Here is a 55,881-nt window from a genome sequence, read left to right as displayed (position 1 = left end):
TGAAAAGCACATATATATGAATCAATTATCATGTGAGAGTACATTAATGGGAAATCTATTTAGTGAAGTTTCATGCTTTTTACAATCTAAACGAGCCATTTCCGCTTTTCATTGTCCAGCTCCAGCGGCTAGAACAGTCGGTCATTTCACTCCTGAACTTGAGGCAAAAGGCGCCTCTAGTTCAGGAGTTCCAATTGCCCTCTTGTTCTAAACAAGCCGCTTCCGCTTTTCTTGATTGTCCAGCTCCAGCGGCTAAATTGTTCGGTGGCTTCGCTTCTTCCTACAAGGCAAAAAGCGCCTTTACGTCAGAAGCTCCATCCCCCTCACAATCTAAACAAGCCGCTTCCGCTTTTCTTTTGCAAAAATAAACAGGAAACAACATGAAAATAACGAATATACTATATACTAAGTTAAAGGTTGTATAGTATATGGTGATCGGGTGATGACATATGATTTATGTAGAAAAAGTCATTATTGTAGAAGGTAAATCAGACAGAAGAAAGATTGAATCTATTATTCGTGAACCGGTGGAAATTGTTTGTACAAATGGTACAATTGGTTTGTCGAAAATGGATGAGCTCATTGATCAGTTTTTTGATAAGGACGTATATGTGCTAGTGGATGCTGATGATGCAGGGGAAAAGTTAAGGAAACAGTTTCGAAAAGAATTTCCGCAAGCAGAGCATATTTATATTGATCGCTCGTACCGAGAAGTGGCGACTGCACCTTCTTCACATTTAGCAAATGTATTATGGGGAGCTGACATTGACGTTTATACAGAATATTTACGGTAAGGAATGATAGAAGTGATTGACTGGACAGGAGCCGAAGCTAAAGCCCTAATAGAGAATGAAGAAAAAACAGTGCTATATGTATATACACCGATGTGTGGAACATGCCAATTAGCAAAGAAGATGTTAACGGTTGTCGAGATGACGATTGAAGAGTTGAAAATTGGAATGTTAGATTTAAATTATGCTCCGCATTTAGCGAAAGAGTATGGAATCGAAAGTGTGCCTTGTTTACTTGTTTTTGAAAATGGGACACTCATGAAGAAGATATATGCATTTCATTCGGTTGAATATTTATATACGGAATTAAAGTAGGCGGCAAAGTTTTTGCCGCCTCGACATATTTCTTGGGAAATATGTCGACATGCGGGATGGATACAGTATTTGTCGAGCGAAAGTAACAGGATTGCTCTTTAGTGAGAGGGAAATGGTATGTAATAGAAAGTGATATGAAGGATGTGATTTAGGGTGAAATTATATTCTTTGCTTCAATCATTTGTAAATTACGCTAACGGTCAATATTATTTAGAACCGCTTTTAAGACAAGGAGAAAAAACTGTTAATTTCCGCTTTGGAGATGAAAGTTGTTCATTACAAATTTCAAGAGATTATATAGAATTGTCACAAGAGGCAAGAGGAACGGAACAAATTGTGTGCTTAGATGAAGAGGATGTAAAACAATTAGTGAACGGAAATGTAAGATTGCAAACGTTAATGAACGATGGACGTGTGCAATATTCGGGAACATATCGAACGATGCTATTAGTTGAATCGATGTTTCATATATGTAAACCGATGTCAGTAGGTGCTTAAAATTCTGAAGTTTCTTGTTTTGTGAAAATTCTTGTTGACATGACGTGTGGATATTGATACAATTCAATTCATAAAATATAGACAATTTCATAAATTACAAATCAGACGAAAATTAAATCTGATTTCTCTTATCAAGAGAGGTGGAGGGACTGTGCCCTGTGAAGCCCGGCAACCGTCAACTTATGTTGAAATGGTGCCAATTCCTGCAAAGCGAATGCTTTGAGAGATGAGAGAGGGATAATGTTGTTATATACGCATATAAACCTTTCTGCTTCTCTAAAGCGGAAAGGTTTTTTTGTTGTTTGAATGTGGAGGACATTCAAATAATAAGAGGAGCTATGGCGATAGATTACACGCATGAAAAATAAAAAAATTGCGGAGTCTATCCAAAGTTTTATGAAATCCAGCTCCAGCGGCTAGAACAGTCGGTCGTTTCATCCCTTCCTATGAGGCAAAAAGCGCCTCTATGCCAGGGATTCGGGCGTCCACTTGTTCTAAACGAGCCGCTTGCGCTTTTTACTTAAAAAAGGGGTGAACATCATGATCTTATTAGAAAATGTAAAGAAAATATATAAGGCAAAAAGCGGTGATGTCACTGCTGTAGATAACGCCAATTTAAAAATAGAAAAAGGCGAAATATTTGGTGTTATCGGATATAGTGGTGCTGGGAAAAGTTCTTTAATAAGGCTGTTTAATCAGTTAGAGAAACCAACTTCTGGCCAAATTACAATTGCAAATCGTGTCATTTCAGCAATTACAGGAAGTGAACTTCGTAAGGCACGGCAAGAAATTGGAATGATTTTTCAGCACTTCAACTTACTTTGGTCACGAACTGTACGCGAAAATATCGCATTTCCACTTGAGATTTCAGGTGTTGATAAGGAGAAGAGAAGAAAACGTGTTGATGAGTTAATTCATCTCGTTGGATTAGAAGGAAGAGGAGACGCGTATCCATCCCAGTTAAGTGGTGGACAAAAGCAGCGTGTTGGGATTGCTAGAGCGTTAGCTAACAACCCACAAGTGCTTTTATGTGATGAAGCAACGTCAGCACTTGATCCGGAAACGACAGATCAAATTTTAGATTTACTACTTGATATTAATAAGCGTCTCGGTTTAACAATTGTATTGATTACACATGAGATGCACGTAATTCGAAAGATTTGTAATCGTGTTGCGGTAATGGAGAAAGGGAAAATCGTAGAAACAGGTCCAGTACTTGACGTATTCCGTAATCCACAGCAAGACATTACGAAACGCTTTGTACAGCAGTTAACAGATTCTGAAGATACAAACGAAACAATTGAAAGTTTAATTGAAAAATATCCAGATGGCAAAGTAATTCGCTTGCAGTTTGTCGGCGAGGCTGTAGAAAGACCAGTACTTCAAAGGTTAATGCAACGCAGTGATATAGAAGTTAGCATTTTGCAAGGAAATATCGCACAAACGAATAACGGTTCTTACGGAAGTTTAGTTGTTCATTTAAATGGTGAGGAAACAGCAATCCAGCAAGCGATAGAGGGAATACATCAAGATCAAGTAGAGCTGGAGGTGATTGCACATGGATAAGTTACTCGCAAATGTTGATTGGAATCAAATGTTAGAAGCGACTGGTGAAACGTTATATATGACGGCAATCGCAGCGCTTGCCACATTTGTTTTAGGACTCATTTTAGGATTGTTACTCTTTATGACATCGAAAGATAATTTATGGGAAAACAAAGCGGTTAATACAGGGATTGGAGCCTTTGTAAACATATTCCGTTCTATACCGTTCATCATTTTAATCATTTTATTAATTCCATTCACAAAGATTATCCTTGGAACAATTCTCGGGGCTAGTGCAGCATTGCCAGCTTTAATTATTGGAGCGGCACCATTTTACGCAAGAATGGTTGAAATCGCACTTCGTGAAATTGATAAAGGTGTAATCGAAGCTTCAAAAGCAATGGGGGCAAAAACAAGCACAATCATTTTAAAAGTGTTAATTCCAGAATCATTACCAGCGTTAGTATCTGGTATTACGGTAACGACAATTGCTTTAGTAGGCTATACAGCAATGGCGGGAGTTGTTGGTGCTGGTGGTCTTGGAACACTTGCTTACTTAGAAGGATTCCAGCGTGGAAATAACGATGTAACAATCGTTGCGACAATTTGTGTCTTGCTAGTTGTATTTTTCATTCAGTGGATTGGTGATAGTGTAACGACTCGAATAGATAAAAGATAATGAAAACAGGAGGGTATTTCAAATGAAAAAATTATTACTTACAGCACTTATTTCAACTTCAATTTTTGGGTTAGCTGCTTGTGGCGGGAAAGATAAAGATGAAAAGAAACTAGTTGTTGGGGCTTCTAACGTACCGCATGCTGAAATTTTAGAAAAGGCAAAACCGTTGCTTGAGAAAAAAGGAATTGAATTAGAAGTGAAAAAATTCCAAGATTACGTGTTGCCAAATAAATCGTTAGCGGATAAGGAATTAGATGCAAACTACTTCCAGCACATTCCGTATTTAGAAAAAGAAATGAAAGATAAAAAATATGATTTTGAAATAGCGGGGAAAATTCATTTAGAACCAATTGGTGTATACTCTCAAAAGTATAAGAGCTTAAAAGAACTGCCAGACGGGGCAACAATCATTATGAGTAATTCCGTTACTGACCATGGACGTGGTTTAGCAATTTTACAAAAAGAAGGTATTTTAAAAATTAAAGACGGAGTAGATCCAGTTAGTGCAACTCCGAAAGATATTGCAGATAATCCGAAAAACTTAAAGTTCAAAACGGATATCGAGCCTGGTTTATTACCACAAGTGTATAACAATAAAGAAGGCGACGCTGTTTTAATTAACTCGAACTATGCAATTGATGCGAAATTAAACCCAGAAAAAGATGCGATTGCAATTGAAGGTAGTGATTCTCCGTATGCTAACATCGTAGCAGTTCGTAAAGGGGATAAAGATAAGAAAGAAATTAAAGCTCTTGTAGAAGTGTTGCATTCTAAAGAAATTGAAGACTTTATTGCTAAAGAATATAAAGGGGCAGTTGTTCCTGTAAAAGAATAATTGTTTGAAGAAGGGCTGGTGTATGCCGGCTCTTTTTTTCTAACTACATACCTATAGGGGAGAAGGGGATATCAGATGAAAAAGATTATACTGTCAGTTGTTACAGCACTATCTGTATTTACATTAGCTGCTTGCGGTGGGAAAGAGGAAAAAAAGCTTGTCGTTGGAGCTTCTAACGTGCCACACGCTGTTATTTTGGAGAAAGCACAGCCAATATTAGAGAAAAAGGGTATTAAATTAGAGATTAAAAAGTTCCAGGACTATGTGTTACCGAATAAAGCGTTAGCGGATAAAGAAATTGATGCGAATTACTTCCAACACATTCCGTATTTAGATAAAGAAATTCAAGAAAAAGGATATAAAATTGTAAACGCAGGAAAAATTCATTTAGAACCAATGGGCATTTATTCTAAGAAATATAAAAGCTTAAAAGACCTGCCAGTGGGCGGAACAGTTATTATGAGTAATAACGTGGCTGAGCGCGGCCGTATGTTAGCACTATTACAAAAAGGTGGCGTTATTAAGCTTAAAGATGGAGTAGATGTTGTTAAGGCGACAGTAAAAGATGTTGTAGAAAATCCGAAAAACTTAAAGTTTAAAACAGATGTTGAACCTGGACTGTCACCGAAGCTGTATGAAAATAATGAGGGAGATGCTTTATTTATTAATTCAAACTATGCAATTGATGCGAAATTAAATCCAACAAAGGATGCAATTGCGATTGAAGGATCAGACTCTCCGTATGCAAATATTATTGCAGTTCGTAAAGGTGACGAGAAGAAAAAAGAAATTAAAGAACTAGTAGAAGTATTACATTCAAAAGAAATTCAGGATTTTATTACTAAAGAATATAAAGGTGCTGTACTTCCGGTAAGTGAATAAACGTAAGGAAAGGACTGGGAATTTACCAGTCCTTTTTTCTTTATATATATAAGAAGAAAGGTGTATCATATAAGGATGCAAAGGAAATACTTATAAACATTTGTGAAAAAATTGTTACTTTTTTTCGTCGTTTGCGATATCATTTTATTTGATATAAAATTAGAATGAGAATAAAATGAGAATATGAACGTTTTAGGAATTTTTAAAATGTATATATAGGATTAATGGAGGTATTGAGATGGCTGGTTCTACATTAACGGTTAAAGACTTACACGTATCAATTGACGGCAAAGAAATTTTAAAAGGTGTAAACCTTGAAGTAAAAGGTGGAGAAATCCACGCAATTATGGGACCTAACGGAACAGGTAAATCAACTTTATCTTCTGCAATTATGGGTCACCCAAAGTATGAAGTAACAGAAGGTAGCATCATCATTGACGGTGAAGATGTATTAGAAATGGAAGTAGACGAGCGCGCACAAGCAGGTCTATTCTTAGCAATGCAATATCCAAGTGAAATTAGCGGAGTTACAAACGCTGACTTCTTACGTTCTGCGATTAACGCACGTCGTGAAGAAGGCGATGAAATTTCTCTTATGAAATTTATCCGTACGTTAGATAAAAACATGGAATTCCTAGAAATGGATCCAGAAATGGCACAACGTTACTTAAATGAAGGTTTCTCTGGCGGTGAGAAAAAACGTAATGAGATTCTTCAATTAATGATGATTGAGCCAAAAATTGCAATCTTAGACGAAATCGACTCTGGTCTTGATATCGATGCGTTAAAAGTTGTATCTAAAGGTATTAACCAAATGCGCGGCGAAGAGTTCGGTTGCCTAATGATTACGCATTACCAACGTTTATTAAACTACATCACTCCAGACTTCGTTCACGTTATGATGAACGGTCGTATCGTTAAATCTGGTGGCCCTGAGCTTGCACAACGTTTAGAAGCTGAAGGTTACGACTGGATTAAAAAAGAATTAGGTATTGAAGACGAAACAGCAGAGCAAGAAGCGTAAGAGAGGAGCATAAACATGACAATCGGTACATTACCTTTCGATCAAGAAACAATCCGTCAGCGCGCTAGCGAAGTAAACGAAGCTGCTTGGTTGACTGAGTTCCGCTTACAAGCTCTTGCACAAGCAACAGAACTTCCAATGCCAACGCCTGATAAAACGAAAATTGAAAAATGGGACTTTATCGGAAAAGGCGACGCTGCTAAGCAAGAGCCTGTAAGTTCTTTAACAGAGCTTCCAGAAGCAGTGAAAAACTTAATCGATGAAAATAACAGCGTACTAGTACAACGTACTGGTACAACTGCGTTCGTTTCTTTAGCAGACGAAGCAAAAGAAAAAGGTGTTATTTTTACAGACATCGTAACAGCTGCAACAGAGCATGCTGAACTATTACAAAAGTATTTAATGAAAGACGGCGTGAAAGTAGACGAGCATCGTCTAACTGCACTTCATGCTGCATTAATCAACGGCGGTGCATTCGTATATGTTCCGAAAAACGTTGTTCTTGAAACTCCACTTCAAGCTGTATTCTTAGTAGACGGCGAAGAAGCTAACGTATATAACCACGTATTATTCGTAGCTGATGCGAACAGTACTGCAACTTATGTAGAAAACTATGTTGCAAATGAAAATGCTAAAGGTATTGCAAATATCGTAGCAGAAGTAATCGTGGAACAAGGCGCACAAGTGAAATTCGGTGCGGTTGATTTATTAGCAAAAGACGTAACAACTTACGTTAACCGCCGCGGCATTGTAGGACGCGACGGCCGCATTGATTGGGCTCTAGGCCTTATGAATGACGGAAACACAATCTCAGAGAACGTTACGAACTTAATGGGCGACGGTTCATATGCTGATACGAAAACAGTAACAATTGGCCGTGGTAACCAAACACAAAACTTTACAACTAAAGTTGTTCACTTCGGTAAACACTCTGAAGGTTGGATTTTAAAACACGGTGTACAAAAAGATAGTGCAACATCTATCTTTAACGGAATTGGTAAGATTGAACACGGTGCATCTAAATCAAATGCACAACAATCTTCTCGCGTTCTTATGTTAGACGAGAAAGCTCGCGGAGATGCAAACCCAATTCTTTTAATTGACGAAGATGATGTAATGGCAGGTCACGCAGCTTCAGTAGGCCGCGTAGATCCGTACCAATTATACTACTTGATGAGCCGTGGTATTCCAAAACGCGAAGCAGAACGTTTAGTCATCCATGGATTCTTAGCACCTGTAGTAAATGAGCTTCCAATTGAAGGAGTAAAAGCACAGCTTGTTGAGGTAATTGAAAGGAAAGTTCGCTAATGAATATTCATGAAATACGCAAACAGTTTCCAATTCTTGATCAAAAAGTGAACGGCAAACAACTTGTTTATTTCGATAGTGCAGCAACTTCTCAAAAACCAATTCAAGTCATTGAAACGTTAGAACGTTACTATAAAGAATATAATTCTAACGTGCATCGCGGTGTTCATACGCTCGGTACGAAAGCTACTGACGCGTATGAAGGTGCACGTGAGAAAGTTCGCAAGTTTATTAACGCGAAATCAATGGAAGAGATTATTTTCACGCGCGGAACGACAACAGCATTAAATACAGTAGCGGCTAGCTATGGTCTTGAAAATGTAAAAGAAGGCGATGAAATCGTTATTTCTTACATGGAACACCATAGTAACATCATTCCGTGGCAACAAGTTGCGAAGAAAACTGGCGCAACTTTGAAATACCTTCCGCTTCAACTAGACGGTACAATTTCTTTAGAAGATGTTCGTCAAACTGTTACACCGAATACAAAAATCGTTTCTATTATGCACGTGTCAAACGTACTTGGAACGATTAACCCTGTAAAAGAAATCGGAGCAATCGCACATGAAAACGGTGCAATCATGATCGTTGATGGAGCACAAAGTGCACCTCATATGAAAGTGGATGTACAAGATTTAAACTGTGATTTCTACGCATTATCTGCTCATAAGATGTGCGGACCAACAGGTGTCGGCGTATTATATGGTAAGAAAGAATTGCTAAACAATATGGAACCAATTGAATTTGGTGGTGAAATGATTGATTTCGTAGACTTACAAGAATCTACGTGGAAAGAGCTTCCGTGGAAGTTCGAAGCAGGTACACCGATTATCGGTAATGCAATCGGACTTGGTGCGGCAATTGATTTCTTAGAAGAAATCGGTCTTCATAATATTGAAAAGCATGAACATGAATTAGCGCAATATGCTTTAGAAAGACTATCAGAAGTAGATGGCGTTACAATTTATGGTCCAAAGCATCGCGCTGGCCTAGTTACATTTAATATTGAAGACGTACATCCTCACGATGTAGCAACAGTATTAGATGTGGAAGGCATTGCAGTTCGCGCAGGACATCACTGTGCACAACCGCTTATGAAGTGGCTAAAAGCTTCTTCAACAGCACGTGCGAGCTTCTATTTATATAATACAAAAGAAGAAATTGATACATTTGTTGAATCGCTAATCAAGACAAAGGAGTATTTCACAAATGTCATTTAATAATTTAGATACGTTATATCGTCAAGTTATTATGGATCATTACAAAAATCCTCGTAACCATGGCGTGTTAGAAGATAGTGTTACCGTTAACTTGAACAATCCAACTTGCGGCGATCGTATTCAACTTACGATGAAAGTAGAAGAAGGTATTGTGCAAGAAGCGAAGTTTGAAGGAGAAGGATGTTCCATCTCAATGTCTTCAGCTTCAATGATGACACAAGCAGTAAAAGGTAAGAAAATTGAAGAGGCACTTCAGCTTTCTAAAATTTTCTCTGATATGATGCTAGGAAAAGAGTACGATGACAGCATCGATTTAGGAGATATTGAAGCATTACAAGGCGTATGCAAGTTCCCTGCACGTATTAAATGTGCAACATTAGCGTGGAAAGCGTTAGAAAAGGGCTTAAACGAAGATAAGTAATGTTAAAGGTTCCTAAAAACGAGGTTATCTAAGGAGGGACACACCAACATGGCGAAGCAACTGCCAGATATCGGCGATTACAAATATGGTTTCAAAGACAAAGACGTTTCGATTTTCCGTGCTGGACGCGGTTTAACAAAAGAAATCGTTGAAGAGATTTCACGTATGAAAGAAGAACCACAGTGGATGTTAGACTTCCGTTTAAAATCACTGGATAAGTTCTATGAAATGCCAATGCCACAATGGGGCGGCGACTTAAATGACTTAGATTTCGATGAAATTACGTACTACGTAAAACCATCTGAGAAATCTGAGAAGTCTTGGGATGAAGTACCTGATGAAATTAAAGCGACATTTGATAAATTAGGTATTCCTGAAGCTGAGCAAAAATATTTAGCTGGTGTATCTGCACAGTACGAATCTGAAGTTGTATACCACAACATGAAAGAAGACCTAGAAGCTCTAGGAATCGTCTTCAAAGATACAGATAGCGCATTAAAAGAGAACGAAGATATTTTCCGTGAGCATTTCGGAAAAGTAATCCCACCAACAGACAACAAATTCTCTGCATTAAACTCTGCAGTTTGGTCTGGTGGATCATTCATCTACGTTCCAAAAGGTATTAAAGTTGATACACCACTTCAAGCGTATTTCCGTATTAACTCTGAAAATATGGGACAATTCGAGCGTACGCTTATCATCGTAGACGAAGGCGCACACGTACACTACGTAGAAGGTTGTACAGCACCTGTTTACACGACTAACTCACTTCACAGTGCAGTAGTAGAAATCATCATTAAAAAAGATGCATATTGCCGTTATACAACAATCCAAAACTGGGCGAACAACGTATACAACCTAGTTACAAAACGTGCGGTTTGTGAAGAAAACGCAACGATGGAATGGATTGACGGTAACATTGGATCTAAATTAACGATGAAATACCCAGCAGTTATCTTAAAAGGCGAAGGCGCTCGTGGTTTAACGTTATCTATCGCGATTGCTGGTAAAGGCCAACACCAAGATGCTGGTGCGAAAATGATTCACTTAGCACCAAACACTTCTTCAACAATCGTTTCTAAATCGATTGCGAAGCATGGTGGTAAAGTAACTTACCGTGGTATCGTACACTTCGGACCAAAAGCGAAAAACTCTCGTTCTAACATCGAGTGTGACACGTTAATCATGGATAACCAATCTACATCTGATACAATTCCTTACAACGAAATCAAAAACGATTACGTTTCACTTGAGCACGAAGCGAAAGTATCGAAAGTATCAGAAGAACAATTATTCTACCTAATGAGCCGCGGTATTTCTGAGCAAGAAGCTACAGAAATGATCGTAATGGGCTTCATCGAGCCATTCACTCGCGAACTTCCAATGGAATACGCAGTTGAAATGAACCGCCTAATCAAGTTTGAGATGGAAGGTTCTATTGGTTAAATAGATTAAAAAAGCGTCCTGCTGTGCAGGGCGCTTTTTTGTTTTGCGGATTTGTCTTGGCTTGGTAGAGGATACCTGGGTGGGTGTTCAGCTAAATATATCAGCGATTTTTCAAATATATCGATCATAACTCGGAATATATCAGCGATTATTTCAATATATCGACGATTCGACAAGGGATATCGACTTATCAACAAATTACGACATAGCAAGAGGAACGAATACCCCGCACCCTTCAAACAGGAAAGGAGCATTTATACATAAAGAGGGCGACTGGAAGTAGTTGAGGCTAAGATACTGACAAATACAGTAAAGAATTCATAGGAAAATTCCCCACGATAAACTTTCTGAAAACTCCCCGTTCTACCAATGAATCCACAGATTTAAAAAATAAAGTTTCTCATATAAAAAAGGACAATCTTTTGCTTTTTCTCATAATGCGAGTACAATGTAAAATAGCAAGAAAAGACGAAAAGTATTTACAGGATTATTGCGTACGTATAGCGTAAATGGCAGTAAGGAATTGAGAGGAGGTTTTTTCTCTGAATATAAATAAAGAAACAATCATCCACCTTTATCATACAAACGATATACATAGTCATTTTGAAAATTGGCCGCAAATTTCTCGGTTTGTACAAGGGGAGAAAAAGCGAAGACAGGAAGCGGGAGAGACTGTTTTAACTGTGGATATTGGCGATCATGTGGATCGTTTTCATAGTATTTCGGAAGCGACAAATGGGCTTGGAAATACGAAGCTTTTGAATGAGGCGTTATATGATTATGTAACGATCGGAAATAATGAAGGAATTACGTTAGCGAAGGAGCATTTGAATCGTCTATATGATGATGCTGGATTTGAGGTGCTCGTCGCGAATTTATTTGAAAAAGAAGGTGTACGTCCGGAGTGGGCAAAGCCTTATAAATTACATACAACGACAGATGGGATTACAATTGCTTTTATCGGGTTAACGGTAGCTTATCCAGAGTTTTATCATATGCTCGATTGGCATATTGAAGATCCGCTTATCCATTTAGAGTCTATTTTAGAAGAAGTGAGAGATGAGGCTCATATTACAGTTGTCCTTTCGCATCTTGGAAAAAGTATGGATGAGTATATGGCGGAGCATTATGATATAGATGTTATTTTAGGTGCACATACGCATCATTTATTTGAGCGCGGTGTTCTTATGAATAATACTTTACTTTGTTGTTGTGAAAAGTGGGGCCGTTACGTTGGGCACGTGCAGCTTACTGTAGATAAAGAGACGAAGAGACTGTTGAAGAAGGACGGTAGAGCGATTAAGACAGAGCGGTTAGGTGCTTATAGTAAACCGTTATCCACAATTGAAATGCTGCAGGAAGAAAGTAAGCATATCATGGCAGAGCCTGTCGTTCATTTAAAGGAATCATTACCAGTTGATTGGTTTCATGAGACACCATTTTCGCACATGTTAGCAAATGCGCTGAAAACGTGGTGCGGTGCAGAGATTGGAATGGTGAACGCTGGTGTACTTCTTGAGGGATTAGAAGAAGGTGTTGTGACGCGCGGAGATATTCACAGAATTTGTCCACATCCAATTAATCCATGTGCGTTGAAAGTGTCAGGAAAAACATTAAGAGAAGTGATCTTGAAAGCACGCCGCCCGAATATGGAGAATCTTGAGGTGAAAGGATTCGGATTTCGAGGAAAAGTGATGGGGAAAATGATTTACGCTGGTGTAGAAGTCATTCCAGATACGATTCCTGGGAATAAAATTTTACTCGAAGATGTATTGATTAACGGGGAATCGCTGGAGTTAGATCGTATATATACGGTAGGAACGATTGATATGTTTACATTCGGATACTTATACCCAGAGCTATCCACACTTTCTGACAAACAATATTATATGCCGGAACTACTTAGAGATGTGTTAACAGACGTGTTGATAACTCATACATCTTCCGTCAAACTATAGGCTAGTTACTTGTAACACTCATTTTTCTCTTGTCATACAGATAAGAAAGAGAGGAGTGTGAACTATGGTTAATGTGGAGCCAATTATAATCGATAATTATACGTTTATTGCGGTTAGTGTAAAACTTCCAAAGACAAATTTGCTAGCTGTAATGAGCGATAAAGGATATATTATGTGTGGTGCATTAGATGTAGGTCTTTTAAATGAGAAGTTAGGTGATCGGGGAATTATTGCTGGCCGTGCGGTTGGTGTAAGAACCATTGAACAACTTCTTGAAGCACCGTTAGAATCCGTAACGACTGGAGCGGAAGCGTTAGGTATTCCAGTAGGAACGATTGGAAAAGAAGCGTTATTAAAAATGAGATAAGCATATATCGTCCCTCCTTCTTGCATAGAAATGATATAAGAAGGAGGTTTTTTTATGAGCATATTTCGTTCGAAAAATTCGCGGTTTCGAAGGGGACCTATTTCCTTTCGGTACATACTGCTTATGTCGTTTATTCTTTTTGTGATATTACTAATGCAAGGATTATGGATTGTGAATAACAGCATTCAGCCAACGTTAATGAAATATGGGGAAGTAGAGACGCATAAAATGGCGACAGCAGTCATGACGAAGGCGGTAAAGGATAGAATTAATGAAGGATTCGACGTCGATTCATTAATGAAAGTACAAACGGATCGGAACGGAAGAGTATCTACAATTAATTTAAATACAAAGCAAGTAAATGAAATCGTAACATCAACGACCACATACATAGAAAAATATTTACAGCAAGTAGAACAAGGGAATTTGAAGGAACTAGGTATTTCTGAAAAAAACGGGGCGACTATGGCAGTTCCTTTTGGTCGTGTAACGGATAATGTGCTTCTCGGAAATCTGGGGCCAGATATTCCGATTGATTTCACGACAATCGGTCATGTAAACACGGATATTAAACAAAAAATTGAGCCGCATGGGATTAATAATACAGCGATTCAAATTGTTATGGAGATGGAAGTAACGTTGCAAGTGATTATTCCATTTCATACGAAAGAAATAAAAGTGAAACAAGATGTTCCGATTGCAACGCGCATTGTTCAAGGAGAAGTGCCTACTTATTATGGAAGTGGTGGCGTTGTTGTACCGGATAAAAAGAAAACGGATAGTTAGCGAATATAAAGTGAAACTTTAATCAGTGGGGGGCTTTTACGGGTAGTTGATCCCCAAGCGACCGAACTCCTTTGCTTTCGCTGAATTTTGAGGTAGGGGTCTTACTGCCGGGCAAATAGCGGGATAAAAAATAACCGTAGCAATCTGCTACGGTTATCGTTTTGTATTTGCTCGTTCTTTGCGTTCCCACAAGCTTAAATGCATGTATGGATCGAAGGCCCATTCTGTATAGCCATTGTCTTTATACATGCCAAAATGTAAGTGGGGCGGAAATTTTCCGGCTGTACCAGGAGGTCCATAACCGGTGCTACCAACAAATCCGATTACTTTTCCTGGCTCAACAATTTGTCCAAGCTGTATTTCTTTTGAGAACCCGCCTAAATGAGCGTAATAATGGTAATTGTTATGAAGGTCGCGAATACCAATGCGCCATCCACCAAGGCGGTTCCAACCTTTCGTTTCAATAATGCCATAGCAAGTCGATCTTACTGGCACGCCATATCCGGCAAAAATATCGGTTCCTTCATGAATCCTTCTGCCGCCAAAACTTCTTCCAGCGCCGAAAGTACTCCGATAGCTATGGTCACTACGAATCGGAAGAGGGAAAGCATTTCCTTCTAAATTAATACGTCCATAATGTTTATAAATTTGGGCGTATTCACTAATTAAATCAACTGTTTTTGCACGTCTATAATATTCCCAGAGCATAATTTTAATACGGTCTTCTGACGTTCCTTGTTTCCTTAAAATAGTCGCTGCGGTATGCAGAAGATCACGGTCGCTACTTGCATTTGCAAATCCATCTTTGTCACCATCTAAACCTATTCCGCCAAATAGAGAAATTGTATGGGGGAGAGTATCGTTACTATTAATAGGTCCAGCCCATATTTCTGGTTTGAAATAAAGGGAAATGATGGCATCTGGTTTTTTCGGAATATCTTTTCTTACGCTCCGTATATTTCTTTCATATTGATCCATTGCAGCTAAGTAATACCATGGAATGCCTGAAGATTGCTCGGTTTCTTTATATAGTGCCATGCGCTTTTCGTATATGCTTTGCTGATTATCTTCACCGTAAGCGATGTTTTGGTGGAGAAGAAAACAAATAGAAAGCAAAAGAGAAATTTTTCGAAGCATGAAATAGACTCCTTTCACAACATCACTCTTTTTAGTGTGGGATATACGGAGTATTTCATTATAGGGAACGATTGGAAAAAATCTTAGAATCTTCATTTGAGCAAATCGCTTTCATACGTTAGAATAGATATGTTACATTGAAAGAAGCGAACACGGTAAACTATTTCATATTGTGCGGAGTTGATAACCATGACAAAACAAACAGAATATAAGCGCAAGCCCGAATGGTTGAAAATTAAGTTAAACACGAATGAAAACTATACAGGCTTAAAGAAAATGATGCGTTCTAAAAATCTTCATACCGTTTGTGAAGAGGCAAAATGTCCGAATATTCATGAATGCTGGGCTGTAAGAAAAACAGCAACATTTATGATTTTAGGTGCGGTTTGTACACGTGCTTGTCGTTTTTGTGCGGTTAAAACAGGCTTACCAACGGAGCTTGATTTACAAGAACCAGAACGCGTAGCAGATTCAGTAGTACAAATGGGCTTAAAGCACGTCGTTATAACAGCGGTTGCACGTGATGATTTAAAGGACGGGGGAGCAGCTGTTTTTGCTGAAACAGTACGCGCAGTACGTCGTAAAAACCCATTCACGTCTATCGAAGTATTACCATCTGATATGGGTGGAGTAGAAGAAAACTTAAAAATGTTAATGGATGCAAAACCAGATATTTTAAACCATAACATTGAAACAGTACGTCGATTATCTGACCGAGTTCGCGCTAGAGCAAAATATGAACGTTCATTAGAGTTTTTACGTCGAGCGAAAGAAATGCAGCCTGATATTCCAACTAAATCGAGCATTATGGTGGGCTTAGGTGAAACGAGAGAAGATTTAATTGAAGCAATGGATGACTTACGTGCAAACAATGTGGATATTTTAACTCTTGGGCAATACCTACAACCATCTAAGAAGCATTTACCAGTTCTTAAATATTACCCACCAGCAGAATTTGCAGAGCTTAAAGAAATTGCACTTAGCAAAGGATTTAGCCACTGTGAAGCTGGCCCACTTGTACGTTCTTCTTATCATGCGGACGAGCAAGTACGTTCTGCAAAAGAAAAAACAGCAGAAGCCAAATAATGAAAAAAGAGAGCTAACCATTAGCTCTCTTTTTGTTTGTACTCTAAAACAGTATTTGGGCATGTGAATACAATTTTTTTTAATTCCTCTGTGGATAATTCAATTGTAAATTCGGGTACACCAGGTGTAATCAAAATTTTATCATACGTATAAATGGAACTATCCACAATAATCGTTACATCTTGTGAATAACCGAAAGGAGCTACACAGCCAGGGGTGCAACCAGTTTTTTCTCGTAACTCATGTGGAGAGCAAAGTGATAAGCTTTCTCCTGTTATTTCTTTCATTTCTCCTCGGTCGAGCCGAGTACCCTCTAACGTAAAAAATACGAAATAATCTCCGGATTTTGATTTTAAAAATAAGCTTTTACTTGGAGTACCTTGCAAACCGAGTCTTTCACGCACGATACGATCTGTCTCATAATCAAGCACTGGCTCGTGTTCAAACTTTTCATAAGAAATATTTGTTTTATGTAGTAAAGAAAGTACATCTTCATACATATGGAATGATACCCCTCTCTATTGTTAATACAGTCTCTTCTCGTGGCGTCAACTGAGTGTTTCGGAAAGGGATACTACTTGGACGACGCTTCCCATAATCGTTTTATGATACTTTGTTCACCGATTGTAATTTCGTAAACATCAGGATTCGTTAAAGTTCTCCATTCATTAAAGCCGATCGTATGATCAAAGTGCTTTAAAATGAGTGTAAGTAAGTTTCCATGTGTAATGAGTAGTGTTGTAGTATGGTTTAATTTTAAAACGTCTTGGATAAGCGATATAGCACGGTCCGTCGCTTGTTTTGTTGACTCTCCGCCTGAAAAGGCAATATCTATGTTTGTAAAAGTAGATTCTAGTTTTGGCATCCAATCATCCATCGGAACGTTGCTTAATATACGTTCAGCTAATCGTTCATCCTCTTCGATAGATAGGTTAGCTTGGAGCGCATAGGGCCGAATAGAATCGATAGCTCGGACAAATGGGCTCGAAATAATATGATCTATTTGTATCTGATTTTCTAAAAGGAATGTAGCAAGGATATTAGCTTGATTTTTTCCGGCAGTCGTTAATTCGGCATCACGTTTTTGTCCAGTTGCGGAACAATGTCGTATTACAATAATTTTCTTCATAATTCATCCCCATCTTTCAAGTTGACGCTATATACTTCGACAAATGTAGAAATAATTCCTTTTTATTGGAAACAGCATATGGATTTAAATATGTGGAAAAGTAGTGTGGATAATGAAAAATTGAGGTGCCACTATGAAAAAAATGATGTGCATTGTATTCATTATTTGTTTTCTTATGCAATTATCCACAACATATGCAGAATCCAATCAAAAGTTAGATTATCCAAGCAATCGAAATAAGACATTTGTGAGTGAGGATGTGTTTTATAAACAGTTAGATAAGAAAATTTATAAAGAATACAAAAATGCAGCATATAGTGTTCGTAAAAAAATCTCATTTAAAGAAGTGCCTGATGAAGAATTTTCTTTCCTACAAAAAACAGCTGTCGGTTGTCGAAGTAGAGTGGTGCTTCAAGATTTTTTTGTTCACCCTGATCGCCAAGTGTACTTCTTTGCTTCTTTTACTCAAAATGAAGTAGAAGAGTTTCATAAGTATATCGTTATAGATGCAGAAACAAAGAGGGAGCTGCAAGAGGGCAAAAGTTATCATCATTGTGATAATCCTTATAAAGTGAAACTTTAATCAGTGGGGGATTTGTCCACTGATTATTAGTTGAACCAATCGGGCAGTTGATCTCTCGCCTAACTTCTCTGCATTTGCCGAACTTTGAGGTGAGAGTCCTACTGCCCGTTAGTGCGGAGTAAAAAATAACCCACCAACTGGTGGGTTATTTTTTACTCCGGCACACTCATTAATTTCACTTTCATTTTGCGAATCACAACGAGAGCACAAATTGTTAGTAGAAGAGTAATCCCTTCTGCAACAAAGATGTTGATCGTTTTTGTTTGGTAAAGTGCTGCGAAAAAGTCTACAAATGCGTGGAATAATATAGCATATATAAGGAAGATGTACTTCTTTTGTTTTACTGCGTATAAAACAAGCATTGTAAAGGCAATTTGCAATACGAGTGCCATAATTCTTTCTACGCTACCAAGGAAGTAAAAATAGGCAGGCTGCTCGATTAACATGTCCTTTACAAGATTTAATTGAGGTAGTTTTTCTGCCATTTGAGCAAAGCTACCATCGTTAATAGCATTTGCGAATATGAGAGTTTGCAATGCAGAGAATCCGCCAACTAAAATAGATTCTATCCCGCCGTGACCAATTCCGTAAGCAAAGCCATCTTTATATTCTAGATATTTTTTTAGTAGGAAGAAGAAGGCAACGAAGCGTCCTAATTCTTCAAAAATACCAGCAGTTAGCCCGCCATAAAGTGCGAAGACAAATGGATTTTCTAAAAATGGAGCGATTGCTGGATTACCGCGCATAAATAGATGAAATGGTGTTTCGAGAATTTGGGTAAATCCGATAAAGATAAGAACACCAACTCCGACCACTTTCCAATTAATATTATATTTTTTACGGAAATAAACGAGTACAATAATTGGGACCAGAACCGAAACAACGAGTTGCATGATGATGCTGGCAATTACAGTATTTGAAACCATACTTTCACCGCTTTCTAATATATGTACATATCTATTATGCATGAAATATGGGAGAGATGAAACTTTTAGAGATAAATTGAAACTTTAATCAATGGGAGTGTTGTCTATCCCCCGAATTTTGAGGTGAGGGTATTACTGCTCGCAAATAGAGGGATAAAATGAATTTACTTATTGACTCTAACGTTGCGTCATACTTTATCGTATGTATTAAGGGGGAGATACAAATGACAATGAGAGTAAAAGAAGTAGCGGATTTAGTTGGAATTAGTGTGCGCACACTGCATCATTACGATGAAATTGGGTTGTTAACCCCAGACGAGACGACAGAATCTGGATATCGTCTGTATTCTGACGAAAATTTAGAGACACTGCAGCAAATTTTATTTTTTAAAGAGCTAGGCTTCCCTTTGAAGAAAATTAAAGAAATTATCATGAGTCCGTCATTTGATCGCGAAGAAGCATTACAGCTTCATAAGAAAATGCTTCTTGAAAAACGTGCGAGGTTAGATAAGGTGATTGCGACGATTGATAAAACAATTCAGCATACAAAAGGAGAGATTGAAATGACGAACAAAGAGAAATTTGAAGGATTTGATTTTAGCCATAACCCATATGAAGAAGAAGCGCGTGAAAGATGGGGAGATACAGCTGTAGATAAAGCGAACGAATATGCAAAAGGTATGTCAAAAGAGAATCAGGAAGAGTTTAATACTATTTACAGAAATTTAGCGGTGCTTAGACATGGTGCACCTGATTCTAAAGAGGCACAAGAAGCTATTAAAGTATGGTATGATTACTTGCAAAACTTTGGTGAATATTCATTAGAAGCCTTCAAGGGGCTCGGTCAAATGTACGTCGCTGATGAGCGCTTCACGAAAAATATTGATAAGTTTGGCGAAGGGTTAGCACAGTTTATGTGTGATGCGATGGAGGTTTATGCGGATCGTAATAAAAAATAAAAAGTAAAACAGGTGGAGGTTTTCTCCACCTGTTTTACTTTTTAATCATATCATTTAAAGTCTGATCCCCTGTATTGTTCAAATGAGGATTTTTACTCATTTCCCGTTTTAACATATCGAGGCTTTGCGTATATTCTGTATCATTTAATGCACCAGATTGCAGTCCTTGAATTTGAGAAATCAACTTTTGGTCTGTCGATACATATGCTTTATAATAGCGAGGAACGATGGACAAAGCAGCTTTATATACTTGATCCGCTACGAGTTTCGGATCCGTTGTGTTTGCACGGTATACAACAAATACTTCATCATCGGTAACGAGCGTAGCAGCGTTTGTAACGTCAGGAAGTTTGACTGTCATGCTTGTAATCATTTCAGCAACTTTCTCACGGTTAATGGCTCCTACTTGTTTGTTAGATACTTCATGCTTTTGTTTAGATGAATAACCGACTCTCGTTAATCGTGTATTTGTATTTTCCGTATGATACATGTCGTTTTTGTTGGAAACAAGAACACGGCTTCCTTCCTCACGTTCCATTTCGGCTTTATTCGTTGATTGGCAGCCTGTAAATAGGGAAAGAGTGAGAAGGGAAAGTAAAATTTGTTTTTTCACGATGTATCACCTCCTTCTCCATAGCATGTACTAATTTGCAATTTTTTGTATTTGAAATTGTTGGTTGTTATGCTTTGTGATACGATAAAAAGAAGAATGCTTAGAGAGGAAGTTAATGATGGAGCAAAAGCAAGAAATTCATGCTACGGTGAGCATTAATAATGTTCAGTACGAAGTAATTAAAAACTTTCGTGACGGTTTTAGTGAAGAAGCATTTAAAGAGCGCTATGCAGAAATTTTAAATAAATATGATTATATCGTTGGAGACTGGGGATATGAGCAACTTAGATTGCGCGGATTCTTTGATGATAGTAACCAACGTGCGACATATGATACGAAAATTAGTACTTTATCAGAGTATTTATACGAGTACTGTAACTTCGGTTGTGCACACTTCGTATTACGAAAAGTGAAGAAATAAAAAAATCCTCTTACGATTGTAAGAGGATTTTTTCATAGCAATTATACCAGTTGTGAGGAGGCTGTTTACTTTCAAAATAAACAGCACCTCGGCAAATATAATCGTTTTTTTCATATAGACTTAATGAAACCGGATTGCGAGTAAAGCAATCTAGGCGTATGCCTTTGTAACCTTCCCGTCTTGCTTCACTTTCCCAAAAAGATAAAAGTACTTTACTATATCCTTTTCCTTGCGAGAGAGGATGGATAACGAAAGAGTGGACGATAAGAAAGCGTCCGTCTGTTTCTGACCAATTAATTCGTTTATATTCGGGAGACTGCCACTCGTTTAACACGACAGCACCAACGAGTGAATCATCCTCAAACAAGCAATAGAGTTCATCTTGTTCTAAGTGATAGGAAATATGTTCTCGAGCTGGATAAGAATCATCCCATTGGTAAATTTGATTTTGTAATAGCGCTTTTTTACATTCTGTATACATTCCATCTAATTCGTCTAATAAATTCATCGTACCTTTTCTCACGTTTAGCATGAGGCACCTCCTTATAAACAAATTGAAATATAATCGCCTTCAGAGAGTTGTTTATTTGGTTTCATTTGTTGTCCGTTCAATTGAATATCCCCACTTTTAATTTTATCCACAATGGTAGTACGGCTCCAATCTGAAATATATGTGGATAACACTTTATCAATTCGGTGGGAGCCAAAAACGATGTCTAATACAATCGTGATTTCAACTATGCCACTTTCTTTATGTTGTGTCATAGAAATGGTAGTAGTTGTTTCTGTTTGGTCTTGCTGAATCATATCGATTGTTTCCACATGATCAGTAAATGATTTATAAATGCGCAGTTTTTGATTCCACGTATGATCGTTCGGGCATTTATAAATGGCAAAGCGGTATATGTTTTTTCCATTGGCGTTATGCCTGCGAATATTCGTATCAGTAAATAGGGTATTACGTCCGCAATTTTTACAATATTTTTCGATTGTGTTTTGCTGATTTTCATATAAACTCCAAGAAAGTTGTACTTTCTGCATTTTCCTTCACCTCTTATAGTAGTGGTAAAGGAACGTAATACAGCTATTTGGATGTCTTGTAGTATGAAGACATGAGAAGTAGACAAAAATAAAAAGAGGTTCCCCAAAGAGGAACCTCCGTAAACATCATACTACAGATGCGTTACGTTCCTTTGTAATGGGAATGGGCAGACTACTCCCTTGAAAAAGCACCGTGCTTTTTTGAGAGTAATGCTATCCAATTGCTGGTCCATTACAAAGTAAATGTTGGCATACGTAGATAACGTCCTTTCTATCCAAATAGATTTGTACATAAGTATACCACGAGAGATTGAAAATTCAAAATAATTACAGTGAAAAAACACCAGCTAAAATAGCTGGTGTTTGAGATAAGTTATATAAGTTCAAATAAAAATGAGCGTAATTCTTCTGCAATTTCTTCAGTCATAGAAAATGCGTGCTCTAAGTAGCCTGGTTCGTTTAAATCGTCAGGACCGATGATTGCAAATTTATTGCTCTGCATATCAAGGACAATTGTTTTACCGTAATGACGATCGGAGTATAAAAGCGCTAAATCATGACGCTCATTTTCTCCCATAAAGCTAACGAAACGAGTTTTTGTAGCGACAGTATCGTCGTACAGAAAGAAACGTTCTTCCATACACATGGCTCCTTTATTAAATATCTAAGTTTAAGTGTGGTTTATGATCTAAATGGTGATGCGTTTTAATGAAACGTACTGTTCTTGTTTTGTAACGCATAACGATAGAATATGTTTCAGCTAAATCTCCGCCAAGGAATTTCACGCCGTCTAATAACTCACCAGCAGAAACACCTGTTGCTGAGAAGATTGCATCATCACCAGATACTAAGTCATCTAACATAAGAAGTTGACGAGGATCTTCTAATCCCATTTCACGACAACGAGCTTCTTCTTCTTCGTTCATTGGAACTAAGCGGGCTTGCATTTCACCTTCAAGGCATTTTAATGCTGCTGCAGAAATAACGCCTTCTGGAGCTCCGCCAACACCTACGAATAAGTCGATACCTGTTCCAGGTAGTGCTGTTGCGATTGATGCACCAACATCGCCATCACCAAATAATTTCACGCGAGCCCCTTTTGCACGAACACGGTCAATAATATCTTGATGACGTTCACGTTCTTGAATGATAACTGTTAGATCACGAATCTTTTTATTGTTAGCTTCTGCTACAATTTCAATTGTTTTTTCAATTGGATCATCTAAGCTAATTTTACCAGCTGCTTTTGGACCAACCGCGATTTTTTCCATGTACATATCAGGAGCGTGAAGAAGGTTTCCTTTATCTGCGATTGCGATAACTGCCATTGCGTTTGCAAGACCTTTTGCAACGATGTTTGTACCTTCTAATGGATCAACGGCGATATCTACTTCTGGACCGTTACCTGTTCCTAGTTCTTCACCAATATATAACATCGGTGCTTCATCAAGTTCTCCTTCACCAATTACAACTGTACCTGCCATGTTTACTGAATCGAACATATCACGCATAGCTGTAGTTGCTGCATCATCTGCTTCATTTTTCTTTCCGCGGCCCATCCACTGTGCGGATGCTAATGCTGCTGCTTCTGTTACACGGACAATTTCTAGTGCGAGTTCACGTTCCAAGATTTCATTCCTCCAATTTCAAAAATCATACAAATATAACTATAACAAATAACGGAGAAAAGGTGAATTCGAAAAATTGTCGATTTTTTCAGAAGAAAGCGTTACAATTAAAATGTAAATGCTTTAATTTCCAGGTAGGTGACATGAATGTACTTCGTAGATAGAAAAAAAATAGAACAAATGCTAGTATGTTTAGAACGAGCAACAAATACATTTCAAGAGAAGAAGATATATGAAACCGAGTTTGAATTTTATGCATTAGAGCGCATAGCCCATCTTATGATTGATTGCGTATTAGATGTAGGGAATGCGATGATTGATGGATTTATTATGCGCGATCCAGGAAGCTATGAAGATATTATCGATATTTTAATGGACGAGCGAGTGATAAGTGCAGAAGAAGGACAAGGAATGAAAGAAATTATCCTTCTTCGAAAAATGCTTACGCAAGATTATATTCAAATGAATCATGATGAATTATATAAGACGATTCAAAAACATATTGCGGTGGTAGAGAACTACCCGGCAAATATTCGCAGTTATTTAGAGAAGGAATTAGGGCCTGTATCTGCATTTGTACCAGAATAATTATGCTTATGAGATCCCCGGGAATACCTTTTGGGGATCTTATATTGTATGTGAGAAAGAAAAGGGAAAAGGGAGAAGGGTAAAGCATGGGGGAAGCACGCACTACGAAAGACGAGATTGTCCAATTGTTGAAAGTAAAGGGAGAACATACGGTAGCAGAATTAGCTGACGTTTTAGAGATTACAGAAATGGCGATTCGAAGACATTTAAGTAATCTTGAGAAAGATGGGTTCATTTATTCTAAGATGGTCAGGCAACATGTCGGAAGACCAACTTATTTGTACGGGTTAAGTGAAAAGGGAGAAGATACATTCCCGAAAGAATATAAGCAATTTGCGATTGATATGCTAGAAGATTTAGCTCGAATGGGCGATGAAAAAATACTTCGTTACGTTTTGAAAGAAAGAACGAAGCGAATGGAAGAAAAATTGCAAAAGAGAATCAGTAATCAAAAGAACTTAGCATATAAAGTGCAAGAGGTAGCAGCAATGCAAGAGAAAAATGGTTATATGGTTCAAATAAAGAGAGATGGAGAGAACTCTTTCGTAATTGAAAAGCAAAACTGTCCGTTAAAGGAAATTGCAGAGAGATTCCCGCAAGTATGTGCAGATGAAAAAGAGATGTATAAGCGTTTATTTGCGAATGCAGATGTAAATACGCTAGCAAACATGTGTGAGGGTGATTGTAGTTGTTCTTACCAAGTAAAAGAGAAAAAATGAACGTTCTGGGGCGCTTTAAGGTAAAGCGTTTTTTTCTTTTGGAAAAGGGGGTAATATAAGAGTGGTATGATAGATGAGAACTCTAGCATAGAAGGAGAGACATAATAGATGTATAAAGGTTATTTAATTGACTTAGACGGTACGATGTATCGTGGTGAAGAACAAATTGAAGAAGCAAGCGACTTCGTGAAAGCATTAGGAGAGCGCGGCATTCCGTATTTATTCGTTACGAATAACTCAACTCGTAAACCAGAACAAGTTGCAGAAAAACTTGTTCGTTTCGATATTCCAGCGAAAGCAGAGCAAGTATTCACAACGAGTATGGCGACAGCGAATTTCATTTATGAACGTAAACAAGATGCAACTGTATACATGATTGGTGAAGAAGGCTTACATGATGCTCTTGTGGAAAAAGGATTTGAACTTGTGGATGAAAACCCTGATTTCGTTGTTGTTGGTTTAGATCGCGACATCACATATGAAAAATTAGCAAAAGCATGTCTTGCTGTACGTAACGGTGCAACGTTTATTTCTACAAATGGAGATATTGCTATTCCAACTGAGCGTGGATTATTACCAGGTAACGGTTCATTAACATCAGTTGTTACAGTATCAACAGGTGTGGAGCCAATCTTTATTGGAAAACCAGAATCAATCATTATGGAACAAGCATTAAAAGTGCTTGGCATAGGAAAAGATGAGGCATTAATGGTTGGGGATAACTACGATACGGACATTTTAGCGGGAGTAAATGCTGGTATGCATACCCTTCTTGTCCACACTGGAGTCACAACTGTGGAGAAGTTAACAGAATACGAAGTTCAACCGACGCAAGTTGTGCATAACTTGACGGAGTGGATTGAGAAGATGTAATGAAATGCAGGTAGCCGGAAGAGGTTACCTGTTTTTTATGCACAATTGCATATGTACTATAGGGATATAAAATGTAAAATTTATATGTAATGATGTAAAGGGGGAAATAAGAGTGTACTGGATGTCATGTATTATGTTTATTTTTACATTATGTGTTTTATTCTTTGTTCTATGGAAGATATATAAAATAAATGAAATGAAAAAAAGCGCGGGAAAGCTTATTGCAGCATATCCTCGGGTGAAACGACGTTGGATTGCCTTACTTGGACCAGCGTACTTTATCGGACAATGTATGTATATATATGCTCAATACGTAAGTGGTGATATTGGCACACTTGAACAGTTTCTCATTCAGTCAGGTAGTTATGCTGTAGCAAGTTGTTTTATGATTTTAATAGCGATCCATCTTATTAAAAGTGTACAGATATATGAAAAAGGTGTAATAGACGGATTGAACTATTATTCATACGAAGAATTAAAAGGCTATAAAACATCAACATGGGAAAATCCAAAAGAAAATATATTTTTATATCGCGGGCGAGAAAAAATGAATGATAATGTGAATTTACTTATTAGACAGGAAGATATGAATGAATTAGAAAGCATTCTTCAAAGATATATTCCGAAATTGATGATGAAATAAAAACTCCGGTTGTTATAACCGGAGTTTTTTTATTAAAACGCACGATTCACTACGTCTTTAACTTCTTCAAGATATTGTTTACGCACATTGTCATCCACAGAAGGAACACTTGTATAGAATGTATGCTCAAGTGTTTCAATGCCTGTAAATTCAAAAATACCAACATCTGCTGTTTTTTTCATTGCATCAAACATACCGCCTGCTGTGTATACTTCTTTCGAATTTCCCATCGTAGATAATAACAATCCTTTTTTACTGCTTAATAACTTTTCAATACCATTTTCACCGTAAGCATAAGCAAAGCCGTGGCTAAATACACGGTCAACGTATCCTTTTAAAATAGCAGGAAGACCCGCCCACCAAACGGGGTAAATGAATGTAATACTATCAGCCCAAGTGATATGCTTTTGTTCTTCTTTAATATCTTCTGGTGTGTTTCCTTGGGAAAATGAGATGAAATCGGAAGCACCTAATACTGGATTGAAGTTTAATTCATATAAATCACGAACGCGTACTTCATGACCTTTTCCTTCTAATTCACTTTTTACAGTTTCTAAAATTGCATGGTTAAAGCTTTCTGTATTCGGGTGTGCATAAACGATTACATGTTTCATTGTTCTTCCTCCTACTTGTGGATATGTGAATAGTTTTTATATATTCGTGTAACTATTATGGTTACTTTCGTTGCGAGAGTCAACTTTTCTGACGTGAGAAATAGAGTGAAATTTTAATCGGTGGGGGCTATCCATCCCGCACTGATTATTTGCTTACACTAATTGGGCACTTAATGCCGGTTAATATAAATGTTAGTATGTGACAAAAAAATACAAAATAGTAGGGATTTTGCATTTTGAATAGAATATATAGATTGGTAAATAGAGAGAGAAGGGGATATCGGGATGAATATTATTGAAATTGAAGGGTTAGAAAAATCGTTTGATATTGGAGATAGTAAAGTAAAGATCTTAAAAGATATTAATCTTCAAATTCAAAAAGGAGATTTTGTTTGTATTATGGGGGCAAGTGGATCGGGGAAAACGACCTTACTTCAGCTGTTAGGTGGATTAGATATTCCATCAGTAGGTAGTATTCGAGTTGATGGTACGGAGATTTCAACATTAAAAGAAAAAGAGCTCGCTTTATTTAGAAGGCATAAAATCGGTTTTATTTTTCAACAGTTTAATTTAATTCCAGTGTTTAATGCGGAGGAAAATGTAGGGTTGCCTTTATTATTAGATAATGTTTCGCAAAAGAAGGCAACGGTCACAGCAAATCGTTTATTAGAGCTCGTTGGATTGAAAGGAAAAGAAAAGCATTTACCAGCACAGTTATCAGGTGGGCAACAGCAAAGGGTTGCGATAGCAAGAGCTTTTGCAAATGAGCCGGCTATTATATTAGCAGATGAACCAACAGGGGCGTTAGATTCAGAAAACAGTAAAAATATTATTGCGGCACTTCGCAATGCATGTGATGAATTAGGGCAAACAGCTGTCATTGTAACGCACGATCCGTTCGTAGCGGCCCATGCTGATAAAGTCGTTTTCTTATTAGATGGTGAGGTGATTCATGAGCATGCTGAAAGTAAAGGATGGAAATTTCGAAATATCCCGCAACAAGTTATCCACATTCAAGAGATTATGAATCGTCACTTTAAAGTAGGAGGTAAAGGTGATGCGATGGGTAATTAAGTATGCGGTAAAATCGATGAAACAAAATTGGTTGCGAAATATGTTGATTGCCCTCGGTGCAGCTTTAGGTGTTATGTTAGCGACGATGTTATTGCTAGGCAATCAATCAGTAGAGCAAAGTGTGAAGGAACAAGTAGTAAGTCGGTATGGAGATTATAATTTACAATTTGGCTATATAAAAAATGATATGTATTTAAATAATGAAAGTTTAAAAGGAATAGATGGCTTAGAAAATGCTGAAAAAATATCAAAAGCACTTATACCGTATCCTTTTCCACATTATAAAGAATTATCGGGAAAGCCATCTTATTGGGGTGTTGAGCAAGATTCTCCAGAAATGCATTCTTATAAAATATTAGAAGGACGATATCCGAAAGAAGGTGCTGAAGTAGCACTGACAAAAGGGTATACAGATCGTGAAAATATAAGGGTAGGAGATACGATTAAACTGCCATTTCCGCAGCATGGTGAAAAGGCTGTGAAAGTTGTCGGTATTTTAAATCCACCGTTAATGGCGTCAATGGGACATAGTGCTTATTTTCCAATCCATTGGCTTCAAAAAGAATTAAATTTGCCAAATCAATTCAATCTTGTTCAAGTGAAAGTACAAGATATAAATGTGAAAAAAGCAATTGCTTTTGATGTACATAAAAAGATTGAAAATATAAAGGTGGACCAACGTACTTATGTAGATAAGGCATTTGAACGACTAAATGTAATGAAGCCATTAATTTTTAGTTTAGGTGGTATTGCCTTATTTGTTGTAGCCCTTTTAATAATGGGAAGTTTCTTCTTATCTGTCAGAAGTCGATTTAAGCAATGGGCATTATTACGTGCACTTGGTAGTAATCCAAATCAAATTATATTAGTCGTTTTATTAGAGGCTTTATGTATTGGGGCAATCGGATCGCTAGCAGGAGTTATTCTTGGAGCAGGTACTCAAACAATCGCCGCATCATTTATTAATAAATGGGTGAATATTGAGGGGGCAGGGAAAGAATCATTTTCGATTTCAGGCGAGATTCTACTCATTACGTTTTTACTAGGAATTGTTATGTCTATTATAGGGGCTATTATACCAGCCTTCATGGTTAGAAAGATTCCACCAGTTCAAGCGCTTAGGCCAGGTCTTCCTAGTAATGAGAAAAAAGAAAAAAGGTGGAGTGCTTTTAGTGGTAGCATTCTAATCATTGGTACTGTTATTGGACTAACGGGTAACGTATTAGAGTGGTATATAGGTTTTAATCCAAGTGCGATAGGTGCGCTGTTATTTGCGGTCGGTTTGTTATTTGCGATTCCGTTATTTATTCGGATGATAGCACCAGTGATTGCAAAACCACTTCAAATGATATTACGAATTGAAACGACGATTAGTAGCCGGAATGTAATTCGTTATCGGAATAAGGCAGCTGTATCGGTTGCTATACTAGCATTTGGTTTTATGTTAGCACTTGTTGGAACGATGTATGTAAATTCTATGTATGAAGGTATGAAAAAAGGATTGCAAAAAAATCTACCAGCTGATTTAGTAATAAGAATTCCAATAGAGTCGCAAAGAACTGAATCATTACCATTTAGCTGGATAGAGAAGGTTAGAAAAATTGACGGTGTAGAGACGAGTGTCGGGAATGCTACTGATTTTACAACAAAGCTTGTAAATTATGATTTTAAAAAAGCGAATCAAGAGTGGTATGAACATGCGAGGAAAAATGATTTTGAACCTGATTTGATGGAAGTTGTGGGAAATGATATTGTCGCGTATCAAAAAGTAACGAGAGCGAAAGTGATTGCAGGAAAAGACTTAAATAAGCCATTACAAGACGGTGAGGGAGTCGTTACGAAGGAAACGGCTAAAAAATTAGGGCTTCAGTTGCATGATACGTTTGAAGTACAAGGGAATGGAAAAGAAAAACAAGCGATTAAAGTCGTTTCGATTATTGAGCAAGGAGTAAGGTTAAGAGGATCAGATGTTTTTGTAAATGAACAATGGGCTCGTGATAAGTTTCACGTGCAAGGATATGAAGTAATTCAAATTATGACAAATTCTAATCAATCATTTGAATCGATTAAGAAGCAAGTAAAACAAATTACAAATAATAAAGAGAACGTAGAAGTTATTAATAGCCATGATTTATTAAAAGAACAGGAGCAGTTATTATCGCAAATGATGATGTTAATTCGCTTGTTAGTTGTAATTGTTTTCATTATTTCTGGAATAGGGTTAATGAATGCGATTGTCTCAAGTTTGCATGAAAGACGTGCTGAAATTAGTATGATTCGTGCGGTAGGGGCTATTCCGAAGCAAATGAGACGGATTGTTTTATTAGAGGGAACTTTACTTGGAGCGATAGCTGGTTGTATTGGCATTTTTGGCGGGATTTTGTTTAGTTATATTGTGTTATCAAGCTTAGATCTAACGGTTATTATCATTCCGTATAATCAAGTTTGCATATTAGCTTTTGCTAGTGTGGTGCTTGGAGCAGGGGCAGCGATGATTGCTTCATTACAATTAAGAAAGTTCAAATTAAGTGATACTTTAAAGGAATTATCGGCATAAAAGATTGCTATACCCCGCTCATACAAAGAACAAAGAAGACAAATAAAATGATGACAATACCAATACCGAAGTTAAATACGAGAGTACTATCCATATATGTAACCTCCTTGTTTTAAAGTGAAAAGCACTCTAGTCAGAGTGCTTTTTATTTTGAATCTCCCGTAACGTACTTCACAACTTTTAGAAAGGGATTCATGCGTGTAAAGAGTTACATTATTTTATGCGTTTATTTTGGGGAATGAGTAAGTCCTTATGAAATATAGAAAAAAGACACTCTTTCGAGTGTCTTTTATGATGACAAAATGTGTCAATTGCTTGAGTTCGATAAGACGCTAATTTCCGTTTTAACGCCTTTTCTTTAATCAAGAAGTGTAGCAACAGCGATTCAAATAAATTGTACCATTTGTGTAATGTTTGTGTGTATGCAATTCTGCATATTTCAATTAGAGGGAAATAAGGCGCAGAGAATGAATGAGTATATAGAACACTTGATAAGGAGAGAGAAGGATGGATATACATAAGTTAACGATAGAAGAAGCAAATGATATAAATACGTGGACGTACGAGGAACCATATAATTTATATAGTTTTTCAGGCGAGAAAGAAGTGATAGAAGAGCTATTAGATGGAACGTATTATGGCTGTTGTGACGATCAAGGAGAGTTCATCGGCTATTTTTGTTTTGGAGAAAATGCACAAGTACCAGGTGGAAGAGATGCTAATTTATATGGTGGAGAAAATCTGATTGATATCGGACTTGGTATGAAGCCGGCGTTAACAGGGAAAGGAATGGGGAAAGAATTTTTCAAAGCTGGAATAGCGTTTGCCACGAAAGAGTTTAATGCAAAAATGTTTCGATTAAGTGTAGCAACATTTAATACAAGAGCAATTACGCTATATAAAAATATAGGTTTTCAGCAAGGACCTATCTTTTTGAGCCGCGGAAGAAAATTTATGCTCATGGAATATGAAAGACCGTCAGCATAAAACTGACGGTCTAGAAAGCATTATTATTCCGAGTGATCAGCTCGGTGCGCTAAACGGCTTGAAGCAGCGGCAGCGATTCCGCCAACGATATCATCAAGGAATGTATGCACTTTGCCAGTTGATTTATCATTTAAGTATTCTAAAATACCAGGTTTTAATTTATCGATATATCCAAAGTTCGTGAAACCGATAGAGCCGTACACGTTAACGATAGAAAGTGCGATAACTTCATCAATTCCGTATAAGCCTTCATCACGTTTTACGATATCTTGTAACGGCGCACTTAACATTCCTTTTTCAGCAAGGACATCGAGTTCGATACCAGTAATTAGTGCGTTTTGTACTTCACGTTTTGATAATACACGCTCAACGTTATAACGGCATTCTGACATCTCTAAATTTGGATGATATTTTTTTTGAAGAAAATGAACAAGTTCAGCAATATCGTCAATTGTTACACCGCGTTCTTGTAATAGTTGTAATGCTCTTTCTTGTAGTTGATTTGATTCTTTCATGTTTATCACCTTTTTTTCTTTTTAGTATTTGTATACGTTTCGTTGCTTTATCATGTGCATAGGAATGAAAGGCGAGCACAAGCTCATATATATAAAGAAAAACCATAGGTGGCGACTGCGATGATTCAGCATATTTATGAGCATTATCACATGCATGTTAAAGAATTAATCCCCCTTGGCCCCTATAAAAGCTTTTGGATTCGCAACAAAATTTATGTACTTGTTCCAATTGGAGAAATGGAGGAAGAAGTACTTGTAGAGATGAAAAAGCTCAGTGACTATATGAACCAGCAAGGGGATATGACTGTAGCGACTTTCGTTCCGACTATACACGGCTACTATGTAAGTGAGATAGAAGAACAAAATTACTGCTTATTAAAAGGTATGCGCACGTTAGAACGACATGCTATGTCATTAGGAAGTGAGCTTTCTATATTCCATAAACGAGGTGCATTCTTTCCAGAAGAAATTGAGCAATTAAGCCGCATTGGTGAATGGAAAGCGTTATGGGAAAAAAGGCTCGATCAATTAGAGAAATTTTGGCAATCACAAGTGATGAACCACCCTACAGACGTATTCGATCAATTGTTTATCGAATCCTTCCCGTATTATTTAGGAGTTGCGGAAAATGCAATTCAGTATGTTGTCGATACAGAGATGGATGATACGCCACAAATGACCGATGCGGCAACAATTTGCCAGGAGCGATTTACACCTTTATTATGGCATCAAACGAAGCGTCTAAAACTTCCTTTTGAGTGGGTGTATGATCATCCCACTCGAGATATAGCAGAATTGATTCGCTATATGATGATTGAAAAGAAGAAAGACTGGGAGCAAACAATCGTTCAATTTGTTACAGATTATGAACGCAATTATTCGCTATCCTCATTTGGTTGGCGCTTATTATTTGCAAGGCTCCTGTTCCCGCTCCACTATTTTGAAACGGTCGAACGATATTACCAAACTGGGAACGAAGAACAAAAAAGTATATATAGAGATCGCTTAGAAGCCATTTTACACGATGTGAACCGCTCTGAGCAATTTATGAGGAATTTTTATGGATCACTTCGTTTGCCAATTGATAAGTTAGGGATTAGAAAATTAGATTGGCTATCTTAAAAGTATAAAAAAGAGACCGATTGAGGTCTCTTTTTTATACCGCAATTGTATGTAATACATTATGCTCCTACCTGTTGATCCGCACATATATTTAAAATGAATTGATTTCTTTCGATTTTTTCATTTACTTTACTCAATAATTCTTGCTGGATTTCTTTAAATAAAAATTGATAGCTTGTATTCCATGTTGGTATAACGGACGAAAGGCCTAATAAATATTCTTTTTTCTCTTCTAGTTCTTGAATTGTTAAAAAAGTGTTCCCCATTTTTGGCATGTGTCGTCCCCCCTATGTTTTTTACTTCATCCCGCTATTTGTGGGAATCGGGCTGCCCGTAAACGCCCACTGATTATAGTTTCACTTTATATGTGTGAACGATTCACTATATAGTATTAATTATCGCATTTTTTGAGAAGGATTTCCAATTTTGTTTTATGATGTTAAAGGAGAAGTGTTATTTGAATAAAAAAAGAGACCCATTGGGGTCTCTTTCTAGGAAGCGATTCTGACCGAACCGCTTCTGCTTTTAATTAATATCTAGCTCCAGCGGCTAAAATGTTCGGTGGCTTCGCTTCTTCCGCCGAGGCAAAAAGCGCCTCTATGTCAGAAGCTCCATCCTCCTCACATTTTGAACGAGTCGCTTCCGCTTTTAATTAAAATACTTGTTCTACTTCAATAACGCCTGGTACTTCTTCAAGTAACGCGCGCTCGATACCAGCTTTTAGTGTGATTGTAGAACTTGGGCAGCTTCCGCATGCACCCATAAGGCGTAATTTTACGATACCTTCTTCAATGTCTACTAATTCAACGTCTCCGCCATCGCGAAGTAAGAACGGACGTAATTTATCTAGTACTTCTAGTACTTGTTCTTGCATATGTGGGTTTTCCATTTTTATCGACTCCTTTCATCAGTTTTATTATAATCAAGATAGAGGGGAAAATCTATTTTTTCTGTTCTTGTTTTATTGTCGAAATATTTTATCATGTGTACAACGTGTTTTTTCAGTATAGGGGTATGGAATAAGTTTGTAAAATGATGTGCTTATGTACTAAGACATCTGAATATACTGTTAGAACAAGAAGTGGGGGAGAAGAAATGGTTAATGTGCAAGTGTATGGGACGAAAGTAATTTGTGCGAGCTGCGTCGGAATGCCATCTTCAACAGAAACGTTTGAGTGGTTACAAGCGGCGATTGGTCGTAAATATGAAGGACAAGAAAATAAATTTAATTTCGAGTATATTGATTTTCAACAAGAACAAGAAGATGAAGATAAAAAAGCATTCGCAGAGCGCGTAGTAGAAGAAGATTTATTTTATCCAGTCGTTCTTGTGAATGGAGAGATTGTTGGAGAAGGAAATCCTCGTTTGAAGGATGTTTACGAGGAAATCGAGAAATATTTATAAAGCAGGAAGCCTTTGCGAATTTGCGAAGGCTTTTTTTAATGGAGGGATAGATGTGGAGAATGGAATAAAACAAGCTTTACCAGGAGAAGTAAAGCAGTTAATGGAGCAGTACATAGTAGGGTTAAAAGAAATTTTTTTAGATGGAAAAATAGTCGGAGTATATGTTTACGGCTCTATTGCGCTAGGTGCATTTCATATAGAAACGAGCGATGTTGATTTTGTTGCAGTACTAAATGATTCCGTGAATGAAGCTGAAAAACAACAAATTGTAGAACTGCATAAGAAAATGAGTGAAAGTACGCTAGGTAAAAGAATGGACGGTATGTATATTCCGCTTGCTGACTTAGGGAAATACAATCATGAAATAAATGAGTACGTGTATTGTGCAGATGGTAAGGCGAATATAGGTCATTGGGATATTAATGCGGTCACATGGTGGACATTAAAAAATCAAGGCATTACAGTTATCGGGAAAGAAGTAGAAGACCTTCCACTTCAAATAAAGTGGGATGATGTAGTCAATACAATGCAATACAACGTAGAACAGTACTGGAGTGAAAAAGCGAAGCAGCCATATTTATTTTTCATAGAAGAGTGGGTAGAATCAGCTGTCGTTACGATGGGGCGTATTTTATATACGTTAGATTATAAAACAATTGTTTCAAAAGATAGAGGATTGCAATACTTGTTAGAACGCTCAGCGAAAGAATGGGAGCCTTTATTAAAAGAAGTAGAGCGAATGAGGTATGATCCAAAGGAGAAGAAGAAACTTTCTATTTGGAGAAGGGCTGATATGACGAAGAGATATTTGCTTAGTTTAATTGAGGAGTGTAGGGGGAAATGGTAGAGAAAATAGTAAAAGCATCCTTTGTATGAAGGATGCTTTTACTATTGTTATATAATGAAAAAGTACTTTACACGGAATGAGAATTCGAAAGATAATATAAAAAATATGTAGGCGAGGAAAGCAGATGAGTAAATATAAATTACATATAAATAAAGAACAACTATGGAAAGGTTGTATCTTAAAGTCGATTGCAGATGCAATTTTTGTAGCACATGCTCCTGATTTTTCACACGAAAGTTCATGGGATGGATTTAACTACAGTATGCAAGATAGTCAAGGTGGACAAGGGACAATTACTTTTACACGATTGTATGTCTTCAAGATGTGAATAGCGAGAGAATTGAAGAGTGGATTGATGCGGCAAATTATTTTGAAGGGGCACCTTCGGAAGTAATAGACATTGCGAAAGAGGAAGCACTTCAATACGTATTAGAAGAAGTAGAAGGCGAAACAGTTCCTTTTATTACAACTGCATTTTGGATTGAGGATAGCGGTGCGTATTCAATTGATCCATTTGAAGAGATGGAAGAGCACGGTGGATTTTTATTAGAAATTCCATTACTTGATACGGAATCAGCAATTGAAAGACTGGAAGAAGAGTATGAACTGACAGCGGAACAAATAGAACTTTTACAATTCGTGTATGAGAGAAAAATCCAAAATCCGAATGAGAAAATTAAGTTGTCTAAAGAGGAAGTAGCAATGATTGGGACGGATGATAGTGAAAGGTTAGAAGTGAGTAAAGCGTCATTTGAAGAAATGAATATTACTTGGTAGTTGTAGGAGGAAATATAAAAAGTGTGATAAAGGACTAGTAGAAAGCACAATGTACATTTACATTGTGCTTTCTACTAGTTTTTTCATATACATATCAACTTCATGAAAGAATACTTTTTCTTTTTTCTCGTTATTAAGATGCACAGAGCAATGTAAATATTGCTGTAAATAGTGATTAGCTTGTTCGTACTGTTTTAATTTGTAGAAAGAAAAACAGGTAAGAAGCAGAAACGCTTTTTCTTATAATATTGGAACGACGGCTAGTAACGGAGTAATGGAATGTATATTTATTTTTGTTAAGTTTTCATAAGAAGCCCACGTTTGAAACCAGTCGGAAATGGTAGAAAGGTGATCCGGAATGTGGATAGTTTCATGTGAAACATTATGCAATATGGAACGTAGTGAAGTTTTGTGAAAAAACATCTTCTGTCCAAACTATGCACTTCATATTTAATCACCTGAAATAGTAGTTTTATGAACTTTATTTTATATATTATAGTATGACTAAAGCTAGATTATTTTAAGAGAGAATGGAGAAGATATCATGAATAACCATAATAAAATTAAACAACTTTTAGAATATGTAGATCGTGCTGAGGATAATGAAATTGAGCTAGAGTATGAATCTGAACCTATGACGATAGAATTGTTTAATAGTGAAGAAATAGAAGAAGGACAACTTGGTTATAGCTTTGATGAAGAAGGGCAAAGCTTAACCGGGAATGAAGAAGGAGATTGGAAAGAGGGATGGATTGTAATTGGAATAGATTCGTATCTCGGTGATCCAATCTTTGTAGATAGTAATGATGAAAAATGCCCGGTTTATACAGCTTTGCACGGTGAGGGTGATTGGGAGATAGAATGTATAGCGGAACGTATAGAAGATGTTATTGAGAAAGTGAAGGGTAGTGTGGAATAAATAAAAATAGTATTTCAATATAATCAAGAAGGGGAGGAATCATGAAAAATTTTCAAATGGAACTACATAAACTGCCGATAGAAAATACTGGAGAAATAATACTTAGTATAGATGAGCGTATTTTGTTTCAAGAAAAAACAGACATAATAGACCCGATTTGTCAGTTTTTTGACGCTTGGGTCGAGTTTTTTAAATATGATGATGCTACAATTTTCTTAGATGAATATGAAAAAAAGGTGGAATTTAAGAATAATGAAACTGCCTAAAAATATAGTTGAAGTAGATTTTATTGTATCAATTGAGGAAATTAATGATAGATTATTTATTAGTTGTGTAAGTGGAAATATGTTTTAAATAGTAGAAAGTTAATTTGTGAAGTCTTTTAAGTCGAGATTTTAGGTTAAACCATACCATAATAGTAATTTATATAATAGGAGTAGGATGTGTCCAAATGATTTTGGGGCATCTTTTTTTGTGAACATACAAAACATTTAACTTAGTGTATTAAACGTATGATTCATAAGTATTTTAATATATTTTAAAGTAAAATGAAATAATAAACGGATAATTGTCGGAATATATTCGATTTCCGTTCATTTTTATGAAATATATGTACTTTTTGTTAGATTCCTTCTTTTTGTACATATACAATACCTGTATATAGAAATAAGAAAAGGATGATGTACGTGAAAGACACTGTTTTACAAGAAACAATTTCTCCACAAGAGTTACATAAGATTGTTCAAAAGAATACGGCGTATTATGACTTTAAATGGGGAAAAGTAGAAAATCCAGCACAAGGGAATACGTGGAATTGGGTAGCCTTTTTCTTCCCAACTTTTTGGTTAGCTTATCGTAAAATGTATAAGTTGTTTATTATACTTACGTTATTGGCGGTACCTAGTATCGTTGTAACTCCTTTTATAGATATTCCAGATGGGATTTATTTAACAGTTAGTTTAGTTCTTCAATTAGGAATGATGATATTTACTGGATGGCAAGGAAACCGTTTATATTATAAGCATGCTGTTCGAGTTTTACATAAGGAAGAAGATATGCCGGATCACAAGAAGGCGTATTACTTACAATCAAAGGGTGGCGCTAGTGCTGCTGGTATGATTGGTTTACAAGTTATAGTGGGGATAGTGTTTGGTGGAGCTATGTTCGGACTTTCTCTTTTACCAACTGAGCCGAATATTAAAAATGTTGTTCGTTCAAGTGATGAAGGATTTACTTTAGAGGTTATGACTGATAATCCAACTTGGAAGTTCGTGAAGAAAGAAAAAGAGTATGACGTAGTAGAGTTTACTGGTTATGACTATACAGAGAAGAAAAACGTAAAAATTAAATTCGCTGTTTATTTCAGTGAAGGTTACTTTGAATGGCAAGAAGTATATGAGAATAATAAGAAGTTAAGTGAAGAAGAGTTAGAAGAGTATCAATTTTATATTGAAGAGAATGGTTGGGGGTTCTAGTGAGAACTCATTCATTTTGAAAAGAAGAATCTTGTGAAGGTTCTTCTTTTTTATTGTAAACACCATACGAATTGAAATTTTGTAAAATACAATAAAAAATGAGAATTTGAGGTAGGCTTGTCAATAACGTAAGACTATGGCACTATAAAGAAATGCTATACAAATTTTATTTATCGACATGTAAACATCAAATTTGATTTTTACGTATAAATAATGAACGGAGGAAATGAATTTATGGCTACTTTACCAAATTGTCCAAAATGTAATTCAGAATATACGTATGAGGATGGCGTTCTTTTCGTATGTCCAGAATGTGCTCATGAGTGGGGCAAAGAAGCAGAAGCTGAAAATAATGATGGTGCAAAAATTGTAAAAGATGCAAACGGAAACGTTCTTCAAGATGGTGATGCTGTTACTGTAATTAAAGATTTAAAAGTAAAAGGAACGTCTTCAGTTGTGAAGATCGGTACGAAAGTAAAGAGTATCCGTCTAGTTGATGGCGATCATGATATTGATTGTAAAATCGACGGTTTCGGAGCTATGAAGTTAAAATCACAGTTCGTTAAGAAGGCGTAAGACAAATAAAAAGAGGAGGCTATTCGCCTCCTCTTTTTATTATGTCACTTTTTGTCGGTAAATCGATATTTCGTACAAAACCGTTAATATATTCTGAGTTATGATAGATATATTGAAAAAATCGTTAATATAATTTCATTCGCCTTGAACTACGCACGATTCACCTCGCATCATAGTCAATTTCTTTCAACTGACAGCGCTTATTAAAGAATGTTTTATATCCAAGCTGTAAGAAGATAATGACAGCGAAAGCAGTACTCCCTGAAATACCGAGTATGATAGCAATTTGATATTGAATTGCTGTAAACGGTGATACACCGGATAATATTTGACCGGTCATCATGCCGGGTAAGCTTATAATTCCCATACCGACCATGGAATTGATTGTTGGTAAAATAGCAGAATCAAAAGCGTCCCTTATGAGGGGAGCAGTTGCTTCTTTCGGTGTTGCGCCGAGCATAAGGGCACCTTCAATATGATCTCTTTGAGATTTCATATTGTTTAAAAAGGTGTTTGCCCCGAGGCAAATACCGGTCATAGCATTACCGATTAACATGCCGGCAATAGGAACGATATATTGCGGTGCATACCACGGATTATGCCCGATAATAACAAAGATAAATAGTAGTAATGGTCCGATTGATCCCGCAACCATGGAAAGAGCGGCTACACGTTTTAATTCTTTGGACATCGGAATATTAACTCGTTTATAAATATTAAAAATAGCAAATGTAGTAATAGAAGTAATGAGAGCAATTGTATAAAATGGATTACTGTTTTCAAATATGTATGTAAGGACATATGCAACAAGTACGAGCTGAATGGTCATACGGAATGTTGCGATCGCAATTTGTTTCTCGCGAGGTATCCCTTTTAATCTTAAAAGTCCGATTAAAATAAGAATGAAAATATAGGCAGCAGCAAGTTGCCAAATTTGGAGTTCAATAACGCCCTTCAAGTGAGAGCACTCCCTTTCTAGTTGCACCGTTTGTTTTACTAATTTCAATAATATCGTCTGCAATTTCTTCTGGAAGTTGTTGCGAGTGCGTGATGAAGATAACGGTTTTTTTCTTTTCTCTTGCGAGTATAGTGAATTGCTTCATAACGCGGCGTTCTGTATCACTATCTAATGCCGAAGTTGGTTCATCTAATAAATAGACAGGCGGATCTATAAGTATGATGCGAGCAAAAGCAAGCCGTTGTTTTTCTCCGCCTGATAATGAAGCGGCGTTGTCTTCTAAATTTTTATTTAAGCTAACAGTCGTTAATGCATTCTGCAAAGTATCATCACTTGGAGATGGTTTTTCAGAAAGACGAAGTCCCATTAATAGATTGTCTTTAACTGTTCCGTCAAAAATAGGTGGAGTTTGTCCGAGCATAACTACGTCACGGCGTAATTGAATAGGGGGATAATCAGAAATTGGTTTTCCGTTATATTCGATTGTACCAGATGTTGGAGATTGTAAATCATTTAACATGCGAAGTAATGTACTCTTTCCGCTCCCACTTTCACCGATAATACAAGTGATTGTCTCTTTTTGAATCTGTAAATAAGGAATGTGTAGTATATCTTTATATGTAACGTTTTTTAATATAAACATAAATTGCTCCTTTCTGATTCTAGTTATATCGTATCAAAAAAGAGAGAGAAATAGAAAAATAAGGTTATAAAGAGCAACGTTTTTTCTTCGTCTTGAGTTTTATTAATAAGTTAAGTAAACAATCTAATTCTTGACTGAAAGAAATTACTTTATCATGAGTGAATCCGTACATTTCAACGAGATAGATCAATTCTTTCTTCTTCGCTTCTATTCGATCGTGTAGTTTCGTCAAGTTCATAAGTGAAATGTAATGCCTCCTATAAAAGTATTTATCACATAAAAAATAAGACCGAATGAATTCGGTCTTAAAGGAAATAATAAAAACAACTTACAAATAGCATACACTTTTCATCAATAGTTTTTAATATAAAAATAGAAAATTTTGTGAATAAATATTGAGAAAAATATTTCTGATAATTTCTGTTTATGAAAAAATTTTTTTCAACTGATGAAAAGAGGCTGCCTACATAGTAGACAGCTCGTAAAGTATTAACCGTTATGATATTTATACATCCAAAGAAGACCGGATTTTAATAATCTCGGTACACGTCCCATTAATGGTTGGTTTGCTAGTAAACCAAATCCGTGTTTTTTGCCGAGGGAACCGAGAACACCTTTTAATTTAATAACAGGTAGTTCATCAGGAAGTGGTTCATTATTCCAACGTTTTAATAATATTTGGACAATTTGTTCTCCTTGACCTTCAGCAAGTTGAGCAGATGGTGCGTGTGGAAGTGCTGCACAATCTCCTACAACGTAAACGTGCTCGTCATTTGGAATATTGTGATATTTTGTTAAAACAACCCGTCCGCTACCATCTTGTTCAACCGGAAGGTTTCGAACAACTTCATTTGCTTGAATACCAGCTGTCCAGACGATTGCATCACATGCAAGAGGTTCATCGTGGTTGTACACAATATTTGGTTCGACTTTGGTAATGTTAGAGTTTCGTATAATGGTAACGTTATGTTTTATAAACCATTCTTCTACATATCTACTTAATTTCTCTGGATATGGGAATAAAATTCTATCTTTTCTATCAAATAAATAGATTTTTAAATCAGAACGGCTCTCACGAAGTTCACTTGCTACTTCAACGCCACTTAAGCCAGCACCAACGACAGCAACTGTAGCATTCGGTTCTAGGCCATTTAATTGTTCATATGTCTTACGTGTTTGTTCAATTGATTGTAGACTGTGTGTATATTCCTTTGCCCCAGGAACGTTATGATATTTATCTTCACAGCCAAGTCCGATAATTAAATCATCATATTGGATTGCTTCACCGCCATCAAGATGAACAGCTTTTTCTTCGAGATCAATATTTGTTATTGTGCCGTATTGAATATTGAGGCGTGGGTGCTCAGGAAACGGTATGCGAATATGCGTTTCTGAAATTGTACCCGCTACTAATGCATAATATTCAGTTTTGAAACAATGGTATGGTACTTTGTCGATTAATGTCACCTGTACATCATCTGGAAGTTGGTTGCTTGGAAGTAGCCGTTGCAGAATTCTCATTCCACCGTAGCCACCACCTAGTATTACGAGGTGTTTCATGATGGATTACCCCTTTTCTGTTGAAATGTCCCCTAATCCTAAAATTTTATATTAATAAAATATTTCGACTTTACTCAATCAAATTATATCGAATTTGTGAACAAATAACAATGCATGAATGAATACTCTGTTGTACAATAAGAAGAAAAGTAAAGTAAACTGTTTTCCTTTTCTAGTTACTATTTCATTATGAAGGCCGAAAAGCAGTGTTGTGAATATATTCATATAGAAAAGAATATTTGCTTTGAAGTGAAACAGTGAAGGAATTGAATAGTTTAGTAAGTGTAATGAAAACAACAAGAAACAGCTTAGTTTTCTTCTTATAGATGAAGTCAGAAGGTAATTTGTTTTGTAGTACAGGGGGGAGAATTTTGATTAAACCGTTAATTGAATTTTGTGTAGGTAACCTCGCGAGTGGTTCACAAGCAGCTTTAGAGAAATTAGAAAAAGATCCGAATTTAGATGTAATGGAGTATGGATGTTTAGGATATTGTGGTATTTGTTTTGAAGGCCCATTTGCCCTTGTGAATGGTGAAGTAGTACAAGGATCGACAGTAGAAGAGCTTGTTAATAATGTATATGAGTATTTGGATGAAAATCCAATGTTTTAAGGTGTTGCGAATGGGCAGCACCTTTTTCCATTAGATAAAATATTATTTCGCAGGGTAGGATAATACGGAATATAAATAAAAAAAGGCCCTTTTAGAAGGGCTTTTTTCCTACACAATTTGTGCAAGAATGGCTCATCGCCAAATGTTGTCAAATATGAGAAACGGGGGACATTCATATTGTGTTCTAAAAGCATGCATTCTATACTTAAAATAACAAATTATTTTTGGAGTGAATACAAATGAGCCAATTTTCTTTTACAAAAATGCATGGTCTTGGCAATAGTTATATATATGTAAATATGTTTGAGGAACAAATTCTTGAAGAAGATTTAGCTCTTGTGGCGGAAAAAGTTTCAAATATTAATACTGGTATTGGGGCAGATGGAATGATTTTAATTTGTCCTTCTGACGTAGCTCCGGTGAAAATGCGCATGTTTAATAACGATGGTTCAGAAGGGAAGAGCTGCGGCAACGGTTTACGCTGCGTAGCGAAATATGCGTATGAGCATAAACTAGTAGAAGAAACAGTTTTCACAATTGAAACGTTAGCCGGAATTGTAACGGCTGAAGTAACGGTAGAAGATGGTGTAGTTACATTAGCAAAAATCGATATGGGAGCACCACGTTTAACACGTGCAGAAATCCCGATGCTTGGTGAAGGTGAAACACCGTTTATTCGTGAAAACTTCTTATACAATAATCATCGTTATGCATTTACAGCTGTTTCAATGGGGAATCCGCATGCGGTTATTTTTGTTGATGATGTAGAAAAAGCGCCACTTACAACACTTGGACCAGTCCTTGAGACACATGAAATGTTCCCAGAGCGAGTAAATGTTGAATTTATCGAAATTTTGAATGATGACGAGATGAACTTCCGTGTTTGGGAACGTGGATCTGGTGTAACACAAGCTTGCGGGACAGGAGCATGTGCTGCAGTTGTAGCTGCTATTTTAAATGGAAAGCTGGAACATGCTAAAGAGATTACAGTTCATTTAGCTGGCGGCGATTTAATGATTGCATGGACAGAAGAAGGAAATGTGTTAATGAAAGGACCTGCGGAAGTAATTTGCCGCGGAGTGTATGAGTACAAGATAGAAGCGTAAAGATGTATAATAGAATGAGAACAGAAAGGATGGTGTATTTCATGATTGAAGTAACAGAACAAGCAGCTTTTCAAATTAAAGATATGTTAAAAGATGCTGAAGATGGAGAGAAGTACGTGCGCCTTGCTGTACACGGCGGCGGATGTAGTGGACTTTCTTACGGCTTAGGATTTGAAGTAGAACCAAAAGAAGACGACACAGTTCTTGAATTTTTCGGTGTTGAATTTGTTATCGATAAAGAAAGTGCTCCAATTGTTAAAGGAGTAAAAGTTGATTATAAACAATCAATGCTTGGCGGCGGATTCACAATTGATAATCCAAACGCAATCGCATCATGCGGATGTGGATCATCTTTCCGTACAGCGACGAATGCTGGTAAGCCAGAAGAGTGCTAAGTTTTTGGCAGAAATAGAGAAAGACCTTTTTAGCGATGGAATACAATCGTTAAGGAGGTCTTTTCTTTTGTCGTGAAAAATCAAAAAGCCACCTTCTAAATTTAGAAATCAGCCTCAAGATATGTTGTGCAACGAGTTTTAAAGTCTTAATCTAATTTATCTTTGCATAGATGCAGGTATCAGTTAGTTGTTTGCCGTCAGCTGAAAGATCTTCATTACGTAATATCCCTTCAAGCTCAAAACCAAATTTTTCAGGAATTGCACGACTTTTTGTGTTATTACGTTCACATCGTATTTCAATCCTTCTAAATTTGAATAACTGAAATCCAAGGTTTATTAACGCACTTACTGTTTCTGTCATATATCCATTGCCACTAAATTGGGTGTTAATCCAGTATCCAATTTCACATTTAGAAACCTTCCAATCAATCGCGTGAAGGCTAGCAGTTCCGATAAAATTATTCGTCTCCTTATGATAGATAAGATAGCGAAAGCTTTCTCTTTTCAAAAAATCTATATGTGCATTTCTAAGGAGAATTTCCGTTTCTTCAACAGTAGGAATGGACTGGAATAAAGACAACCATTGCTTTAATTCATGAATTGAATCTTTAATAGCTTTATGTACTACATTCCCTTCACCTGCTTGCAGTGGTGCTCGAAGAATGAGTTTGTCTGTTTCTATTTGTAACGGAACATCTAATAAAATAGGATTCATATTATTTCTCCCCTCGAAAACTTTAAATTAGGAAATAATGAAATTTATGTAATAAAAAAACTTTCATCCAAAAGTTAGAAAATAATAAATATATATTCAATTCATCGTTTACAAATCCCTTTTCACATATTGAAAACAAAATCGTTAGTTGGTTGAGTAAGGAATTATTATTTTTTATCTATTTTCTTACGATTTTTGTCTTTTGCATAATTAGAAGTTGGCTGATGTGTATGAAGAAGTTTAATGAAGTAGTAGCAACTGATCCGAAGGGAGAATCTGTCCTCGTTCCAATTGGTGTTGGAATGACTATTTCTAAAGTGAAGAAATAATTATTATCTTACAAAAGTGTAATGTTCATGTCATGTTTTTGAATTTCTTCTTTAAAGCCTGAGCTTTAAGATAAGAATATAAGAAAAAACATTTGAGGTGAAGGAAAATGAAAAGATACATTGCACTGTTTAGTATTTTAGTTGTATTTGCAAGTTTATTAGTTGGTTGTGATTTAAACCGTATGGGTAAAGATGAGTATTACGTTCAAGTTACGACTGATGGAATTGAGAAGAAGGAAAAAGCTGATAACGGTGAGATACACAAATCATTCGAGTATAAGCTACCTGCATTTGATAAAGAAGGTAAAGAAAAAGAATTAGAATTTACAGCTGTAAAAAATCTTCGCAAAGAAGCATTCTTACGCTTGTACCATTCAGATAAAAAAGGTGTAACAGCTTGGGAAGAAGTGAAAAAAGACGAGCTTCCAGCGAAAGTTAAAGAAAAATTAGGTGCAAAATAAGAAAGAAAAAAGGAATTGACGAACAGGGTCAATTCCTTTTTATATTCTCAAAATCCTCTTCTGAAATGACTGTAAATCCATGTCTTTTGAATAAAGCAGTTGTTACCCCATAACCAGTTTTTTTATTCCCGTTAAATTCTCCAGTGTAAATTGTAGAACTACCACAAGATGGACTACGTTCTTTTAAAATAATATATTCTGGGTGTAAGTCTTTAAGTTGTTCTAATGCTTTATAAGCACCATTTACGAAAGCCTCTGTGACATCTTCTCCATCTTTTGTCATCACTCTCGCTTTTCCGTCCAAAACGTCAGCGCCATTCCCACCAATAATTTCAGCGGAAGGACGAGGCGTCGGTAGTCCTCCTAATACTTCAGGGCATATGAGGACTGTATCTTCTTTGTGCAGAAGCTCCTCTATTTTTGAAACGAGATTGTCATTCCCATCATAACGACAAGCGATACCACCTAAACAAGCGCTAATTACAATCATATTTTCATCTCCAATAAAGAAATATTAACTATCACGCCAATTTCTCTTCCTGCTTCTTACTTATAAATGAGGTGATAAGAATGGGAAGCTTATATAATTTAATGAAACCATATAGTGAATTTCGAAGTAAAGAGGAGTTTAATATATATCAAAAACAAGTTTTGATATATTATCGATTTCAATTAAATAAAACGGATGCTACCATTATTCATTTTTTAGGAAAGTATGCGGTGAATGAGAAACAGAAAACAGTAGGAGTTGCTTGTCCGCTAATGGAGACGATTGCGACGAATGTTGGAAAGAGTATTCGTACAGTACGCCGCTCCATTGCAAAGTTAGAGGAACTAGGAATTATAAAGCGTGTTGCGACAAAAGAAAGACATAAGCGCGGCGGGTATAGTGCGAACTTATATATTTTTCTTATATCTGCAATTGACCGCATGGATGACCGTATGAAAATGTCCGCATGTGAAATTGAGGATTATGCAGCTGGCTGTAGTAAAAATGAGCAAAAATATGAGGGGGAAACAATTCTTTTTAAAAACATTCCACAAATAAAAGAGAAAAGAAAAATAACGTATGAGCTTGATGAAACGTATTGCCGTCATGATATACCGAAGTCTTTTATATACGCACTGGTGCCGATGACAAGTAATCCGAAGAAGATTAATATATTTTGGAGTAAGGTGGAACTTGCGTATAAAAAGAGTGGCTTATTAGAGCAAGGTGTTTTATTAGAGCAAATATTAGCTGATGAAGAAGTGAACAGAAATTTCATTTGGCGCGTGAAAAGTGTTGTGAGGGCACATAAATATGGGGAAATTCGTAAAGATATTGGGGCACTTTTGTACAGTACAGTGCGAGATTTATTTTTTGAGGTTGGATTAGAGTGGGGAGCAGCATTAAGGAGGAGAAAGGGACTACATCTATTTGATCCGTTTAAAAAAGAGCCATGCTTATAATACATGACTCTTGCTTGTTAATCGAATTTCCTTACAACTGGAACACGAATCGCTACAAATAGTACGAAGACGATAACGGCGATTGCACCGCTTTTCATAACGGTTACGATTGGAATTCCTATTGCAAGTGCAATGGATGTGAATGCATAAGAGAGCGGGATAAAGCCCATTGATGATAGCATAAGTAAACTCATTACACGCCCCATCATCTCTTCTTTTACAGTTGCTTGAATCATTGCCATAAGTGGAACGATCGCCATTGCGATTGTAATACCGTAAAACATGCCAGCTAATAATGCCTGCCAAAGTACCGTACTAAAGTTAATGGATAAGAAGAATATACCAGACAGTAGCATCATGATAATGCAAAATAGGCCGCGTCTACGATTAATATTCTTTAAACCGACAATGACAGCGCCTATCGCCATTCCACCACCAACAGCAGCTTCTAAGTAACTGAACTGAAGTGAATCACCGTGCAGGACATTTTTAACGAAGAGCGGGAAACCGACTTGCATCGGACCGATTAAAAATAAGTTTAGAAAGGCGCTACAAATAAGGAAAGTTGAAAGGAATGGTGATTCCTTTACATATAAGATTCCTTCTTTAATAGAAGTAAACATGCCTTTGTCGGTATCTTTTTGCTCTGACATCGTAAATTGTATTTTTTGGACGAGTATGGCCGCAACGATCAGTAGTAAAATCGTAATCGAAAAGATTGTTTCATAGTTCGTAAATTTGATGAGAATTCCACCAAGTACAGGGCCCAAGATGACCGACGCTTGATTCGTCATTTGTGTAAGTGAATTTGCCTGCGTTAAGCGGCTTTTTTCTACAAGTTCTGGCAGAATAGATCCATCTGCGGACCAGAAAAAAGCATCAGCAAGTCCAAAGAATAAAGCGAATAAAGCAAATGTATATAGTGTTACATCACCGACGATGAACCATGTGAGAATGGTTGCGACAAGAATTGCTCGAATAATATTGGAGTAAAACATAATATTTTTTTTCGGGAATTTATCAGCTACAGCGCCGCCGATAATCATAAAAATAAGCCTTGGAACACTAAGAGCTACGAAAACAACACCGAGTGAAGCCTCAAGGTTTAATGTTTTTGCTATGTACCACGTTTGTGAAAAAGTAAAAAAGGCTAAAGCAAAGCTTGAAAAAAGAGTAGCTGCCCAAAGAAAAAGGAAATTCGTATTTTTTAATAACGGTTTTCCGCTTCCTTCTAAAGCAGTTTTATTTTGTTGTAGTTCCTCCATATTGCTTCCTTTCTATGTGACAAATTTAAACTAAAAAACCTATTAACAATCGTTTTATCCTGCGTTAACGGGCAGTAAAAATCCCACCTCAAAATTCGGTTCGAGCAAAGAAGTTAGGTGGGAGACCAACTGCCCGTAAACGTCCGATTGGTGAAGGCTAATACTCAGTGGGGGATGAACAAAACCCCCACTGAGTATAGTTTCACTTTATACAGTTTCTAATATTTCTATACTGCACTTTCTCATTGTAGACAATAATAATGAATTTGCCCAGTAGCTATTTAACGACAAAAAAAAGAAGATACCAAAGAGTATCTTCTTTAAGCTAATGCGATATAAATATCTACTTGCACATTATTTGGGTCTACCGCTTTTTCATCATAAAGTTCGAAATCTGCTGTAAAAGCACGTTTGTTTTCTTTCGACCATTGCCAAATGTATTCCCAAGCTTCGCACACGACTTCAGAAACTGGGCCTTTTCTCGATGTAAATACCGCATATGTAGCGGCAGGTATTGTTAAAGTTGTCATATTTTCAGGAACGTCTTTTAATGAAGAAACGGGCATACCGATTGTAAATTTATATGTACCAGTTTCATCTGATTCGTAGTTTGAATAGAAAGCGAACGTTTCCTTTGTTTGTTGATTTGGGATGTGATGCATCATTTGTTCTTGGAAGTATTTGTTCCAAAGCCCTGGGATTTTTCCTTCAGTAGACGCCTCTTTTTCATTTGTCGTTGTAAGAGAAACACCGATTGCTTGGAAAGCTTCTTTTTTTACGATAATAGGTTCGTTAATCATGAAAATTCCTCCTTTCAAATAAGAACATTTGTTCTGTTTTAGTGTAACATGTTTTTGGGGAAAAGTAGAGCTTTTTAGAAAGTGTTAATTTTTTGAGGAGATATAAAAGAAACCCTTTCATATGTGAAAAGGGTTCTTCGTAGTTCTATATTAAAACATACTGGAGCTATGCATTGGTTGAAGTTTTGCGTTTGGATCGAAGTAAGCTTTTGCATTGTTTACTGCTGTCGGTGCTTCACCAAATCCACAAGCGATAAGTTTTACTTTTCCTTCATATGTACAAATGTCACCAGCAGCGTAAATGCCAGGAATATTTGTTTCCATTTTTGAATTCACAAGAATGCTATTTTTTTGTATATCTAAGCCCCAGTTTTTAATTGGGCCAAGAGAAGAAACGAAGCCGTAGTTTACAATTACATCATCAACATCGATGATAAGTTTTTCTTCTGTTTTTACGTGTTGAAGAACGACTTGTTCAATTTTATCATCACCAATGAGTTCAACTGGAACGTACGGTGTGCTTACTTCTGCACGAGAATGCATTAAGCTTTCGACGCTGTGCTCATGTGCACGGAATTTATCACGGCGATGAACGATTGTAACTTTGTCAGCAATCGGTTCTAACATCATCGTCCAGTCTACGGCTGAGTCGCCGCCGCCAAATACAACAACACGCTTGCCAGCAAATTTATTCATATCATCAACGAAATAATGTAAGTTTTTCTTTTCGTATTTTGCGGTCCCCTCTAATTCTAAGCGGCGTGGCTGGAAAGCACCATTACCAGCAGTAATAATGACTGATTTAGAATAGTGAGTTTGTTTATTCGTAACAAGTTTAAATATACCGTCAGCTTGTTTCTCAAGCGTATCAACAGCTTCTTCTAAGCAAACTGTTGGATCAAATTTCTTCATTTGCTCTTTTAAGTTATCAACTAACTCTTGTGCACGCACTTTTGGGAATCCAGCTACATCATAAATGTATTTTTCAGGGTAGAGTGCGGATAATTGTCCTCCAAGTTGAGGTAAGCTTTCAATGATTTTTACACTTGCTTGTCTCATACCGCCATAAAATGCTGTGAAAAGTCCAGTTGGACCACCACCAATAATTGTTATGTCGTAAACTTTTTGATTTTCTGCCACTTTCATTCCCCCTATAGATGGAATTTTGATATTGATTTCATATATTGTTCATATGTACATGAAAATCCTGCAAATGATGATACTTTCAAATAAATGATAGCATATTTCAGTTCATAATACTTCTGAAAACGACTGAATTATAAGTAAGTTTCCGCATAGATGTTTTTTACATTGTATAAAATATACAGAAAGGAAAATACATGAAAAAAAGGCTGAAAAACCCTTGTAAACGCTATGTTATTTTAAAATATTGATAATTCGCTAGGTGCTTGAATTATGGAATAAAACCGACTAATATAGGGAAGTATTATGTTAAATTTCTATGACAAAATTCGTACGATTTTTTGACTGCGTTTTGTTACGATATAGAATGTGATAAATTCCACATTCTTGACAAATAGAGTTTTTAGTACTTGGTATTATTTTTCATTACTATTATATAAAGAAAAGGGTTGTGATTTGGTGAAGACTCCAAAAATCGTAGTTTTAGGTGCAGGTTATGGCGGGATGATTACGACTGTTCGTCTGCAAAAAGCATTATCTGTAAATGAAGCTGAAATTACGTTAGTAAACAACAACAGCTATCACTACCAAGCGACTTGGTTACATGAGAGTGCAGCTGGTACATTACAAGATGAAAAAATCTGTCTAGATATTCAAGACGTTATCGATACAAATAAAGTGAACTTTGTACAAGATACAGTAGTAGAAATTAAAGCTGCTGAAAAACGCATTATCTTAAAAGACGGCGAGTTAGAGTATGACTACTTAGTAATTGGTCTTGGTTTCGAATCAGAAACATTCGGAATTACAGGATTAAAAGAGCATGCATTCTCAATCGCTAACATTAATGCAACTCGTGAAATTCGTGAGCATATGGAAGCTAGTTTCGCTAAATATGCAACTGAAAAACGCGATGAGTTAGTAACAATCGTTGTTGGTGGTGCTGGATTTACTGGTATCGAGTACGTAGGTGAGCTTGCAAACCGTGTTCCTGAACTTTGCAAAGAGTACAATGTACCACGTGAAAAAGCACGTATCATCTGTGTAGAAGCTGCTCCAACAGCACTTCCAGGTTTCGATCCAGCGTTAGTAGAATACGCTGTAAAACAACTTGAGAAAAAAGGTGTAGAATTCCGCATCGGTACAGCAATTAAAGAAGCAACTGAAGAAGGTATTATCGTTGCGAATGGCGATGACACTGAATTAATTAAGTCTGAAACAGTAGTTTGGGCTGCAGGTGTTCGTGGTAATGGTATTGTGGAAGAGTCTGGCTTTGAAGCAATGCGCGGACGTGTAAAAGTCGATGAGTACATGCACGCTCCAGGATACGAAGATGTATTCATGGTTGGTGATGCAGCGTTAATCATTAACGAAGAAATTAACCGTCCATACCCACCAACAGCACAAATTGCAATTCAACAAGGTTACAACATTGCACATAACTTAACTGTGTTAGTTCGTGGTAAGGGCGAAATGAAAAAATTCGCATTCGACAATAAAGGATCTGTATGTTCTTTAGGTCATGACGATGCAATGGGCGTTGTTATGGGTAAAAAGTTAACAGGTTGGAAAGCTTCCTTCATGAAGAAAGTAATTGATAACCGTTACCTATTCTTATTAGGTGGACCTTTATTAGTTCTTAAAAAAGGTAAATTAAAGTTCTTTTAATATATAATAGAAAAAGCAGAAACGGCTAAGAGCTGTTTCTGCTTTTTTCATATTAAAAATATAGTATAATATATAAAAAGAAAGAATATTCTGTCCGTTCCGGTGGAGGAGGTTATTACATCATGGAGAAACGAGGGAAAGTGTGGTTAGCTGTTAGTGGTTTAGTAGCTACAAAAGATGGCAGGTGGCTATTTGTTAAGAAAAAATACAGTGGATTAAAGGGGAAATGGTCTTTACCGGCTGGTTTTGTAAATGAAGGTGAGACGGTTGATGAAGCTGTGAAACGTGAAGTATTAGAAGAGACAGGTATTGTCGCTCATGTGAAGGGGATTATAGGTATTCGGTCGGGCGTTATCCGTAATGAAATTAGTGACAATATGATTATTTTCCTTTTGGAGCCTGAAGGGGAAAATATTATTGTACAGGAGAAGGAATTGTCTGAAGTAGCATTTTTACATCCAGAGACGATTGCTGACGATCCCAATACGTCTGTACTTATTAAATATTTGCTAGAAAGAAGATCAGAACTACATCTTGAAATGGACAAAACATTAAATCCAGGAGAGCAATTTGGTTATACAGCCTATCACGTATTTACGGCGCATGCGAAGGAGAGGGAGAAAGAGTGAGTATACCGGTACTACTTATTTCAATGATGTTATTCTTTATTTTGTTTTTTGGAATTGGATTTTTGCTCAACATGATTTTGCGAGCTACATGGGTAATGGTTATTGTGTATCCGATTGTTTGTATGCTTATTATTAATAAAGCGAGTGTGTGGGATTATTTTTCAAAGCCAAAAGAAACATTTTCTTCATTTGGGACAAGTGTATCGCATTTAGGACAAGCAGATGTGTTTATTTTATCTACTGGGTTAGTAGGTGCTGCATTAGCAGGAATCATAATTAAGAAACTCCGGAAAAGTGGATATCAAATGTTTTAATCTCCAATTCATTTGGAGATTATTTTTTTGCATATTCCTTCATCGTATAGGGAATGATTAACGATGAAGGAGTGTGGCATATAAAAATGTTAAAACGATATTGTATTCGCATTATGATGACTTGTTTACTTGTATCCGCATTATGCGTAACATGGAATGCTTTCACAGGAGTTTCTTTATTAGAGATTGTAAAGAAATATGAGGGAACGAGTGCAAAAGAAGTACATGCAGCAGAAGTTAAGAGAAATGTTGCTCCGAGTAAAGAAGTGATAAATGCTTTAGAGCAGGCAAACGACTGGTCTAAATATCGTTCAATTGAAATGACTGCAACTGGTTATACGTCAGGAGTGGAGTCAACTGGTAAGAGTCCAGGACATCCAGAGTATGGTATTACATATTCAGGTGTTAAAGCGAAAAGGGATTTATATTCTACAATCGCTGCGGATTTACGTGTATTCCCGATTGGAACGATTTTATTCGTGCCAGATTACGGATATGGGGTTGTCGCTGATAAGGGCGGTGCTATAAAAGGAAATCGTCTTGATTTATATTATGATACGGTGAAAGATGTTTATAGCCAATGGGGTAAGAAAAAAGTAAATGTATATGTAGTTAAGGTAGGAAATGGTAAGTTTACAGAAGAAGAGTTAACGATGTTAAATGAAGACGAAACGATGCAAGTGTTTCGTGGCCAATATTTAAAACAAAGATAGTCTAGTGGTAATTACGCTAGACTTTTTTATTTGATAATAGAAGAAATGGAAGAAAGATGGATTACCCCGCTATTTGTGGCCCGTAAAAGCCCGATTGGTGAAGGCTAATGATCAGTGGGGGATGAAGAAAAACACCACTGATTAAAGGTTCACTTTATATAGGATGTAACAGAAGTTAGAATTGTCGCATTTTATCGAAAATAAAGTTATAATAAAGGCAGAGTAGAGAAATTTAGGGGGTCTGAACATGTTTCAAGTACAAAAAGAATTAGCAGGTCATGAAGCGGTAATTGTTGCCTTATTTGAAGAAGAGAAAACGAGTAGTTTTGTACAAGAACTGGACAAAGCGTTTGAAGGGCAATTACAAGTTTTATTAGAAGAGAAAGAACTTTCTACTAAGAAGAAAGCTATTTCAAAATTACATAGTTTAGGAAAAACAAATGTAAAACGCTATTACTTCGTCGGTTTAGGAAAGAAAGAATCTTATACGACAGAAACGTTACGTGTGGCTCTTGGTAAGGCGTTTAAAACGTTACAGGCAGCAAAAGTACAAGATGCAGCAATCTTACTGGATTCTTTCGTAACAGAGAAATTAGATGTGATTGATGTAGCTCATATAGCGGCAGAAGTACAAGGTCTTGGTACATATGAATTACAAACGTATAAATCAGATAAAAAGGATCGTGTAGAGTTAGAGAAGTTCACGGCTATTACAGCGGAAGATGCACAGGAAATTGAAGCTGCATTAACAGTTGGCTACGTGCATGGACGCGCAACAAATTCGGCTCGTACACTTGTAAATATGCCGCCAAACGTATTAACAGCGACGAAGCTTGCTGAGTATGCTGTTGAGTTAGCGGAAAAGTATGATATGGATTATAAAGTTCTTGAGAAAGAAGAGATGGAAGATCTTGGTATGGGTGCGTTACTTGCAGTAAACCAAGGTAGTACAGAGCCGCCAAAAATGATTGCTCTTATTTATAAAGGAAAAGAAGAGTGGACAGATGTCATTGGATTTGTTGGAAAAGGAATCACATACGATACAGGTGGTTATTCTTTAAAACCACGTGAAGGCATGGTCGGTATGAAAGGTGATATGGGCGGTGCTGCTGCTGTATTAGGTGCGATGGAAATTATCGGTGAACTTCGCCCAGAGCAAAATGTGATCGCTGTTATTCCATCAACTGATAACGTTGTAAGTGGTACAGCATTTAAGCCAGATGATGTAATTACATCTATGAGCGGAAAAACAATTGAAGTATTAAATACAGATGCAGAAGGTCGCCTTGCGTTAGCGGACGGTATTACGTATGCGAAAAAACTAGGTGCAAACTACCTTATTGATGTTGCGACATTAACAGGCGGTGTAATTGTTGCACTTGGAAATCATACGACAGGCGCAATGACAAACAATGAAGAGTTGTTTGAGCAAGTACTAGAAGCTTCTATGGAAACGGATGAATCAATTTGGCAATTACCGATTTTTGATCGTGATAAAGAACGCGTTCGAAACAGTAAGTTTGCTGATTTAAATAACTCACCAGGCCGTGAAGGGCATGCGGTTATGGCAGGTACATTCCTAGGTGAATTTGCTGAAGATACACCGTGGGTACACTTAGATATCGCTGGAACATCTGAAACATCAGGAGCAAATGATTTAGGGCCGGCCGGGGCAACAGGTGCAATGGTACGTACACTTGCAACACTTGTTGAGCGTTTTGGGGAAGAATAATTTTTGAAGAAAAGACTGTCTCATGGTCTTATCCCTGTCAAGTAGACAGTATTAAAAAGACTAAGCAGCCATCGAGATTCGATATTCTATCGGAGCTCG

General features: G+C 36.8%; 66 protein-coding genes, 3 pseudogenes and 1 riboswitch. Of the genes and pseudogenes, 46 read left to right on the top strand and 23 right to left on the bottom strand.

Going from position 1 to position 55,881, the window contains the following annotated elements:
• Window positions 1-16 precede the first annotated feature (16 nt).
• The 16 genes from JDS81_RS25945 (at window position 17) to yunB (ending at window position 14,075) form a co-directional block, all read left to right on the top strand.
• On the top strand, window positions 17-211 hold the full coding sequence (locus tag JDS81_RS25945; RefSeq protein ID WP_179864519.1) for a hypothetical protein: 195 nt from the start codon (window positions 17-19) through the stop codon (window positions 209-211).
• Window positions 212-449: 238 nt separating this feature from the next.
• On the top strand, window positions 450-794 hold the full coding sequence (locus tag JDS81_RS25940; protein WP_000640865.1) for a toprim domain-containing protein: 345 nt from the start codon (window positions 450-452) through the stop codon (window positions 792-794).
• 3 nt (window positions 795-797) lie between these two features.
• The gene (locus JDS81_RS25935) at window positions 798-1,106 is read left to right on the top strand and encodes a thioredoxin family protein (protein ID WP_002060220.1); all 309 of its coding nucleotides are present in this window, start codon (window positions 798-800) and stop codon (window positions 1,104-1,106) included.
• 153 nt (window positions 1,107-1,259) lie between these two features.
• A complete protein-coding gene (locus JDS81_RS25930; protein ID WP_199688634.1) occupies window positions 1,260-1,604 on the top strand; it encodes a hypothetical protein in 345 nt (114 codons plus the stop codon).
• Window positions 1,605-1,729: 125 nt separating this feature from the next.
• Window positions 1,730-1,837: riboswitch (SAM riboswitch) on the top strand.
• Between the two features lie 307 nt (window positions 1,838-2,144).
• Window positions 2,145-3,170 (top strand): methionine ABC transporter ATP-binding protein, encoded by a 1,026-nt coding sequence (locus JDS81_RS25925; protein ID WP_097954531.1) that lies wholly within the window; start codon window positions 2,145-2,147, stop codon window positions 3,168-3,170.
• Complete coding sequence (locus tag JDS81_RS25920) at window positions 3,163-3,828, top strand: methionine ABC transporter permease (RefSeq protein ID WP_000359403.1); 666 nt, start codon at window positions 3,163-3,165, stop codon at window positions 3,826-3,828. The genes JDS81_RS25925 and JDS81_RS25920 overlap by 8 nt, the downstream gene beginning before the upstream one ends.
• Window positions 3,829-3,850: 22 nt before the next feature.
• The gene (gene metQ, locus JDS81_RS25915; RefSeq protein WP_097954530.1) at window positions 3,851-4,663 is read left to right on the top strand and encodes a methionine ABC transporter substrate-binding lipoprotein MetQ; all 813 of its coding nucleotides are present in this window, start codon (window positions 3,851-3,853) and stop codon (window positions 4,661-4,663) included.
• Window positions 4,664-4,738: 75 nt separating this feature from the next.
• Window positions 4,739-5,545 carry a methionine ABC transporter substrate-binding lipoprotein MetQ gene (metQ, locus tag JDS81_RS25910; RefSeq protein WP_097954529.1) on the top strand — a complete coding sequence of 269 codons (807 nt, stop codon included), beginning with the start codon at window positions 4,739-4,741 and terminating at the stop codon, window positions 5,543-5,545.
• A gap of 238 nt (window positions 5,546-5,783) precedes the next feature.
• Window positions 5,784-6,569, top strand: coding sequence for a Fe-S cluster assembly ATPase SufC (gene sufC / locus JDS81_RS25905; protein WP_000929162.1), 786 nt, complete (start codon window positions 5,784-5,786; stop codon window positions 6,567-6,569).
• A 15-nt stretch (window positions 6,570-6,584) separates the two neighbouring features.
• Window positions 6,585-7,877 carry a Fe-S cluster assembly protein SufD gene (sufD, locus tag JDS81_RS25900; RefSeq protein ID WP_000152176.1) on the top strand — a complete coding sequence of 431 codons (1,293 nt, stop codon included), beginning with the start codon at window positions 6,585-6,587 and terminating at the stop codon, window positions 7,875-7,877.
• Window positions 7,877-9,097 carry a cysteine desulfurase SufS gene (gene sufS, locus JDS81_RS25895; RefSeq protein WP_001020759.1) on the top strand — a complete coding sequence of 407 codons (1,221 nt, stop codon included), beginning with the start codon at window positions 7,877-7,879 and terminating at the stop codon, window positions 9,095-9,097. Before sufD ends, sufS begins: the two co-directional genes overlap by 1 nt.
• On the top strand, window positions 9,087-9,518 hold the full coding sequence (gene sufU, locus JDS81_RS25890) for a Fe-S cluster assembly sulfur transfer protein SufU (protein WP_000009523.1): 432 nt from the start codon (window positions 9,087-9,089) through the stop codon (window positions 9,516-9,518). Before sufS ends, sufU begins: the two co-directional genes overlap by 11 nt.
• A 48-nt stretch (window positions 9,519-9,566) precedes the next feature.
• A complete protein-coding gene (sufB, locus tag JDS81_RS25885) occupies window positions 9,567-10,964 on the top strand; it encodes a Fe-S cluster assembly protein SufB (RefSeq protein WP_001118824.1) in 1,398 nt (465 codons plus the stop codon).
• A gap of 542 nt (window positions 10,965-11,506) precedes the next feature.
• Complete coding sequence (locus JDS81_RS25880) at window positions 11,507-12,922, top strand: bifunctional metallophosphatase/5'-nucleotidase (RefSeq protein ID WP_206772363.1); 1,416 nt, start codon at window positions 11,507-11,509, stop codon at window positions 12,920-12,922.
• A 64-nt stretch (window positions 12,923-12,986) separates the two neighbouring features.
• Window positions 12,987-13,289 (top strand): YunC family protein, encoded by a 303-nt coding sequence (locus tag JDS81_RS25875; protein WP_000248467.1) that lies wholly within the window; start codon window positions 12,987-12,989, stop codon window positions 13,287-13,289.
• Window positions 13,290-13,343: 54 nt separating this feature from the next.
• Window positions 13,344-14,075 carry a sporulation protein YunB gene (gene yunB, locus JDS81_RS25870; RefSeq protein ID WP_097837622.1) on the top strand — a complete coding sequence of 244 codons (732 nt, stop codon included), beginning with the start codon at window positions 13,344-13,346 and terminating at the stop codon, window positions 14,073-14,075.
• A 153-nt stretch (window positions 14,076-14,228) separates the two neighbouring features.
• On the opposite strand, the gene JDS81_RS25865 is transcribed toward yunB, so the two are convergent.
• On the bottom strand, window positions 14,229-15,212 hold the full coding sequence (locus JDS81_RS25865; protein WP_087969461.1) for a M23 family metallopeptidase: 984 nt from the start codon (window positions 15,210-15,212) through the stop codon (window positions 14,229-14,231).
• A gap of 189 nt (window positions 15,213-15,401) precedes the next feature.
• Here JDS81_RS25865 and lipA point away from each other — a divergent pair, with 189 nt between their 5' ends.
• Window positions 15,402-16,298, top strand: coding sequence for a lipoyl synthase (gene lipA / locus JDS81_RS25860; protein WP_000166372.1), 897 nt, complete (start codon window positions 15,402-15,404; stop codon window positions 16,296-16,298).
• Window positions 16,299-16,318: 20 nt separating this feature from the next.
• Here the strand turns inward: lipA and JDS81_RS25855 are convergent, their stop codons facing one another.
• Both JDS81_RS25855 and JDS81_RS25850 read right to left on the bottom strand, forming a co-directional pair.
• Window positions 16,319-16,798 (bottom strand): YbaK/EbsC family protein, encoded by a 480-nt coding sequence (locus JDS81_RS25855; RefSeq protein ID WP_000272757.1) that lies wholly within the window; start codon window positions 16,796-16,798, stop codon window positions 16,319-16,321.
• Window positions 16,799-16,872: 74 nt separating this feature from the next.
• On the bottom strand, window positions 16,873-17,427 hold the full coding sequence (locus tag JDS81_RS25850; RefSeq protein ID WP_097954527.1) for a histidine phosphatase family protein: 555 nt from the start codon (window positions 17,425-17,427) through the stop codon (window positions 16,873-16,875).
• Between the two features lie 142 nt (window positions 17,428-17,569).
• Between JDS81_RS25850 and JDS81_RS25845 the strand changes: the two genes are divergently transcribed.
• A complete protein-coding gene (locus tag JDS81_RS25845) occupies window positions 17,570-18,010 on the top strand; it encodes a hypothetical protein (protein WP_242481403.1) in 441 nt (146 codons plus the stop codon).
• Between the two features lie 152 nt (window positions 18,011-18,162).
• Here the strand turns inward: JDS81_RS25845 and JDS81_RS25840 are convergent, their stop codons facing one another.
• Complete coding sequence (locus JDS81_RS25840) at window positions 18,163-18,978, bottom strand: YhfC family intramembrane metalloprotease (RefSeq protein WP_141524622.1); 816 nt, start codon at window positions 18,976-18,978, stop codon at window positions 18,163-18,165.
• A gap of 182 nt (window positions 18,979-19,160) precedes the next feature.
• Here JDS81_RS25840 and JDS81_RS25835 point away from each other — a divergent pair, with 182 nt between their 5' ends.
• Window positions 19,161-19,895, top strand: a complete 735-nt coding sequence (locus tag JDS81_RS25835; RefSeq protein ID WP_097954524.1) for a MerR family transcriptional regulator — start codon at window positions 19,161-19,163, stop codon at window positions 19,893-19,895.
• Window positions 19,896-19,929: 34 nt separating this feature from the next.
• On the opposite strand, the gene JDS81_RS25830 is transcribed toward JDS81_RS25835, so the two are convergent.
• The gene (locus JDS81_RS25830) at window positions 19,930-20,508 is read right to left on the bottom strand and encodes a YhcN/YlaJ family sporulation lipoprotein (protein ID WP_097954523.1); all 579 of its coding nucleotides are present in this window, start codon (window positions 20,506-20,508) and stop codon (window positions 19,930-19,932) included.
• Window positions 20,509-20,626: 118 nt separating this feature from the next.
• On the opposite strand from JDS81_RS25830, the gene JDS81_RS25825 reads away from it, so the two are divergent.
• Window positions 20,627-20,929, top strand: coding sequence for a YutD family protein (locus JDS81_RS25825; RefSeq protein ID WP_000435941.1), 303 nt, complete (start codon window positions 20,627-20,629; stop codon window positions 20,927-20,929).
• A gap of 10 nt (window positions 20,930-20,939) precedes the next feature.
• Here JDS81_RS25825 and JDS81_RS25820 read toward each other — a convergent pair whose 3' ends face one another.
• From JDS81_RS25820 to glpX, 4 genes are all read right to left on the bottom strand, one after another.
• Window positions 20,940-21,461, bottom strand: a complete 522-nt coding sequence (locus tag JDS81_RS25820; protein ID WP_097954522.1) for a GNAT family N-acetyltransferase — start codon at window positions 21,459-21,461, stop codon at window positions 20,940-20,942.
• 11 nt (window positions 21,462-21,472) lie between these two features.
• Window positions 21,473-21,970, bottom strand: coding sequence for a hypothetical protein (locus JDS81_RS25815; RefSeq protein ID WP_001174592.1), 498 nt, complete (start codon window positions 21,968-21,970; stop codon window positions 21,473-21,475).
• Window positions 21,971-22,343: 373 nt separating this feature from the next.
• Entirely contained in the window at window positions 22,344-22,610 is a 267-nt protein-coding gene (locus tag JDS81_RS25810; RefSeq protein ID WP_000392613.1) for a DUF3055 domain-containing protein, read from the bottom strand.
• Between the two features lie 16 nt (window positions 22,611-22,626).
• A complete protein-coding gene (gene glpX / locus JDS81_RS25805; RefSeq protein WP_000439085.1) occupies window positions 22,627-23,598 on the bottom strand; it encodes a class II fructose-bisphosphatase in 972 nt (323 codons plus the stop codon).
• A gap of 147 nt (window positions 23,599-23,745) precedes the next feature.
• On the opposite strand from glpX, the gene JDS81_RS25800 reads away from it, so the two are divergent.
• The 4 genes from JDS81_RS25800 to JDS81_RS25785 all read left to right on the top strand — a co-directional run bounded on the left by JDS81_RS25800 (window position 23,746) and on the right by JDS81_RS25785 (window position 26,421).
• Entirely contained in the window at window positions 23,746-24,186 is a 441-nt protein-coding gene (locus JDS81_RS25800) for a DUF86 domain-containing protein (RefSeq protein WP_000273995.1), read from the top strand.
• A gap of 86 nt (window positions 24,187-24,272) precedes the next feature.
• Entirely contained in the window at window positions 24,273-24,905 is a 633-nt protein-coding gene (locus JDS81_RS25795) for a helix-turn-helix transcriptional regulator (protein WP_000503334.1), read from the top strand.
• Window positions 24,906-25,013: 108 nt separating this feature from the next.
• Entirely contained in the window at window positions 25,014-25,778 is a 765-nt protein-coding gene (locus JDS81_RS25790; protein WP_000276473.1) for a TIGR01457 family HAD-type hydrolase, read from the top strand.
• 112 nt (window positions 25,779-25,890) lie between these two features.
• On the top strand, window positions 25,891-26,421 hold the full coding sequence (locus tag JDS81_RS25785; protein ID WP_000289888.1) for a hypothetical protein: 531 nt from the start codon (window positions 25,891-25,893) through the stop codon (window positions 26,419-26,421).
• A 32-nt stretch (window positions 26,422-26,453) separates the two neighbouring features.
• Here the strand turns inward: JDS81_RS25785 and JDS81_RS25780 are convergent, their stop codons facing one another.
• Complete coding sequence (locus JDS81_RS25780) at window positions 26,454-27,035, bottom strand: NAD(P)H-dependent oxidoreductase (protein WP_097954521.1); 582 nt, start codon at window positions 27,033-27,035, stop codon at window positions 26,454-26,456.
• A gap of 285 nt (window positions 27,036-27,320) precedes the next feature.
• Here JDS81_RS25780 and JDS81_RS25775 point away from each other — a divergent pair, with 285 nt between their 5' ends.
• The 3 genes from JDS81_RS25775 to JDS81_RS25765 all read left to right on the top strand — a co-directional run bounded on the left by JDS81_RS25775 (window position 27,321) and on the right by JDS81_RS25765 (window position 31,653).
• Window positions 27,321-28,109 carry an ABC transporter ATP-binding protein gene (locus JDS81_RS25775; protein ID WP_001021168.1) on the top strand — a complete coding sequence of 263 codons (789 nt, stop codon included), beginning with the start codon at window positions 27,321-27,323 and terminating at the stop codon, window positions 28,107-28,109.
• On the top strand, window positions 28,093-30,666 hold the full coding sequence (locus JDS81_RS25770) for an FtsX-like permease family protein (RefSeq protein ID WP_142312850.1): 2,574 nt from the start codon (window positions 28,093-28,095) through the stop codon (window positions 30,664-30,666). Before JDS81_RS25775 ends, JDS81_RS25770 begins: the two co-directional genes overlap by 17 nt.
• A 507-nt stretch (window positions 30,667-31,173) precedes the next feature.
• A complete protein-coding gene (locus JDS81_RS25765; RefSeq protein WP_097954519.1) occupies window positions 31,174-31,653 on the top strand; it encodes a GNAT family N-acetyltransferase in 480 nt (159 codons plus the stop codon).
• A gap of 23 nt (window positions 31,654-31,676) precedes the next feature.
• On the opposite strand, the gene JDS81_RS25760 is transcribed toward JDS81_RS25765, so the two are convergent.
• Window positions 31,677-32,168: a phosphatidylglycerophosphatase A family protein gene (locus tag JDS81_RS25760; RefSeq protein WP_000665097.1), complete on the bottom strand. Its 492-nt coding sequence runs from the start codon at window positions 32,166-32,168 to the stop codon at window positions 31,677-31,679.
• A gap of 120 nt (window positions 32,169-32,288) precedes the next feature.
• Between JDS81_RS25760 and yutH the strand changes: the two genes are divergently transcribed.
• The gene (gene yutH / locus JDS81_RS25755; protein WP_000614220.1) at window positions 32,289-33,290 is read left to right on the top strand and encodes a spore coat putative kinase YutH; all 1,002 of its coding nucleotides are present in this window, start codon (window positions 32,289-32,291) and stop codon (window positions 33,288-33,290) included.
• Window positions 33,291-33,349: 59 nt separating this feature from the next.
• Here yutH and JDS81_RS25750 read toward each other — a convergent pair whose 3' ends face one another.
• Window positions 33,350-33,565: a hypothetical protein gene (locus JDS81_RS25750; RefSeq protein WP_001125484.1), complete on the bottom strand. Its 216-nt coding sequence runs from the start codon at window positions 33,563-33,565 to the stop codon at window positions 33,350-33,352.
• Window positions 33,566-33,942: 377 nt separating this feature from the next.
• The gene (locus tag JDS81_RS25745; RefSeq protein WP_000431159.1) at window positions 33,943-34,179 is read right to left on the bottom strand and encodes a NifU family protein; all 237 of its coding nucleotides are present in this window, start codon (window positions 34,177-34,179) and stop codon (window positions 33,943-33,945) included.
• Between the two features lie 206 nt (window positions 34,180-34,385).
• Between JDS81_RS25745 and JDS81_RS25740 the strand changes: the two genes are divergently transcribed.
• The 3 genes and pseudogenes from JDS81_RS25740 (at window position 34,386) to JDS81_RS25730 (ending at window position 36,318) form a co-directional block, all read left to right on the top strand.
• Window positions 34,386-34,694, top strand: coding sequence for a YuzD family protein (locus JDS81_RS25740; protein ID WP_000248598.1), 309 nt, complete (start codon window positions 34,386-34,388; stop codon window positions 34,692-34,694).
• Entirely contained in the window at window positions 34,663-35,541 is an 879-nt protein-coding gene (locus JDS81_RS25735; protein ID WP_097954518.1) for a nucleotidyltransferase domain-containing protein, read from the top strand. Before JDS81_RS25740 ends, JDS81_RS25735 begins: the two co-directional genes overlap by 32 nt.
• A gap of 124 nt (window positions 35,542-35,665) precedes the next feature.
• Window positions 35,666-36,318: pseudogene (locus JDS81_RS25730) on the top strand (hypothetical protein).
• A 57-nt stretch (window positions 36,319-36,375) separates the two neighbouring features.
• On the opposite strand, the pseudogene JDS81_RS30595 reads toward JDS81_RS25730, so the two are convergent.
• Window positions 36,376-36,711 (bottom strand): annotated as a pseudogene (locus tag JDS81_RS30595) (hypothetical protein); the annotation flags it as partial.
• A 151-nt stretch (window positions 36,712-36,862) separates the two neighbouring features.
• Here JDS81_RS30595 and JDS81_RS25725 point away from each other — a divergent pair.
• From JDS81_RS25725 to phnA, 4 genes and pseudogenes are all read left to right on the top strand, one after another.
• Complete coding sequence (locus JDS81_RS25725; protein ID WP_016107202.1) at window positions 36,863-37,237, top strand: hypothetical protein; 375 nt, start codon at window positions 36,863-36,865, stop codon at window positions 37,235-37,237.
• Between the two features lie 41 nt (window positions 37,238-37,278).
• Window positions 37,279-37,494 (top strand): annotated as a pseudogene (locus JDS81_RS25720) (hypothetical protein); the annotation flags it as partial.
• Window positions 37,495-37,917: 423 nt separating this feature from the next.
• Window positions 37,918-38,712: a DUF2628 domain-containing protein gene (locus JDS81_RS25715; RefSeq protein ID WP_097954517.1), complete on the top strand. Its 795-nt coding sequence runs from the start codon at window positions 37,918-37,920 to the stop codon at window positions 38,710-38,712.
• Window positions 38,713-38,946: 234 nt separating this feature from the next.
• Window positions 38,947-39,288: an alkylphosphonate utilization operon protein PhnA gene (phnA, locus tag JDS81_RS25710; protein WP_097954516.1), complete on the top strand. Its 342-nt coding sequence runs from the start codon at window positions 38,947-38,949 to the stop codon at window positions 39,286-39,288.
• Window positions 39,289-39,448: 160 nt separating this feature from the next.
• Here the strand turns inward: phnA and JDS81_RS25705 are convergent, their stop codons facing one another.
• The 4 genes from JDS81_RS25705 to JDS81_RS25690 form a co-directional block, all read right to left on the bottom strand.
• Complete coding sequence (locus JDS81_RS25705) at window positions 39,449-40,246, bottom strand: ABC transporter permease (RefSeq protein WP_097954515.1); 798 nt, start codon at window positions 40,244-40,246, stop codon at window positions 39,449-39,451.
• Complete coding sequence (locus tag JDS81_RS25700; protein ID WP_097954514.1) at window positions 40,230-40,889, bottom strand: ABC transporter ATP-binding protein; 660 nt, start codon at window positions 40,887-40,889, stop codon at window positions 40,230-40,232. The genes JDS81_RS25705 and JDS81_RS25700 overlap by 17 nt, the downstream gene beginning before the upstream one ends.
• Before the next feature lie 64 nt (window positions 40,890-40,953).
• A complete protein-coding gene (locus tag JDS81_RS25695; RefSeq protein WP_001054617.1) occupies window positions 40,954-41,127 on the bottom strand; it encodes an aspartyl-phosphate phosphatase Spo0E family protein in 174 nt (57 codons plus the stop codon).
• 251 nt (window positions 41,128-41,378) lie between these two features.
• Entirely contained in the window at window positions 41,379-42,449 is a 1,071-nt protein-coding gene (locus JDS81_RS25690) for an NAD(P)/FAD-dependent oxidoreductase (RefSeq protein ID WP_000682063.1), read from the bottom strand.
• Window positions 42,450-42,820: 371 nt separating this feature from the next.
• Between JDS81_RS25690 and JDS81_RS25685 the strand changes: the two genes are divergently transcribed.
• The 3 genes from JDS81_RS25685 (at window position 42,821) to JDS81_RS25675 (ending at window position 44,561) form a co-directional block, all read left to right on the top strand.
• Entirely contained in the window at window positions 42,821-43,060 is a 240-nt protein-coding gene (locus JDS81_RS25685; RefSeq protein ID WP_000595027.1) for a YuzB family protein, read from the top strand.
• Between the two features lie 239 nt (window positions 43,061-43,299).
• On the top strand, window positions 43,300-44,166 hold the full coding sequence (dapF, locus tag JDS81_RS25680; protein WP_097954513.1) for a diaminopimelate epimerase: 867 nt from the start codon (window positions 43,300-43,302) through the stop codon (window positions 44,164-44,166).
• 41 nt (window positions 44,167-44,207) lie between these two features.
• The gene (locus tag JDS81_RS25675; RefSeq protein ID WP_000573824.1) at window positions 44,208-44,561 is read left to right on the top strand and encodes a HesB/IscA family protein; all 354 of its coding nucleotides are present in this window, start codon (window positions 44,208-44,210) and stop codon (window positions 44,559-44,561) included.
• Window positions 44,562-44,712: 151 nt separating this feature from the next.
• On the opposite strand, the gene JDS81_RS25670 is transcribed toward JDS81_RS25675, so the two are convergent.
• Window positions 44,713-45,276, bottom strand: a complete 564-nt coding sequence (locus tag JDS81_RS25670) for a GNAT family N-acetyltransferase (RefSeq protein ID WP_097954512.1) — start codon at window positions 45,274-45,276, stop codon at window positions 44,713-44,715.
• A 224-nt stretch (window positions 45,277-45,500) separates the two neighbouring features.
• Here JDS81_RS25670 and JDS81_RS25665 point away from each other — a divergent pair, with 224 nt between their 5' ends.
• Both JDS81_RS25665 and JDS81_RS25660 read left to right on the top strand, forming a co-directional pair.
• Window positions 45,501-45,605: a methyltransferase gene (locus tag JDS81_RS25665; RefSeq protein ID WP_097954511.1), complete on the top strand. Its 105-nt coding sequence runs from the start codon at window positions 45,501-45,503 to the stop codon at window positions 45,603-45,605.
• A 107-nt stretch (window positions 45,606-45,712) separates the two neighbouring features.
• The gene (locus JDS81_RS25660; RefSeq protein WP_097954510.1) at window positions 45,713-46,066 is read left to right on the top strand and encodes a YxeA family protein; all 354 of its coding nucleotides are present in this window, start codon (window positions 45,713-45,715) and stop codon (window positions 46,064-46,066) included.
• Between the two features lie 28 nt (window positions 46,067-46,094).
• On the opposite strand, the gene JDS81_RS25655 is transcribed toward JDS81_RS25660, so the two are convergent.
• Window positions 46,095-46,556: a 2-thiouracil desulfurase family protein gene (locus JDS81_RS25655; protein WP_097954509.1), complete on the bottom strand. Its 462-nt coding sequence runs from the start codon at window positions 46,554-46,556 to the stop codon at window positions 46,095-46,097.
• A gap of 80 nt (window positions 46,557-46,636) precedes the next feature.
• On the opposite strand from JDS81_RS25655, the gene JDS81_RS25650 reads away from it, so the two are divergent.
• On the top strand, window positions 46,637-47,518 hold the full coding sequence (locus JDS81_RS25650) for a helix-turn-helix domain-containing protein (RefSeq protein ID WP_097954508.1): 882 nt from the start codon (window positions 46,637-46,639) through the stop codon (window positions 47,516-47,518).
• A gap of 17 nt (window positions 47,519-47,535) precedes the next feature.
• Here JDS81_RS25650 and JDS81_RS25645 read toward each other — a convergent pair whose 3' ends face one another.
• The 3 genes from JDS81_RS25645 to JDS81_RS25635 all read right to left on the bottom strand — a co-directional run bounded on the left by JDS81_RS25645 (window position 47,536) and on the right by JDS81_RS25635 (window position 50,723).
• On the bottom strand, window positions 47,536-48,783 hold the full coding sequence (locus JDS81_RS25645) for an MFS transporter (protein ID WP_000391933.1): 1,248 nt from the start codon (window positions 48,781-48,783) through the stop codon (window positions 47,536-47,538).
• A gap of 320 nt (window positions 48,784-49,103) precedes the next feature.
• Window positions 49,104-49,583 (bottom strand): GyrI-like domain-containing protein, encoded by a 480-nt coding sequence (locus JDS81_RS25640; protein ID WP_097954507.1) that lies wholly within the window; start codon window positions 49,581-49,583, stop codon window positions 49,104-49,106.
• Window positions 49,584-49,733: 150 nt separating this feature from the next.
• On the bottom strand, window positions 49,734-50,723 hold the full coding sequence (locus JDS81_RS25635) for an NAD(P)/FAD-dependent oxidoreductase (protein ID WP_141499533.1): 990 nt from the start codon (window positions 50,721-50,723) through the stop codon (window positions 49,734-49,736).
• 462 nt (window positions 50,724-51,185) lie between these two features.
• On the opposite strand from JDS81_RS25635, the gene JDS81_RS25630 reads away from it, so the two are divergent.
• From JDS81_RS25630 to pepA, 5 genes are all read left to right on the top strand, one after another.
• Window positions 51,186-52,394, top strand: a complete 1,209-nt coding sequence (locus tag JDS81_RS25630) for an NAD(P)/FAD-dependent oxidoreductase (protein ID WP_000856606.1) — start codon at window positions 51,186-51,188, stop codon at window positions 52,392-52,394.
• 122 nt (window positions 52,395-52,516) lie between these two features.
• Window positions 52,517-53,023 (top strand): NUDIX hydrolase, encoded by a 507-nt coding sequence (locus JDS81_RS25625; protein ID WP_000415305.1) that lies wholly within the window; start codon window positions 52,517-52,519, stop codon window positions 53,021-53,023.
• Window positions 53,020-53,337, top strand: coding sequence for a YuiB family protein (locus JDS81_RS25620; protein ID WP_097954505.1), 318 nt, complete (start codon window positions 53,020-53,022; stop codon window positions 53,335-53,337). The genes JDS81_RS25625 and JDS81_RS25620 overlap by 4 nt, the downstream gene beginning before the upstream one ends.
• An 86-nt stretch (window positions 53,338-53,423) precedes the next feature.
• Complete coding sequence (locus JDS81_RS25615) at window positions 53,424-54,050, top strand: 3D domain-containing protein (protein WP_002156546.1); 627 nt, start codon at window positions 53,424-53,426, stop codon at window positions 54,048-54,050.
• Window positions 54,051-54,297: 247 nt separating this feature from the next.
• Window positions 54,298-55,782, top strand: coding sequence for a cytosol aminopeptidase (gene pepA / locus JDS81_RS25610; RefSeq protein WP_097954503.1), 1,485 nt, complete (start codon window positions 54,298-54,300; stop codon window positions 55,780-55,782).
• The last annotated feature ends 99 nt before the right edge of the window (window positions 55,783-55,881 follow it).

The organism is Bacillus cereus group sp. N31 (genome assembly GCF_016483245.1).
GTDB lineage: Bacteria > Bacillota > Bacilli > Bacillales > Bacillaceae_G > Bacillus_A > Bacillus_A toyonensis.
This window is presented reverse-complemented; position numbering and strand designations above follow the sequence as displayed.

Coding starts and splice junctions, on each gene's coding strand:
- JDS81_RS25935 (WP_002060220.1), top strand. CDS start 798: ATGATAGAAGTGATTGACTGGACAGGAGCCGAAGCTAAAGCCCTAATA.
- yutH (WP_000614220.1), top strand. CDS start 32,289: ATGATTCAGCATATTTATGAGCATTATCACATGCATGTTAAAGAATTA.
- JDS81_RS25865 (WP_087969461.1), bottom strand. CDS start 15,212: ATGCTTCGAAAAATTTCTCTTTTGCTTTCTATTTGTTTTCTTCTCCAC.
- JDS81_RS25790 (WP_000276473.1), top strand. CDS start 25,014: ATGTATAAAGGTTATTTAATTGACTTAGACGGTACGATGTATCGTGGT.
- JDS81_RS25775 (WP_001021168.1), top strand. CDS start 27,321: ATGAATATTATTGAAATTGAAGGGTTAGAAAAATCGTTTGATATTGGA.
- JDS81_RS25825 (WP_000435941.1), top strand. CDS start 20,627: ATGGAGCAAAAGCAAGAAATTCATGCTACGGTGAGCATTAATAATGTT.
- JDS81_RS25760 (WP_000665097.1), bottom strand. CDS start 32,168: ATGAAAGAATCAAATCAACTACAAGAAAGAGCATTACAACTATTACAA.
- JDS81_RS25715 (WP_097954517.1), top strand. CDS start 37,918: ATGTACGTGAAAGACACTGTTTTACAAGAAACAATTTCTCCACAAGAG.
- JDS81_RS25665 (WP_097954511.1), top strand. CDS start 45,501: ATGTGTATGAAGAAGTTTAATGAAGTAGTAGCAACTGATCCGAAGGGA.
- JDS81_RS25845 (WP_242481403.1), top strand. CDS start 17,570: ATGATGTGCATTGTATTCATTATTTGTTTTCTTATGCAATTATCCACA.
- JDS81_RS25850 (WP_097954527.1), bottom strand. CDS start 17,427: ATGAAGAAAATTATTGTAATACGACATTGTTCCGCAACTGGACAAAAA.
- JDS81_RS25765 (WP_097954519.1), top strand. CDS start 31,174: ATGGATATACATAAGTTAACGATAGAAGAAGCAAATGATATAAATACG.
- JDS81_RS25645 (WP_000391933.1), bottom strand. CDS start 48,783: ATGGAGGAACTACAACAAAATAAAACTGCTTTAGAAGGAAGCGGAAAA.
- JDS81_RS25810 (WP_000392613.1), bottom strand. CDS start 22,610: ATGGAAGAACGTTTCTTTCTGTACGACGATACTGTCGCTACAAAAACT.
- JDS81_RS25875 (WP_000248467.1), top strand. CDS start 12,987: ATGGTTAATGTGGAGCCAATTATAATCGATAATTATACGTTTATTGCG.
- metQ (WP_097954530.1), top strand. CDS start 3,851: ATGAAAAAATTATTACTTACAGCACTTATTTCAACTTCAATTTTTGGG.
- JDS81_RS25745 (WP_000431159.1), bottom strand. CDS start 34,179: ATGGAAAACCCACATATGCAAGAACAAGTACTAGAAGTACTAGATAAA.
- phnA (WP_097954516.1), top strand. CDS start 38,947: ATGGCTACTTTACCAAATTGTCCAAAATGTAATTCAGAATATACGTAT.
- JDS81_RS25940 (WP_000640865.1), top strand. CDS start 450: ATGATTTATGTAGAAAAAGTCATTATTGTAGAAGGTAAATCAGACAGA.
- sufB (WP_001118824.1), top strand. CDS start 9,567: ATGGCGAAGCAACTGCCAGATATCGGCGATTACAAATATGGTTTCAAA.
- JDS81_RS25855 (WP_000272757.1), bottom strand. CDS start 16,798: ATGTATGAAGATGTACTTTCTTTACTACATAAAACAAATATTTCTTAT.
- JDS81_RS25700 (WP_097954514.1), bottom strand. CDS start 40,889: ATGTTTATATTAAAAAACGTTACATATAAAGATATACTACACATTCCT.
- JDS81_RS25615 (WP_002156546.1), top strand. CDS start 53,424: ATGTTAAAACGATATTGTATTCGCATTATGATGACTTGTTTACTTGTA.
- JDS81_RS25640 (WP_097954507.1), bottom strand. CDS start 49,583: ATGATTAACGAACCTATTATCGTAAAAAAAGAAGCTTTCCAAGCAATC.
- JDS81_RS25625 (WP_000415305.1), top strand. CDS start 52,517: ATGGAGAAACGAGGGAAAGTGTGGTTAGCTGTTAGTGGTTTAGTAGCT.
- JDS81_RS25925 (WP_097954531.1), top strand. CDS start 2,145: ATGATCTTATTAGAAAATGTAAAGAAAATATATAAGGCAAAAAGCGGT.
- JDS81_RS25815 (WP_001174592.1), bottom strand. CDS start 21,970: ATGCAGAAAGTACAACTTTCTTGGAGTTTATATGAAAATCAGCAAAAC.
- sufU (WP_000009523.1), top strand. CDS start 9,087: ATGTCATTTAATAATTTAGATACGTTATATCGTCAAGTTATTATGGAT.
- JDS81_RS25660 (WP_097954510.1), top strand. CDS start 45,713: ATGAAAAGATACATTGCACTGTTTAGTATTTTAGTTGTATTTGCAAGT.
- yunB (WP_097837622.1), top strand. CDS start 13,344: ATGAGCATATTTCGTTCGAAAAATTCGCGGTTTCGAAGGGGACCTATT.
- JDS81_RS25740 (WP_000248598.1), top strand. CDS start 34,386: ATGGTTAATGTGCAAGTGTATGGGACGAAAGTAATTTGTGCGAGCTGC.
- JDS81_RS25735 (WP_097954518.1), top strand. CDS start 34,663: ATGTTTACGAGGAAATCGAGAAATATTTATAAAGCAGGAAGCCTTTGC.
- metQ (WP_097954529.1), top strand. CDS start 4,739: ATGAAAAAGATTATACTGTCAGTTGTTACAGCACTATCTGTATTTACA.
- JDS81_RS25690 (WP_000682063.1), bottom strand. CDS start 42,449: ATGAAACACCTCGTAATACTAGGTGGTGGCTACGGTGGAATGAGAATT.
- JDS81_RS25920 (WP_000359403.1), top strand. CDS start 3,163: ATGGATAAGTTACTCGCAAATGTTGATTGGAATCAAATGTTAGAAGCG.
- JDS81_RS25800 (WP_000273995.1), top strand. CDS start 23,746: ATGTACTTCGTAGATAGAAAAAAAATAGAACAAATGCTAGTATGTTTA.
- JDS81_RS25675 (WP_000573824.1), top strand. CDS start 44,208: ATGATTGAAGTAACAGAACAAGCAGCTTTTCAAATTAAAGATATGTTA.
- JDS81_RS25835 (WP_097954524.1), top strand. CDS start 19,161: ATGACAATGAGAGTAAAAGAAGTAGCGGATTTAGTTGGAATTAGTGTG.
- pepA (WP_097954503.1), top strand. CDS start 54,298: ATGTTTCAAGTACAAAAAGAATTAGCAGGTCATGAAGCGGTAATTGTT.
- JDS81_RS25945 (WP_179864519.1), top strand. CDS start 17: ATGAATCAATTATCATGTGAGAGTACATTAATGGGAAATCTATTTAGT.
- sufS (WP_001020759.1), top strand. CDS start 7,877: ATGAATATTCATGAAATACGCAAACAGTTTCCAATTCTTGATCAAAAA.
- JDS81_RS25780 (WP_097954521.1), bottom strand. CDS start 27,035: ATGAAACATGTAATCGTTTATGCACACCCGAATACAGAAAGCTTTAAC.
- JDS81_RS25750 (WP_001125484.1), bottom strand. CDS start 33,565: ATGCCAAAAATGGGGAACACTTTTTTAACAATTCAAGAACTAGAAGAG.
- JDS81_RS25655 (WP_097954509.1), bottom strand. CDS start 46,556: ATGATTGTAATTAGCGCTTGTTTAGGTGGTATCGCTTGTCGTTATGAT.
- JDS81_RS25650 (WP_097954508.1), top strand. CDS start 46,637: ATGGGAAGCTTATATAATTTAATGAAACCATATAGTGAATTTCGAAGT.
- lipA (WP_000166372.1), top strand. CDS start 15,402: ATGACAAAACAAACAGAATATAAGCGCAAGCCCGAATGGTTGAAAATT.
- JDS81_RS25840 (WP_141524622.1), bottom strand. CDS start 18,978: ATGCATAATAGATATGTACATATATTAGAAAGCGGTGAAAGTATGGTT.
- dapF (WP_097954513.1), top strand. CDS start 43,300: ATGAGCCAATTTTCTTTTACAAAAATGCATGGTCTTGGCAATAGTTAT.
- sufC (WP_000929162.1), top strand. CDS start 5,784: ATGGCTGGTTCTACATTAACGGTTAAAGACTTACACGTATCAATTGAC.
- sufD (WP_000152176.1), top strand. CDS start 6,585: ATGACAATCGGTACATTACCTTTCGATCAAGAAACAATCCGTCAGCGC.
- JDS81_RS25770 (WP_142312850.1), top strand. CDS start 28,093: ATGCGATGGGTAATTAAGTATGCGGTAAAATCGATGAAACAAAATTGG.
- JDS81_RS25795 (WP_000503334.1), top strand. CDS start 24,273: ATGGGGGAAGCACGCACTACGAAAGACGAGATTGTCCAATTGTTGAAA.
- JDS81_RS25670 (WP_097954512.1), bottom strand. CDS start 45,276: ATGAATCCTATTTTATTAGATGTTCCGTTACAAATAGAAACAGACAAA.
- JDS81_RS25820 (WP_097954522.1), bottom strand. CDS start 21,461: ATGCTAAACGTGAGAAAAGGTACGATGAATTTATTAGACGAATTAGAT.
- JDS81_RS25725 (WP_016107202.1), top strand. CDS start 36,863: ATGAATAACCATAATAAAATTAAACAACTTTTAGAATATGTAGATCGT.
- JDS81_RS25695 (WP_001054617.1), bottom strand. CDS start 41,127: ATGAACTTGACGAAACTACACGATCGAATAGAAGCGAAGAAGAAAGAA.